The 43117-nt window shown below is 72.3% G+C and carries 36 protein-coding genes and 2 pseudogenes (1 of these 38 cut by a window edge); 16 read left to right on the top strand and 22 right to left on the bottom strand.

From position 1 onward, the window contains the following. The 12 genes and pseudogenes from ACFYXV_RS09400 to ACFYXV_RS09345 all read right to left on the bottom strand — a co-directional run. Positions 1-162 (bottom strand): annotated as a pseudogene (locus ACFYXV_RS09400) (ABC transporter ATP-binding protein); the annotation flags it as partial. Positions 163-197: 35 nt separating this feature from the next. Beyond that, the gene (locus ACFYXV_RS09395) at positions 198-1325 is read right to left on the bottom strand and encodes an aliphatic sulfonate ABC transporter substrate-binding protein (protein ID WP_389382457.1); all 1128 of its coding nucleotides are present in this window, start codon (positions 1323-1325) and stop codon (positions 198-200) included. A 191-nt stretch (positions 1326-1516) separates the two neighbouring features. Continuing rightward, positions 1517-2866 carry a sulfate adenylyltransferase subunit 1 gene (locus tag ACFYXV_RS09390; RefSeq protein WP_385466862.1) on the bottom strand — a complete coding sequence of 450 codons (1350 nt, stop codon included), beginning with the start codon at positions 2864-2866 and terminating at the stop codon, positions 1517-1519. 2 nt (positions 2867-2868) lie between these two features. Further along, entirely contained in the window at positions 2869-3807 is a 939-nt protein-coding gene (gene cysD / locus ACFYXV_RS09385; RefSeq protein ID WP_385466865.1) for a sulfate adenylyltransferase subunit CysD, read from the bottom strand. Next, positions 3804-4349: an adenylyl-sulfate kinase gene (gene cysC / locus ACFYXV_RS09380; protein WP_030009619.1), complete on the bottom strand. Its 546-nt coding sequence runs from the start codon at positions 4347-4349 to the stop codon at positions 3804-3806. The genes cysD and cysC overlap by 4 nt, the downstream gene beginning before the upstream one ends. Positions 4350-4393: 44 nt before the next feature. Then, positions 4394-5092 (bottom strand): phosphoadenylyl-sulfate reductase, encoded by a 699-nt coding sequence (locus ACFYXV_RS09375; protein WP_385466868.1) that lies wholly within the window; start codon positions 5090-5092, stop codon positions 4394-4396. Then, on the bottom strand, positions 5089-5268 hold the full coding sequence (locus ACFYXV_RS09370) for a hypothetical protein (RefSeq protein WP_383347996.1): 180 nt from the start codon (positions 5266-5268) through the stop codon (positions 5089-5091). Before ACFYXV_RS09370 ends, ACFYXV_RS09375 begins: the two co-directional genes overlap by 4 nt. Then, positions 5265-6974 (bottom strand): nitrite/sulfite reductase, encoded by a 1710-nt coding sequence (locus ACFYXV_RS09365; protein ID WP_389382456.1) that lies wholly within the window; start codon positions 6972-6974, stop codon positions 5265-5267. The genes ACFYXV_RS09370 and ACFYXV_RS09365 overlap by 4 nt, the downstream gene beginning before the upstream one ends. A gap of 229 nt (positions 6975-7203) precedes the next feature. Further along, positions 7204-7287 (bottom strand): putative leader peptide, encoded by an 84-nt coding sequence (locus tag ACFYXV_RS09360; RefSeq protein ID WP_351782709.1) that lies wholly within the window; start codon positions 7285-7287, stop codon positions 7204-7206. Between the two features lie 238 nt (positions 7288-7525). Next, positions 7526-8089, bottom strand: coding sequence for a GNAT family N-acetyltransferase (locus ACFYXV_RS09355; protein WP_385466874.1), 564 nt, complete (start codon positions 8087-8089; stop codon positions 7526-7528). A 5-nt stretch (positions 8090-8094) separates the two neighbouring features. Then, positions 8095-9360 carry a GAF domain-containing protein gene (locus ACFYXV_RS09350; RefSeq protein ID WP_385467054.1) on the bottom strand — a complete coding sequence of 422 codons (1266 nt, stop codon included), beginning with the start codon at positions 9358-9360 and terminating at the stop codon, positions 8095-8097. Between the two features lie 320 nt (positions 9361-9680). Further along, positions 9681-11336, bottom strand: a complete 1656-nt coding sequence (locus ACFYXV_RS09345; protein ID WP_389382455.1) for an acyl-CoA dehydrogenase family protein — start codon at positions 11334-11336, stop codon at positions 9681-9683. A gap of 17 nt (positions 11337-11353) precedes the next feature. On the opposite strand from ACFYXV_RS09345, the gene ACFYXV_RS09340 reads away from it, so the two are divergent. Together ACFYXV_RS09340 and ACFYXV_RS09335 are read left to right on the top strand one after the other, a co-directional pair. Next, positions 11354-12487: a YihY/virulence factor BrkB family protein gene (locus ACFYXV_RS09340; protein ID WP_383347984.1), complete on the top strand. Its 1134-nt coding sequence runs from the start codon at positions 11354-11356 to the stop codon at positions 12485-12487. 87 nt (positions 12488-12574) lie between these two features. Beyond that, positions 12575-13342, top strand: coding sequence for a helix-turn-helix domain-containing protein (locus ACFYXV_RS09335; RefSeq protein ID WP_389382454.1), 768 nt, complete (start codon positions 12575-12577; stop codon positions 13340-13342). Here ACFYXV_RS09335 and ACFYXV_RS09330 read toward each other — a convergent pair. Continuing rightward, on the bottom strand, positions 13255-13686 hold the full coding sequence (locus tag ACFYXV_RS09330; RefSeq protein WP_389382453.1) for a VOC family protein: 432 nt from the start codon (positions 13684-13686) through the stop codon (positions 13255-13257). The two genes, ACFYXV_RS09335 and ACFYXV_RS09330, sit on opposite strands and share 88 nt — an antisense overlap. Before the next feature lie 364 nt (positions 13687-14050). Between ACFYXV_RS09330 and rsgA the strand changes: the two genes are divergently transcribed. Further along, entirely contained in the window at positions 14051-15175 is a 1125-nt protein-coding gene (gene rsgA / locus ACFYXV_RS09325; protein WP_389382452.1) for a ribosome small subunit-dependent GTPase A, read from the top strand. A gap of 96 nt (positions 15176-15271) precedes the next feature. Here rsgA and ACFYXV_RS09320 read toward each other — a convergent pair whose 3' ends face one another. Together ACFYXV_RS09320 and ACFYXV_RS09315 are read right to left on the bottom strand one after the other, a co-directional pair. Next, the gene (locus ACFYXV_RS09320) at positions 15272-15652 is read right to left on the bottom strand and encodes a PPOX class F420-dependent oxidoreductase (protein ID WP_383347969.1); all 381 of its coding nucleotides are present in this window, start codon (positions 15650-15652) and stop codon (positions 15272-15274) included. Positions 15653-15784: 132 nt separating this feature from the next. Next, a complete protein-coding gene (locus ACFYXV_RS09315; RefSeq protein ID WP_385466889.1) occupies positions 15785-16267 on the bottom strand; it encodes a DUF456 domain-containing protein in 483 nt (160 codons plus the stop codon). 238 nt (positions 16268-16505) lie between these two features. Between ACFYXV_RS09315 and ACFYXV_RS09310 the strand changes: the two genes are divergently transcribed. Then, positions 16506-17609 (top strand): right-handed parallel beta-helix repeat-containing protein, encoded by a 1104-nt coding sequence (locus ACFYXV_RS09310; protein ID WP_389382451.1) that lies wholly within the window; start codon positions 16506-16508, stop codon positions 17607-17609. Positions 17610-17684: 75 nt separating this feature from the next. On the opposite strand, the gene ACFYXV_RS09305 is transcribed toward ACFYXV_RS09310, so the two are convergent. Continuing rightward, entirely contained in the window at positions 17685-18662 is a 978-nt protein-coding gene (locus tag ACFYXV_RS09305) for a helix-turn-helix domain-containing protein (RefSeq protein WP_389382479.1), read from the bottom strand. Between the two features lie 199 nt (positions 18663-18861). On the opposite strand from ACFYXV_RS09305, the gene ACFYXV_RS09300 reads away from it, so the two are divergent. Then, positions 18862-22632 carry a S8 family serine peptidase gene (locus ACFYXV_RS09300; RefSeq protein WP_389382450.1) on the top strand — a complete coding sequence of 1257 codons (3771 nt, stop codon included), beginning with the start codon at positions 18862-18864 and terminating at the stop codon, positions 22630-22632. A gap of 104 nt (positions 22633-22736) precedes the next feature. After that, entirely contained in the window at positions 22737-24320 is a 1584-nt protein-coding gene (locus tag ACFYXV_RS09295) for a protein phosphatase 2C domain-containing protein (RefSeq protein ID WP_389382449.1), read from the top strand. An 81-nt stretch (positions 24321-24401) separates the two neighbouring features. Here the strand turns inward: ACFYXV_RS09295 and ACFYXV_RS09290 are convergent, their stop codons facing one another. Further along, positions 24402-24617, bottom strand: a complete 216-nt coding sequence (locus ACFYXV_RS09290) for a hypothetical protein (protein ID WP_385466901.1) — start codon at positions 24615-24617, stop codon at positions 24402-24404. Between the two features lie 145 nt (positions 24618-24762). Between ACFYXV_RS09290 and ACFYXV_RS09285 the strand changes: the two are divergent. Further along, positions 24763-25299 (top strand): annotated as a pseudogene (locus ACFYXV_RS09285) (thiamine pyrophosphate-dependent enzyme); the annotation flags it as partial. Between the two features lie 222 nt (positions 25300-25521). After that, entirely contained in the window at positions 25522-25905 is a 384-nt protein-coding gene (locus ACFYXV_RS09280; protein ID WP_385466904.1) for an ATP-binding protein, read from the top strand. 37 nt (positions 25906-25942) lie between these two features. Here the strand turns inward: ACFYXV_RS09280 and ACFYXV_RS09275 are convergent, their stop codons facing one another. Together ACFYXV_RS09275 and ACFYXV_RS09270 are read right to left on the bottom strand one after the other, a co-directional pair. After that, complete coding sequence (locus ACFYXV_RS09275; protein ID WP_385466907.1) at positions 25943-27004, bottom strand: DUF2637 domain-containing protein; 1062 nt, start codon at positions 27002-27004, stop codon at positions 25943-25945. A 204-nt stretch (positions 27005-27208) separates the two neighbouring features. Then, the gene (locus tag ACFYXV_RS09270) at positions 27209-28060 is read right to left on the bottom strand and encodes a (2Fe-2S)-binding protein (protein ID WP_385466909.1); all 852 of its coding nucleotides are present in this window, start codon (positions 28058-28060) and stop codon (positions 27209-27211) included. Between the two features lie 99 nt (positions 28061-28159). Here ACFYXV_RS09270 and ACFYXV_RS09265 point away from each other — a divergent pair, with 99 nt between their 5' ends. After that, positions 28160-28879 (top strand): GntR family transcriptional regulator, encoded by a 720-nt coding sequence (locus tag ACFYXV_RS09265; RefSeq protein WP_385467058.1) that lies wholly within the window; start codon positions 28160-28162, stop codon positions 28877-28879. A 10-nt stretch (positions 28880-28889) separates the two neighbouring features. Here the strand turns inward: ACFYXV_RS09265 and ACFYXV_RS09260 are convergent, their stop codons facing one another. Next, the gene (locus ACFYXV_RS09260) at positions 28890-29678 is read right to left on the bottom strand and encodes a hypothetical protein (RefSeq protein WP_048478297.1); all 789 of its coding nucleotides are present in this window, start codon (positions 29676-29678) and stop codon (positions 28890-28892) included. A gap of 176 nt (positions 29679-29854) precedes the next feature. Beyond that, on the bottom strand, positions 29855-31534 hold the full coding sequence (locus ACFYXV_RS09255) for a PucR family transcriptional regulator (protein ID WP_383347943.1): 1680 nt from the start codon (positions 31532-31534) through the stop codon (positions 29855-29857). Between the two features lie 254 nt (positions 31535-31788). Here ACFYXV_RS09255 and ACFYXV_RS09250 point away from each other — a divergent pair, with 254 nt between their 5' ends. The 7 genes from ACFYXV_RS09250 to ACFYXV_RS09220 all read left to right on the top strand — a co-directional run bounded on the left by ACFYXV_RS09250 (position 31789) and on the right by ACFYXV_RS09220 (position 41167). Beyond that, complete coding sequence (locus ACFYXV_RS09250) at positions 31789-32685, top strand: xanthine dehydrogenase family protein subunit M (protein ID WP_030155403.1); 897 nt, start codon at positions 31789-31791, stop codon at positions 32683-32685. Between the two features lie 2 nt (positions 32686-32687). Continuing rightward, positions 32688-33296 carry a (2Fe-2S)-binding protein gene (locus tag ACFYXV_RS09245; protein WP_389382448.1) on the top strand — a complete coding sequence of 203 codons (609 nt, stop codon included), beginning with the start codon at positions 32688-32690 and terminating at the stop codon, positions 33294-33296. Positions 33297-33298: 2 nt separating this feature from the next. Then, a complete protein-coding gene (gene pucD, locus ACFYXV_RS09240) occupies positions 33299-35704 on the top strand; it encodes a xanthine dehydrogenase subunit D (RefSeq protein ID WP_383347935.1) in 2406 nt (801 codons plus the stop codon). Between the two features lie 378 nt (positions 35705-36082). Further along, complete coding sequence (locus tag ACFYXV_RS09235) at positions 36083-37546, top strand: NCS2 family permease (protein ID WP_383347932.1); 1464 nt, start codon at positions 36083-36085, stop codon at positions 37544-37546. Positions 37547-37620: 74 nt separating this feature from the next. Further along, positions 37621-38784: an XdhC family protein gene (locus tag ACFYXV_RS09230; RefSeq protein WP_385466919.1), complete on the top strand. Its 1164-nt coding sequence runs from the start codon at positions 37621-37623 to the stop codon at positions 38782-38784. Between the two features lie 109 nt (positions 38785-38893). Continuing rightward, complete coding sequence (locus ACFYXV_RS09225; protein ID WP_385466922.1) at positions 38894-39766, top strand: PhzF family phenazine biosynthesis protein; 873 nt, start codon at positions 38894-38896, stop codon at positions 39764-39766. A gap of 90 nt (positions 39767-39856) precedes the next feature. After that, entirely contained in the window at positions 39857-41167 is a 1311-nt protein-coding gene (locus tag ACFYXV_RS09220) for a YncE family protein (RefSeq protein ID WP_389382447.1), read from the top strand. A gap of 111 nt (positions 41168-41278) precedes the next feature. Here the strand turns inward: ACFYXV_RS09220 and ACFYXV_RS09215 are convergent, their stop codons facing one another. Then, positions 41279-43117, bottom strand: the 3' portion of a protein-coding gene (locus tag ACFYXV_RS09215) for a germacradienol/geosmin synthase (protein ID WP_389382446.1). Its footprint extends 393 nt past the window's final position; 1839 of the gene's 2232 nt are visible here — the last part of the coding sequence; the start codon falls outside the window, past its right edge; it ends in the stop codon at positions 41279-41281.

The following is a 43117-nucleotide window of genomic DNA, read 5'->3' as shown; positions in this document are numbered from 1 at the left end:
CAGGATGGTGACGAACTCGCCGGGCGCGACATCGAGGCTGATGTCGTCCAGGACGAGCTGCGATCCGGCCGGGCCGGAGAAGGACTTCGAGACGTGCTCGATACGGGCGGCATGAGTCACCGCGGTGGTGTCCTCAACAGCTTTGGCGAGTGTGGTGGCCATGGTCGTCACCTCCTGGGGATCGTACGGGCTGACTATTACTTGGCGCCGAGGCCGGCGTCGGTGACCTCGGGCTTGCCGGCGGCCTTCAACACCTTGTTCAGGAGCGTCAGGTCGTAGATGCCGGTGAGGTCGGGCTGTTCGATGAGCTTGGCCTTGACCGCCCAGTCGGACTCGGTCTTCAGCGTGCTGGCGAGGGGGTCGTCGGTGACGAGGATGCTCTTCCAGGCCGGGTCGATGACCGCGGGCTCCAGTTCCTTGCCGCTGAGCGCCTTCAGTGCCGCGTTGGCGGAGGTCTTCGCCTTGTCCGGGTTGGCGTTGATCCACTCGTTGGTCTTCACCGTGCCGGCCAGGACGGCCTCGACGACGTCCGGGTGCTCCTTGAGGAACTTCTGCGACACGATGACGTTCGTGATCACGAACTTCTTGTCGGGCCACAGGTCGGTCTCGTCCAGGAGGACCGAGGCGCCGTCGGAGACCAGCTTGGAGGCGGTGGGCTCGGGCACCCAGGCGCCGTCGATCGAGCCCTGCTTGAAGGCGTCCGGGGTCACCTTGTTGTCCGTGCGGACGACGGAGACGTCACCCTTGCCGGATTCGGGGTCGACCTTCCAGCCCTTCTCCGCGATCCAGTTGAGGAACGCGACGTCCTGCGTGTTGCCCTTCTGCGGGGTGGCGATCTTCTTGCCCTTGAGGTCGTCCAGGGTCTTGATCTTGTCCGGGTTCACGACGAGCTTGACGCCGCCGGAGGCGGACCCGGAGATGATCCGCAGGTTGCTGCTCTTGGACTTGACGTAGCCGTTGATCGCGGGCGAGGGGCCGATGAAGCCGATGTCGAGGGAGCCGCCGTTGAGGGCTTCGATCTCGGAGGGGCCCGCGTTGAAGGTCTGCGGCTTGATCGCGGTCGCGCCGAGCTCCTTGGCGATCAGGCCCTCCTGGATCCCGACCAGCGCGGTGGCGTGCGTCAGGTTCGGGAAGTACCCGATACGGACCTCCGACGCGGACAGCTTCTTCGCGCCGTCGGCCGCGGCATTCGCCTTCTTGTCCGCCGGCTCCTCGGACTGGGAGCCGTAGCCGCAGGAGGCGAGTGCGCCGATCAGCAGCGGCAGGGCGGCAGCGGCGGCGACACCGCGGCGCAGGGTGGTGAGGGTGGTACCGGTGGCAGGCACGGGAGGGCTTCCTCTCGTAGCGTCATCTCATGACGCAGGTCTTCGTCTGCGGAGCAAGGGCAGGTGGTGCTCGTGGGGGCCGGGCGTCATCGCGCACATCGCGCCACTCCTCCCTGGCCGCTGCCGAGGCGGCCGCTGCCCACGCGGCCGCCTTCCTTGGCGAACGTGGAGTAGATGTCGGAGGGCATGGGCTAGAAGTCCCATCCCTCTTCGTCGGCCTGGACGGTCGTCCGGGCCTGCGAGGCGAAGGACTCGCCCGCCATGCCCGCCGCCAGGGTGGTCCCGTCGGCCGGGTCGATCAGCAGGAAGGACCCGGTACGGCGGGAGTCGGCGTACGCGTCGAGCGCGAGCGGCTCGGCGGTCCGTACGACGACGCGGCCGATGTCGTTGGCCACCAGCTGCCCGGGGTCGGGGTGCTGGGACAGGTCGTCCAGGGTCAGCCGCGAGGGGATCTCCTTGACGATGGCCTTCACCGTGCGCGTGGTGTGCTTGAGGAGCACGCGCGCGCCGACGGCCAGGGGCTGGTCCGCGACGTGGCAGACGGTCGCGATGACGTCCTGCGTGGTGGCGGGCGGGTTCGCGGACGGCGCGATCAGGTCGCCGCGCGAGATGTCGATGTCGTCGGCGAGGCGGACCGTCACCGACTGCGGGGCCCACGCGATGTCCACGCTCTCGCCGAGGGCGTCGATCCCGGCGATCACCGAGGTACGGCCCGAGGGCAGGACGGTGACGGCCTCGCCGACGCGCAGCACGCCGGAGGCGATCTGGCCCGCGTAGCCGCGGTAGTCGGGGTGCTCGGCGGTCTGCGGGCGGATCACGTACTGCACCGGGAAACGGGCGGGGCAGGCGGTGAGGTCGTGGCTGACCGGGACGGTCTCCAGGTGCTCCAGCACCGTCGGGCCGCCGTACCAGTCCATGTGGGAGGACGGTTCGACCACGTTGTCCCCGGCGAGCGCCGAGATCGGGATCGCGGTGATCTCCGGGACGCCCAGGTCGGAGGCGTACGCGGTGAACTCCTCGGCGATCTTGGCGAAGACCGACTCCTCGTAGCCCACCAGGTCCATCTTGTTGACGGCCAGGACCACGTGCGGAACGCGCAGCAGGGCCGCGACGGCGGCGTGCCGGCGGGTCTGCTCGATCACGCCGTTGCGGGCGTCGACCAGGACCACGGCCAGGTCGGCGGTGGAAGCGCCGGTGACCATGTTCCGCGTGTACTGCACGTGCCCGGGGGTGTCGGCGAGGATGAACCGGCGCCGGGCGGTGGCGAAGTAGCGGTAGGCGACGTCGATGGTGATGCCCTGCTCGCGCTCGGCCCGCAGGCCGTCGGTGAGCAGCGCCAGGTCCGGGGCGTCCTGGCCGCGGCTCGCGGAGACCCGCTCGACCGCCTCCAGCTGGTCGGTCAGGACCGACTTGGAGTCGTGCAGCAGGCGCCCGACCAGGGTGGACTTGCCGTCGTCGACGGAACCGGCGGTCGCGAAGCGCAGCAGGGTGGTCGCAGCCAGGTCGGCCAAGTGGGCGACCTGATCGGTGGTGGAGGTCATGTCTAGAAGTACCCTTCGCGCTTGCGGTCTTCCATCGCGGCCTCGGACATCTTGTCGTCGGCGCGGGTCGCGCCCCGCTCGGTGAGCCGGGAGGCGGCGATCTCGGTGATCACGGCGTCCAGCGTGGTGGCGTCGGAGTCGACGGCACCGGTGCAGGACATGTCACCGACGGTGCGGTAGCGGACGAGGCGCGTCTCGGGCGTCTCGCCCTCCTTCGGGCCGCCCCACTCGCCGGCCGTCAGCCACATGCCGTTGCGCTGGAACACCTCGCGCTCGTGGGCGAAGTAGATCTCCGGCAGCTCGATGCCCTCGCGGGCGATGTACTGCCACACGTCCAGCTCGGTCCAGTTGGAGAGCGGGAAGACGCGGACGTGCTCGCCGGGTGCGTGGCGGCCGTTGTAGAGCTGCCACAGCTCCGGGCGCTGGCGGCGCGGGTCCCACTGGGAGAACTCGTCGCGCAGGGAGAACACCCGCTCCTTGGCGCGGGCCTTCTCCTCGTCGCGGCGCCCGCCGCCGAACACGGCGTCGAACTTCAGCTGCTGGATCGCCTCCGTGAGGGGCACGGTCTGCAGCGGGTTGCGGACCCCGTCGGGGCGCTCGCGCAGCTTGCCCGCGTCGATGTACTCCTGGACGGAGGCCACGTGCAGGCGCAGGTTGTGCTTGGCCACCGCGCGGTCGCGGTAGTCGAGGACCTCGGGGAAGTTGTGCCCGGTGTCGACGTGCAGCAGCGTGAACGGCACCGGCGCCGGCGCGAACGCCTTGAGCGCCAGGTGCAGCATGACGATGGAGTCCTTGCCGCCCGAGAAGAGGATCACCGGCTTCTCGAACTCGCCCGCGACCTCGCGGAAGATGTGGACGGCCTCCGACTCCAGGGCGTCGAGGTGCGACAGCGCGTACGGCGCGTCCGTCTCGTCGTGGACGTGTGCGACGGTGGCCGTCATGCCAGACCCCTCTCGGTGAGCAGCGCGTGCAGGGCCGAAGCCGACTCCTGCACGGTCTGCGTGTGCGACTCGATGCGGAGGTCCGGGGAGTCCGGAGCCTCGTACGGGTCGTCGACGCCGGTCAGACCGGAGATCTCGCCCGCCGCCTGCTTGGCGTACAGGCCCTTCACGTCACGCTCGGAGCAGACCTCGACCGGGGTGGCCACGTGGACCTCCAGGTACGAGGTGCCCTCGGCTGCGTGCCGCTTGCGGACCGCCTCGCGGCTGTCCGCGAACGGCGCGATCACCGGCACGAGCGCCTTGACGCCGTTGCTCGCGAGGAGTTCGGCGACGAACCCGATCCGCTGCACGTTGGTGTGGCGGTCCTCCCGGGTGAAGCCCAGCCCGGCGGAGAGGAACTCGCGGATCTCGTCGCCGTCGAGGACCTCCACGCGGTGGCCCTCGGCGCGCAGGCGTTCGGCCAGCGCGTACGCGATGGTGGTCTTGCCCGCGCTCGGCAGCCCGGTCAGCCACACGGTGGCGCCCTGGTCGCTCACGCTCATCTGCTCGCTCTCCGTCGCGTTCATAAGAGGAATGGGGTCGGTCATCAGCCGTGCAGTCCGCACTCGGTCTTGGCCCGGCCGGCCCAGCGGCCGGCCCGAGCGTCCTCGCCCTCCGCCACGCGGCGGGTGCAGGGGGCGCAGCCGACGGAGGCGTAGCCGTCCATCAGCAGCGGGTTGGTCAGGACCCCGTGCTCGGCGACGTAGGCGTCCACGTCGTCCTGGGTCCAGCGGGCGATCGGGGAGACCTTGACCTTCTGCCGCTTCTCGTCCCAGCCGACCACCGGGGTGTTCGCCCGGGTCGGGGACTCGTCGCGGCGCAGGCCGGTCGCCCATGCGTCGTACGCGGTCAGGCCCTCTTCCAGCGGCTTGACCTTGCGCAGCGCGCAGCACAGGTCGGGGTCGCGGTCGTGCAGCTTCGGGCCGTACTCCGCGTCCTGTTCGGCCACCGTCTGCCGCGGGGTGAGGGTGATGACGTTGACGTCCATCACGGCCTCGACCGCGTCGCGGGTGCCGATCGTCTCCTCGAAGTGGTAGCCGGTGTCGAGGAAGACCACGTCCACGCCGGGGAAGGCGCGGGAGGCCAGGTGGGCGACGACGGCGTCCTCCATGGAGGAGGTGACGCAGAACTTCCCGCCGAAGGTGTCGGCCGCCCAGCGCAGGATCTCCAGCGGCGACGCGTCCTCAAGGTCGCGCCCGGCCTGCTCGGCGAGGTCCTTGAGACTCACGTCTTGAGTGGTGGTCATATCTCGTCCCCTCCAGCGCTGTCGGACCGAACGCCCCGGGCCAGCAGCCCGAGGTACTTCAGCTGGAAGGCCCGGTTGCAGGCCCTGCATTCCCAGGCGCCGTGACCCGTCTCGTTCGGGAACAGGTCCTCGTCGCCGCAGTACGGGCAGTGGAAGGGCGCGGCACGCTCGCTCACGACAGGGCCTCCTCGGAGGCACGCGCCGCCCAGGTGGCGAAGCGCTCGCCGTCCTCGCGCTGCTCCTGGAAGCGCGTGAGGACCCGCTCGACGTAGTCGGGCAGCTCGGCCGAGGTGACCTTCAGGCCGCGGACCTTGCGGCCGAACCCGGCCTCCAGCCCGAGCGCGCCGCCCAGGTGGACCTGGTAGCCCTCGACGCGGTTGCCCTCGTCGTCCAGGACCAGCTGGCCCTTGAGACCGATGTCCGCGACCTGGATACGGGCGCAGGCGTTGGGGCAGCCGTTGATGTTGATGGTGATCGGCTCGTCGAACTCGGGGATGCGGCGTTCGAGTTCGTCGATCAGCGAGGCGCCGCGCGCCTTGGTCTCGACGATCGCCAGCTTGCAGAACTCGATGCCCGTGCAGGCCATCGTGCCGCGCCGGAACGGCGAGGGATTGACCCGCAGGTCCAGGGACTCGAGGGCGGAGACGATCGAGTCGACCTGCGCCTCCTCGACGTCCAGGACGATCATCTTCTGCTCGGCGGTGGTACGGACCCGGCCCGAGCCGTGCGACTCGGCGATCTCGGCGATCTTGGTGAGCGTGGCGCCGTCCACCCGGCCGACGCGCGGGGCGAACCCGACGTAGAACCGGCCGTCCTGCTGCCGGTGGACGCCCACGTGGTCGCGCCACTGCCCGGCCGGCTGCGCGGGGGCGGGGCCGTCGGTGAGCTTGCGCTTCAGGTACTCGTCCTCCAGGATCTGGCGGAACTTCGCCGGACCCCAGTCGGCGACGAGGAACTTCAGCCGGGCGCGGGTGCGCAGCCGGCGGTAGCCGTAGTCGCGGAAGATCGAGATGACGCCCTCGTAGACGTCCGGGACCTCGTCCAGCGAGACCCAGGTGCCCAGGCGGACGCCCAGCTTGGGGTTGGTGGAGAGACCGCCGCCGACCCAGACGTCGAAGCCGGGGCCGTGCTCCGGGTGGTCCACGCCGACGAAGGCGATGTCGTTGATCTCGTGCGCCACGTCGAGCAGCGGCGAACCGGAGACGGCCGACTTGAACTTGCGGGGCAGGTTGGAGAAGTCCTTGTTGCCCACGATCCGCCGGTAGATCTCGTCGATGGCGGGGGTGCCGTCGATGATCTCGTCCTGGGCGATCCCGGCGACCGGCGAGCCGAGGATGACGCGCGGGGTGTCACCGCAGGCCTCGGTGGTCGACAGGCCGACGGCCTCCAGCCGGTTCCAGATCTCGGGCACGTCCTCGATCCGGATCCAGTGGTACTGGACGTTCTGGCGGTCCGTGATGTCGGCGGTGCCGCGCGCGAACTCCTGCGAGATCTCGCCGATGACGCGCAGCTGCTCGGTCGTCAGCCGGCCGCCGTCGATGCGGACCCGGAGCATGAAGTACTCGGCGTCCAGCTCCTCCGGCTCCAGGACACCGGTCTTGGTGCCGTCGAGGCCTTCCTTGCGCTGGGTGTAGAGACCCCACCAGCGCATCCGGCCGCGAAGGTCGTTGGGGTCGATCGAGTCGAATCCGCGCTTGGAGTAGATCGTCTCAATGCGTGTCCGCACGTTGAGACCGTCGTCGTCCTTCTTGAACTGCTCGTTGCCGTTGAGGGGGGTGTGGTGTCCGACGGCCCACTGACCCTCGCCGCGGTGACGGCCGGTCTTGCGGCGCGCGGCGGCTGCGGGAGCTGCGGCTGCGGTCGTTTCGGGGGTGGCGGCCATGGCGGTACGTCCTTCTTCGGCGGCTCGTTGCAAGGGCGGGGGAGGGGGCGGCGAGTGCCCCTGTCATCAGCCCTGCCGCTGAGCAGGTGCGGCCGATCGCCGCCCGATTTTCCGGTTGTGCCGGTGGTCAGGGCGGTGTTCTGCCTTCAGGGGACTGCGGGCGGCTGCGCCTCCGCGACGACGGTGTGCGGGGCGCTGTGCCGGGGCTGCGCGGCGGTGGCTGGTTCCGTCAGCGCGCCGAACAGATGGCGCTGGACATGCGGCCGAGGTCGACGTGCCGCCGACTCACCAAGGCAATTCCAGCTCCATTCATGGCGGAAGCGTGTCATGTGCCGATTGGAGGAGTCCACTACTGTCCACAATTTGGACGATGTGGTCCCGTATTTCGAGACGGCGTGACGCCCGTCACGCTCTGAAGCCGTACGGGAGGCGGCCGGAGGGAGTCCCTCCCGGCCGCCGGTGCCGCGGTCGTGTCCCTTGTCCCCCGTGCCTTGTCCCCTGTGGCCCTGTGGCCCTGTGCTCCTGTGGCCCTGTGCGCCGTGCGTCGCGCGCTATGCGCCCGGCCAGGGGCCGGGGGTGGGGGTGCTCTCCTTCTGCTCCGTCTCCGTCTTGAAGAGCTTGAAGCCGCGGCGGAGGTAGTTGTCCATCGCCGTCGGGCCGTCCTGGCTGCACGTGTGGAGCCAGACGCGGGTCGTCGCCCCGCGCCCCGGCCAGCGCTCGGCCAGGGACCAGGCCGCCTCGACGCCCAGCGTCAGCAGGTGGCCCCCGATGCGGCGGCCCCGGAAGTCCGGGAGCAGCCCGAAGTACATGATCTCCACCACGCCGTCGGCCTGCGGGTCCAGCTCCACGTACCCCGCCGGCGTCCCGCGCTCGTACGCCACCCACGTCTCCACGCCGGGCCGGCCCAGCTGCTCCACCCACTGCGCCCGGGTCAGCGACAGCCGGTCCGTCCAGTGGATGTCACCGCCCACCGAGGCGTAGAGGAAGCGGCTGAACTCCGGCGAGGGGACCTCCGCCCGCCGGACAGTGATCTCAGGCCCCGGGACGGCCGCCCGGACCAGATCCTGCGGCGAGGCCATTTCCAGGGACCACGTGGTGAGTGTGATGGTGCTCATGCAGGTCAGGGAATCACGCCGGCTCCCGCCCGGCCCAGCCGGGCCCTGATCACCGCCGGGGCCGTCGAGTGCGCCAGCAGCGCCGCCGGGTCCTCGGGGCGGATCAGCTCCACCTCGACGTCGTCCGCGAAGCGGTACGGGCGGTGGGTCAGCACCCCGCCCAGGTGCCTGCGGACCCGGGACAGCTCCGCCCGCACCGTCACCGTCCGCGTCGCGTCCCCGAACAGCTCCGCCGCCAGCTCCGCCGCCGACCGCCCCCGCGGGCTCACCGCCAGCAGGAACAGCAGCTCCGCGTGGCGCGGGCTCAGCTCCTGGGACCAGCTCCCGGCGGCCCCGTACACCGTCGCCGACCACGCGCGCGGCCGGCTCAGGTCCAGCACCACCCGGCTCGCCGCCGCGGCCGTGCCCGGCGCCTCCGCGACGCGCAGCAGCCAGCCGCCCGGCAGCGGCTCCACCACGCAGTCACCGAGCTGCGCCACCCACACCCGGCCGGGCCCGAACCCCTTCGGCAGCGCGATCCGGTCGGTCGGGGCCAGCCCCGTGACCGCAGCCGTCCAGCCCTGCGGGTCCACCACCAGCGCCCTTCCCGGCAGCCGGGCCAGCAGCGGCGACGCGACCGCCCGCAGCCGCTCCAGCGACTCCAGGTGCCGGATCCGCAGCTCCCGCTCCGCGAGGCGGGCCACCGAGCTCACCCACGCCAGCGTGGCCGGGTGCATGGTGGCCAGCGGCCCGCTGACGTCCACCACGCCCAGCAGCCGCCCGTCCCGCGGGTCCCGTACGGGCGCCCCCGCGCAGGTCCAGTCGTGGTGGCTGGAGACGAAGTGCTCCGCCGAGAACACCTGGACCGGCTGCCGGGCCACCAGTGCCGTGCCCACCCCGTTCGTGCCGACCACCGACTCGTCCCAGTCGGCGCCCACCGCGAAGCCCAGCCGGTCCGCCTTGCGCAGGATCGAGGAGGCCCCCTCCCGCCACAGCAGCCGCCCCTCCGCGTCGGCGACGACCATGATGTGCAGCGCCGCGTCCAGCGCCGGCAGCAGCCCCTCGCGGAGCACCGGCAGGATCTCCCGCAGCGGCGAGACCTGCCGCCGCTCCTCCGTCTCGGCCGCCGACAGCATCCGCGAGCGCGCGTCCCGGTCCGGGTGCACCCCGCCGGCCAGCATCCGGCGCCAGGACTCGGCGATCTCCGGACGGGGCTCCGCCGGCGGCCGGTCCCCGGCGAGCGCCGCCGCCCGTACGCCCTTGAGCAGACGCGCGGCCTCCCGCGCGTCCATGGCCGAGATGCGTGCCACATCGACCGTGCTGCCTGCGGTGTAGGCCACCGGAACCTCCCCGTGCGGAACGAAACGCAGAGAACGCAGAGAACGCCGAGAACGCCGAGAACTCAGAGGACTCAGAGGGTTGCAACGGTATGCAACTCTCGCCAAGTGCCGGGCACCCGACCGAAACTGTCCGGACGTCGCCTCGCGGCGTGACAGCTCCTCCTCGGGGCTTTCGGATCAGGGGTGGTGCCGAGTCGGCGCGGCGCCACCCCTGCTCCCGGTCGGCGGGCCCGGATCCCGGCTCGGACCTGTTTGGGGACAGGTACCTGAACCTAGCCCGCGATCCGCGCCCGTTCGACCAGCGCGCCCAGGTGCAGGCTGTGCGGCAGCGTGCCGAAGGTCACGCCCCAGTCGCCGCCCAGACGCGAGGCGCAGAACGCGTCCGCCACCTCCGGCGGAGCCCAGCGCACCAGCAGCGAGCCCTGGAGCACCAGGGCGATGCGCTCCACCACCCGTCGCGCCCGCGCCTCGATGCCCTCCAGGTCCGCGAGCTCCGTCAGCAGCCCCTTGACGGCCGAATCCAGCCGGTGGTCGGCGCCGCGCGCCCGCCCCACCTCCTGGAGGTACGCGTTCAGCGCCATCGGCTCCCGCTGCAGCGCCCGCAGCACGTCCAGGGCCTGTACGTTGCCCGAACCCTCCCAGATCGAGTTCAGCGGGGACTCGCGCAGCAGCCTCGGCAGCCCGGACTCCTCGACGTAGCCGTTGCCGCCCAGACACTCCAGCGCCTCCGCCACCATCGGCGTACACCGTTTGGTCACCCAGTACTTCGCGGCGGGCACCGCGATGCGCAGGAAAGCCCGCTCCTGCTCGGTCCCGGCGTCGTACGCGGCCGCCAGACGCAGCCCCAGCACCGTCGCCGCCTCCGACTCCAGTGCGAGGTCGGCAAGAACGTTGCGCATCAGCGGCTGCTCGATGAGCCGTGCTCCGAAGACAGAGCGGTGCTCCGCATGGTGCACGGCCTGCGTCAGTGCCTGCCGCATCTGCGCCGCCGCACCCAGCACGCAGTCCAGCCGGGTCGCCGCGACCATCCCGATGATGGTCCGCACCCCCCGCCCCTCCTCGCCGACCCGTCGCGCCCACGTGCCGTCGAACTCCACCTCGGCCGAGGCGTTCGACCGGTTGCCCAGCTTGTCCTTCAGCCGCTGGATCGCGAACGCGTTGCGCGTGCCGTCCGGCAGCACCCGGGGCACGAGGAAGCAGGTCAAGCCGTCCGTCCCGGAGGGGGACGCCTGCGCGAGCACCAGGAAGGCGTCCGACATCGGCGCCGAGCAGAACCACTTGTGCCCCCTCAGCAGGTACTCGCCCGGCGCGTCCAGCGGCTTCGCCGCCGTCGTGTTCGCCCGTACGTCGCTGCCGCCCTGCTTCTCCGTCATCCCCATGCCGAACAGCACCCCGGCCTTCTGCGCCGCCGGCCGCAGGCCCTGCTCGTACACGTGCGAGGTCAGCCGCGGCTCCCACTCCGCCGCCAGCTCCGGGTCCGTCCGCAGCGCCGGTACCGCCGCATGGGTCATCGACACGGGACAGCCGTGCCCCGCCTCCGCCTGCGACCACACGAGGAACCCGGCCGCCCGGCGCAGATGCCCGGCGGGGCGCCCCCACGCGTCGGTCAGCCCCGCACCCACCGCGTGCCCCAGCAGCCGGTGCCAGGACGGGTGGAACTCCACCTCGTCGATCCGGTTGCCGTAGCGGTCGTGCGTCCGCAGTTCCGGCGGGTTCTCGTTCGCCGTCGCACCCCACCGCAGGGCCTGCGCCGAACCCGCGGCGCGCCCGAGTTCGTGGAGCTCCTCCCGCACCTCGCCGAGGAGTTCGGGCTCCGCGTCCGCGAGGTGCCGCTCCACGCCCTCCCGCAGTGCCCGGTCGGTGCCGTAGACGTCGTAGCCCACCAGGGGAGGGGCCTGGTTGGTGACTGTGTGGGTGGTGGCTGCCATGCGGATACCGTAAGGACGTGCAGCCAGCAAAAGAAACACCCGAGCGGGTCCACGGGCGGGTCCCCGGGCGACTCCACCGGGCCCGTGCCCTCTACCGCAACGTCTCCAAGCGCAAGATGGCGTGGCTGCTGCTGAAAGACACCGTCAATTCGTGCATCGAGTACAGGATCCTCGGCCTCGCGGCCGAGGCGGCGTTCTTCACGCTGCTCTCGCTGCCGCCGCTGTTCCTGGGCCTGCTGGGCCTCCTCGGCTACGTCGACGGCTGGACGGGCGGCACCTTCGTGGCCTCCATCGAGGAGAACATCCTCAACGCGGTCGGCACGGTCCTCTCCGACCGGGGCGTCAACGACATCGCGAAACCGATGCTCGACGACGTGACCAAGGCCGGCCGCCCTGACCTGATCTCCCTCGGTTTCGCCTTCGCCCTCTGGTCGGGCTCGCGCGCCGTCAACGTCTTCATCGACACCATCACCGTGATGTACGGGCTCGACGGCCAGCGCGGCATTGTCAAGACCCGGCTGCTCGCCTTCCTGCTGTACGTCGTCGCCCTGGTGATCGGCGCCGTCGTACTGCCCCTGATGGTGGCCGGGCCCGACGCGGTCGTCCGCTGGGTGCCCTGGAGCACCGAGGTGATCGCCGTCCTGTACTGGCCGATCGTCACCCTGCTGTCCATCGCCTTCCTGACCACGCTCTACCACGTGTCCGTACCCGTGCGGTCCCCGTGGATCGAGGACGTCCCGGGCGCGCTCGTGGCGCTCGCCATGTGGGTGCTGGGCTCGTTCCTGCTGCGGATCTACCTCACGAACACCGTCGAGGGCCCGACCATCTACGGCTCGCTGGCCGCCCCCGTGGCCGTCCTGCTGTGGATCGGGGTGTCGGCCTTCGCCGTGCTCGTCGGCGCGGCCGTGAACGCCGCCATCGACCGCGTCTGGCCGTCCGTGGCCACCGCCGCGGCCCGCGAGGCCAACGAGCGGGCCCGCGAGGCGGAGGCCGCCCAGCTGATCGCGCGCGCCGCCGCCTGGCGGGCCCTGGCCGAGGGCGAGTCGGAGGACGACGAGGAAGGGGACGGCGCGATGCCCTCCGAGTTCCCGGAGCGCTGGTCGAAGTTCCTGCCGCCGGAGGACTACTCGGCCCGCCTGCGCAAGCACTGACGGCGGGCATGCCCTGCGGGCGGGCTCCGCAGGCGGGCTCCGCGGGCGGGCTCCGCGGCCCGCCGGCGGCGGCGTAGCGTGGTGGCCGTGTACGAGGAGAGGCCGTCCCCGCTGGTGCCCGGAGGGATCGTCTGGCGGCGCACCGGAGCCCCGGGCGGGCCCGTGCTGCCCGACGGCTGCATGGACCTGCTGTGGGTGGGCGGGCGGCTGCTGGTGGCCGGCCCCGACACCGGGCCGCACCCCGCCGGGGAGGTCCCGGGCGGGCTCTTCGCCGGGCTGAGGTTCGCCCCCGGCACGGCTCCCGCGCTGCTCGGCGTACCGGCGTACGAGCTGCGCGACCGCCGGGTCGAGCTCGCCGACCTCTGGCCGGAGCGGGAGGTGCGCGCCCTCGCCGAGCGGATGAACGCGTACGAGGACCCCGGCGCGGGGCTGGAGCGGCTGGCCCGCGGCCGCGCGGCGCGGAGCGCTCCCCCCGACCCCCTGGCCTCGCGCGTGGCCGCCGGGCTCCGCGCGGGGGAGTCCGTCGCCGCCGTGGCGGCGGTGGTCGGCCTCGGGCCCCGCCAGCTCCACCGGCGCTCCCTCGACGCCTTCGGCTACGGACCCCGCACGCTCGGGCGCGTGCTGCGGCTCCAGCGGGCCCTGGAGCTGGCCAGGAGGGGGCTGCCGCAGGCCGAGGTGGCCCACCGGGCCGGCTACGCCGACCAGGCCCACCTCGCCCGCGAGGTCCGGGCACTGGCCGGGACCACTCCGGGGTCCTACGCGGCGGCCTACGCCCCGGCCGACCCCGCGGCCGGCTCCCGAGAGGCCGCGAACAGGGACACCGCGCAGCCGTCCGGGTCGAGCACGGCGGCGTAGCGCTGCCCCCAGACGGCGTCCCAGGGCTCCAGATGGCCCTCGTACCCGGCGTCCGTCAGCTCGGCGTACACCGCGTCCACCTCGGCGGGGGACCCGCACAGGAATGCGAGCTCCCGCCTGCCGCCCCCGGTGGGCGGGGTCCAGGACGGATCGAAGGAGCGGACCACGTCCTGCGTGTCGAAACCGATCCGGAGCCCGCCGGGGAGGACGGCCTCCACGTGCGGCTGCTCCTCCGCACCGGCCGGGAGGTCCAGGCCCAGGCGGCGGTAGAAGGCGAGCGAGGCGGCCATGTCGGAGACGACGAGGCCGATCATGTCGAGTCGGGGAGTCGTTCGGGAAGTCATGCGGCCAGGCTAGGAGCGGACCGGGCCCCCGGTCTTGAACGAATCGGACACGCCCCCCCGCCCGTGTGGCCGGAAGAAGAAGCCGGAGGAAGAAGCCGGAAGAAGAAGCGGGAAAAGGAGCCGGAAAAAGAGTTGGCGTGCGCCGGAGGCCACTTGCTACGGTGATCCTGTTCCCGCCGATGAGCGCGGAACGGACCAGTTCGCGCATGACCCGGAGGTGAGTTCATTGATGACTGTCGTCGCGCAGGGCGCTGCCCGCATCCAGAAGACCATCAATGTCACTTCCGTGGTCTCCGGCTGACCTCACACCTCTTCGCGCGCCGCTGAGCGCGCGCTGCCGGGGCCACCCTGTGAAGGGTTTCCCTTGTCTTTCTCTTCTTCCCACCCGTCTTCTTCCTCCGCCTCTTCCGCGGACGCGTCCGCCCTCGCCCCCTTCGGCTGGGACGAGGCGTGGGAGGCCGAGTACGCCCCGTACACCGGGCAGGGCCTGGTGCCCGGCCGCGTGGTGCGCGTGGACCGCGGCCAGTGCGACGTCATGACCGCGGACGGCCTCGTCCACGCCGACACCGCCTTCGTCACCCCGCACGACCCGCTCCGCGTCATCTGCACCGGTGACTGGGCCGTCGTCGAGGCGACCGGCAACCCCCGGTACGTCAAGACGTACCTGCCGCGCCGGACCGCCTTCGTGCGCTCCACCTCCTCGAAGCGGTCCGAGGGACAGATCCTCGCCGCCAACGTCGACCACGCGATCATCGCGGTCTCCCTGGCCGTCGAGCTGGACCTCGGCCGCATCGAGCGCTTCCTGGCCCTCGCCTGGGAGTCCGGGGCGCAGCCGCTGGTCGTCCTGACCAAGGCCGACCTCGTACCGGACCCGGTGACGCTCGCGCACCTGGTCCAGGACGTGGAGACCACGGCGCCCGGCGTCGACGTCCTCACCGTGTCCTCGCACACCGGCGAGGGCACGGACGTACTGGCGGCGGTCGTCGCCGGCGGTACGAGCGTGCTGCTCGGCATCTCGGGCGCGGGCAAGTCCACGCTGGCGAACGCGCTGCTGGGCGCCGACGTCATGGCGGTCCAGGCCACCCGCGACGCGGACGGCAAGGGCCGGCACACGACGACCACCCGCAACCTGCTGGCCCTGCCCGGCGGGGGCGTCCTCATCGACACGCCCGGACTGCGGGGCGTCGGTCTGTGGGACGCCGGGACCGGGGTCGGCCAGGTCTTCGCGGAGATCGAGGAGTACGCGGCCGACTGCCGCTTCCACGACTGCGTGCACGAGGCCGAGCCGGGGTGCGCGGTACTGGCGGCGGTCGGCAACGGCGAACTGCCGGAGCGGCGCCTGGAGAGCTACCGCAAGCTGCTCCGCGAGAACCAGCGGATCGTCGCCAAGACGGACGCCCGGCTCCGCAACGAGATCCGCCGGGACTGGCGCATCAAGTCGGCTGAGGGCCGGGCCAATTACACGGCCAAGCGCACCGGCCGCTACTGAGTCCCGCCCCAGGGCGCCTGCCCCCTCCCCCGAGGAGGGCAGGCGCCCGGGACCGCCCCGCGGAAGGACGGAGCGAGGTTGCGGACACCTCTGGGGTCAGGCCTCGTCCAGGCCCCACGCGAACACCCGGTCCGGGTGGATCCGGATCACCTCCGGGCTGAAATGCGGACCGAGCGCGTGCGGGCCCACCTCCAGGGTGGCCCGGCCGCGGATCTCGACGCCGCGGACCTTCCAGGGGCGGGTGCTCGCCAGATCGTCCACCACGAGCGCGAGCCGCGGGTTCTTCTCCAGGTTGCGCCATTTCTTCGTCGACCCCATGGCCATGCCGCCCACCAGGACCGTTCCGTCCTCCTGCGGGAAGAACCCCACCGGGTTGGCCTGCGGCTGCCCGGCCGCGTCCACCGTCGCCAGCCGCCCCAGCCGCTGCGACCGCAGATACGCCAGCTGTGCCTCGCTGAAACCCTCGAACTCCGTCATGGAACCCAGCCTCGCAGCGCCCCGCGCCCCCCGCATCGGGCCCGCGGCCGAGCAGACGTAGATCCATGGCCCTAAGCCGCCTCGGCCGCGGCTGCCCGCTCCGGCCGCCCGCTCCGGCCGCGGCTGCCCGCGTCAGCCCGCCACCACCGCCCCGAGCCAGGCGCCCACCACCATCAGGCACGCGAGCAGTTCCACCAGCACGCTCGTGCCCACCGCCCGCATCACCGCCCGCACCGAAGCCCAGGCCTCGCCGTGCGTACCCAGACGCAGCCGCTCGCACAGGTAGATGCCGCCCACGAACCCCGGAACCGCCCCCAGCACCGGGATCACCACGAAGCCGAGCAGCGCGCCCGCGCCCGCGAACGCCGCCATCCGGCGGGTGACCCCCACCCCGCGCAGCCGTCGCGGCGGCAGCTGCCACTTGACCACCTGGACCACCAGCAGCAGCGCCGTCGTCGCGACCAGCAGGGACCACGCCGTCGCCGACCGCTCGTGCAGCGCCCACCACATGACCCCCGCCCAGACCAGCCAGGTCCCCGGAACGCCCGGGACCAGCACCCCGAGCACCCCGAGCAGGAGCACCAGCCCCACCAGGAGCAGCTGAGGCAGATCCATGCGCTCAGCCTGACCGACAGCGGCCCGTCGGGCCACCCAGCACGGACGTCCGGCCCGATCCGCCTCGCCGTGTGGTCCCGATGCTCCGGACGGCCCACCCAGCGGCACGGCCCGCCCCGATCGCACCCGCCCTGTGCTCGGGTGGCCTGTGCGAACCGGCCCTTCCCGCCGCGCCGCCCCACGTTCCACAGTGCCGAGCGGCCACGGGCGGCCGGCCCTTCCTCCGGGAGGAAACCCAGTGAACCCCCTCCGCACACGGTGCGCGGCGGCCTTCGGCGTGCTGATCGCCTCGGTGGCCCTCGGCTCGTCCGTGCCCTCGGCCGCCGCGTCACAGCCCCGCGAACTGGTCGTCCCCTCGGCCGCCTACCCGACCGTCCAGTCCGCGGTCGACGCCGCGCAGCCCGGGGGGCGCATCGCCCTGCGCCCCGGTGTCTACCGCGAGCAAGTCACGATCCACAAGAACCTCACCCTCACGGGGGCGGGTGCCGGGAAGAGCACGATCCTCGCCCCCGAGCACCTGGTGGAGGGCCCCGACGGACGGAACTCGATCGTCTCCCTCGACAACGCGGCGTCCGTGAAGATCTCCCGACTCACGGTGAGCGGGCCGGGAGCCGGTACCTGCGCCGCGGGCGCGCTCGGAGCCGGCATCCGGGTCCTGGGCGGAGCGCACCTGGACCTGAGCCGCGCGGAGGTGTCCCACATCAAGGACACCCCGGCGGCCCCGTGCTTCCGCAGCGCCAACGCGGTCCTCATCGGGGACTTCCCGACCGGTGCGGGGTCGGCGGACATCCGGGACTCGAAGATCACGGACTACCAGGGCTCGGGCATCGTCGTGCTCGGCGGGGCCTCTGAGGCCACGGTGCTCCGCAACGTCGTCACCGGCCAGAAGCACCTCTCCACCGACGGCATCGAGTTCGTCGAGGCGACCGGCAGGGCCGAGCGGAACATCGTGAGCGACAACTCCTGCCGTGAGCCGGACCCGGACTGCGGCCCCGACTTCTTCACCGAGATCCAGCACGCCGGCATCCTGGCCAACACCGGCGTCGTGGTCACCCGCAACCGCCTCGTCGGCAACCAGCTCGGCGTCTACGGCTTCGGCACGCTGGAGACCGGCAGCAACACCCTGGTCGACAACGAGTACTTCGGACTGGCCTTCCAGGACGGCACGTTCACCTCGGTCAAGGACACGATCCGCGGCGGCGGGGGCGGCGTCGCGGTCATCGCCTCGGAGACCGACACCACCGCCCGGCTGAAGCAGGTGAAGATCACGAAGGTCTCGGGCGAGCGGACCCGCACGTACAAGTGCTGCGGGTTCACCGCGACCGTGACCTCCGAGCCCTAGGGGCGTCTTGGGCTCGTCTTCCGGATCCCCGCCTCCCGGCGGCGCCACGGGGGAGGCGGGGATCCGGGGGACTCCCTAACGGGCCACCCAGCCCCTCTCGTACGCGTGCCAGCCCAGCTGGAGCCGCGTCGTGACCCCGGACAGCTCCATCAGGCCCTTGACCCGCCGCTGCACCGTCCGCAGCCCCAGCTCCAGGTGCTTCGCCACGCTCGCGTCCGTCATCCCGGCCAGCAGCAGCGTCAGGATCTCCAGGTCGGTGGTGTCCGGCACGCCCCCCGACTCCTCCGCCGCGCCCGTCACCCCCAGCCGCAGCGGGAGCGCCTCCCGCCACACCGCCTCGAAGAGGCTCATCAGCGACTCCAGCAGCCCCGAGGCGTGCACCACCAGCGCCGCCGGCTCCGCCCCGCGCGCCGTCAGCGGGACCATCGCCAGGGACCGGTCCGCGATCACCAGCTTGGTCGGGACCTCACCCGTCACCCGGACCTGCTCGCCCCGCGCGAGCGCGGTCGACGCCTCCCTGATCCCGGTCGGCAGTGCCAGTACCTCCCGTTCGATCACCACCCGGTAGGCCACACCCCGGACGGCGGCGCGCTCCTCCGCCTCGTTCTCCATCCCGGTGACCACCTGTGGCCGGCCGCTGACCAGCGCGCACACCTCCTCCGCCGCGCCCAGCTGGAGCTGGTGGAAGCGGTGCGCCACCGCGCTCGCGCCCGTCACCACCTCCACCAGGTCGTGCACCGCCGGCTCGGAGGCCTCCGCCCGGTACTCCTGCGCCAGCAGCGCCGCCGCCAGCTCCGCCTGCTCCAGCTCGTGCCGCTGCTGCGTCAGCAGCGCACCCAGCGCCACCCCCGGCGGGGCCGCCACCCAGCGCCCCGGCCGGGTGGAGGACTGCGCCGCCAGCCCGTGCCGCTCCAGATGCCGCAGCGCCCGCTCGGTCTGCGGTACCGGCAGCGTCAGCCGGTGCGCGAGGTCGGGCACCTCCGCCGCCCCCAGCGCCACCAGTACGCGGTACGCCGACTCCTGGCCCTCGTCCAGGCCTATGGCATTCAGCAAGCGGTCCACCCACCCTCTCCACACCGTTCGTGGCGGGAAGCGGCCACGGCGCAAACCCGCCTCCGACATCATCGCCGCACCTCCCGCCTCTCTGCCAGGGTGACGCCACCGCAGCACCAACATCCGCCGGTCAGACACCACTTGCGGGCAGCTTTGCCGTGCAATGCAGCAGTTTGCCGGAATTCACCTGGGGAGAGCGATGCGCCCGATATCGCGTACGGCGGTGGGAACGGCCGCCGCGGCCGTCCTGGCCGTCACCGCCATCGGCCAGTCGGCTGCACAGCCGATCGACGGAGCGCCCGGAGGAGCCGGGAAGAGACCGATCGCGGGGAGCGAAGCGGCCGGAAAGCAGCCCACGGCCCCGGTCACCGTGACCCTGGTCACCGGCGACCGGATCCTGGTCTCCACCGACCCGGCCGGGCGGACCGCCGCCACCGCCATGCCGCGCGAGGACGGCTCGCAGCCGCTCGTGCAGACCCGCCAGAACGGCAAGGACCTCTACGTCTACCCCGAGAGCGCGGTCAAGGCCCTCGTCGCCGGCAAGGTCGACCAGGAGCTCTTCAACGTCACCGGCCTGATCCGGCAGGGCTACGACGACGCCCGCACCAAGAAGCTCCCGCTCATCGCGGTCTACGACGGCTCCCCGGACCTGGCGCGCAGCGCGCCGCCCGCCCCGCGCGGCGCCGAGCGCTCCCTCGTGCTCGGCTCCATCGGGGCCGTCGCCCTCGCCGCCGACAAGCAGCAGGCCGCCTCCTTCTGGGCCGACGTCACCGACACCCGCTCCCGCGCGGCCGGCGGGCTGAAGAAGCTCTGGCTGGACGGCAAGGTCCAGGCGAACCTGGAGCGTTCGACGAAGCAGGTGAACGCGACCGCCGCCTGGGCGGCCGGCTACGACGGCAAGGGCACCAAGGTCGCCGTCCTCGACACCGGCACCGACCTGGAGCACCCGGACCTCAAGGGCCGCGTCTCCGTGTCGAAGAACTTCACCGACTCCGACACCGACGCGGACCGCCAGGGCCACGGCACCCACACCATCTCCACCGTCGGCGGCTCCGGAGCCGCGAGCGGCGGCGCCAGGAAGGGCGTCGCGCCGGGCACCGAACTGCTCAGCGGCAAGGTCCTCAACGACCAGGGCCACGGCCTCGATTCGTGGATCATCGCCGGTATGGAATGGGCCGTCGAGAGCAAGGCCGACGTGGTCTCCATGAGCCTCGGCGACCCCTCGCGGACCACCTGCGACGACCCCATGTCGGCCGCCGCCGAGCGGCTCGCGCAGAGCGGCTCCACCCTCTTCGTCATCGCCGCCGGGAACTCCGGCCCCGGCAACAACACGGTCTCCTCGCCCGGTTGCGCGCCCAGCGTGCTCACCGTCGGGGCCGTCGACCGCGACGACACCACGGCCTCCTTCTCCAGCCGCGGTCCCGCCGGGCTCCAGCACACCCTCAAGCCCGAGATCGCCGCCCCCGGCGTCGGGATCTCCGCCGCGGCCATGGGCGGGCGCGGGGTGTACGCGTACCAGTCCATGTCCGGCACCTCGATGGCCACCCCGCACGTCGCGGGCGCCGCCGCCATCGTCAGGCAGCGCCACCCCGACTGGACCGCCCAGCAGGTCAAGGCCGCCCTCGTCGGGTCCGCGAACTCCGCTGTCCCCGGGGACGTACGCCAGACCGGCGGCGGCCGCCTCGACGTCAAGGCGGCCGTCGACGCCACCGTGACGAGCGCCCCGGCCGTGCAGGGCGGTTCGTACGGCTGGCCGCAGGACCGCAGCGACCGGACCAGCGCCGACATCCCGTACACCAACACGGGCACCCGGCCCGTCACCCTGAACCTCGCCGTCGAGAAGGTCACCGGCAACGACGGTTCGGCCGTCCGCAGCAGGATCGCGGGCCTGGACCGCCGTACGGTGACCGTCCCGGCCGGCGCCACCGTCAAGGTGCCCCTCGCCCTCGACCCGGCCGCCCGGCTGGAACGCTCCCAGTACGGGGACGTCACCGGGCGCGTCGTCGCCACGGCGGACGGAGTGCACCTCTCCACGCCCTTCTCGCTGTACGTGGAGCCGGAGACCGTCACCCTGCGGGTGAAGCTGATCGACCGTGCGGGCAAGCCGGCCGCCGGACCCTCCTCCCTCGACGTCATCGGCACGGACGACGCCAGCGGGGAGCGCCGCTTCAACGACGGAGCCGCGGACCAGGTCTACCGGGTGCGCCCGGGCTCGTACTTCCTCTCCGCCTTCGTCGGCACCCCCGACGCCGGTGACGGGGCCGCCCTGTACGACTCCCTCACCTACCTGGGCCGCCCCCAGACGGAGGTCAAGAAGGACACCGTGGTCGTGCTGGACGCCCGCAAGGCGGCCCGGCTCTCGATCGCGACCGACCGGCCCACCGAGGCCCGCAGCACCACCCTCGCCTTCTCCCGGTACTGGGACCGGTCCTGGCTGCACGCGGGCACGGCGATGGGAGGCCGGACGATCCGCGGGTACTACGCCTCGGTGGAAGGCCGGGCGCACGAGGGCGAGTTCGAGTTCGGCAGCTACTGGCGGGCGGCCGCTCCGCTGATCTCCGAGCTGAAGGTCGCGGGCGGCCCGGCGCTGCACCCGATCACCGCCTCGACGGGCAGCGACAACCTCGACGGTACGGGCGCCGCGCCGCTGGTCGACGCGGGCGCAGGTACGCCCGAGGAGCTCGCGACCGCGGGTGTGAAGGGCGCGATCGTCCTGGTCAAGACGGTGGACGGCTCGCTGTACGAGGTCGCGGACCGCGCCAGGGCGGCCGGCGCCAAGGCCGTCCTCGCCCACCGCGAAGCCCCCGGCCGCTTCACCGGCTTCACCGGCTACGCGGGCGGCTCGCTCCCGGCCCTGACCATCGAGCGGGGCGAGGCGCGGGCCCTGCTCGCGCGCCTCGCCGCGGGCAAGGTCACGCTGAGCTGGAAGGGCAGCGCGAAGAGCCCGTACGTCTACAACCTGGCACAGGTGGAGAAGGGCGAGGTGCGGCGGGAGCGGAGCTACCGGCTGCGCGACCGCGACCTCGGCACGGTGGAGTCGACCTACCACTCGATGGGCGTGGCCGCCGACTTCATCGACCTGACCGGCGCCTACCGGCCCCTCGGCAACGCCGTGTACTTCGGCGGCATGGACACCGTCCCCGTCCCCGGCAAGCGCACCGAGTTCTACTCCGCCGGGGACACCGCCTGGGACCACATGGTCTCCAGCAGCTTCCCCTGGGGCGAGTTCATGACCGACCGGCAGCGCACGTACGCCAAGGGCTCCGAGCGCGGCGAGAGCTGGTACGACGGGGTGATCGGGCCCGTCGCCGGGCGCGACCTCGCGGGCACGCCGCAGCTTGCGGCCGAGCGGCAGGGCAACCTGATCGGCTTCGCCTCCGCGATGTGGGGGGACACCGGGCACTACGCGCAGCCGGGCTCCTTCGGGGACGCCGGCGGGCTGGTCCTGAAGCGGGACGGCGAGCAGATCGGCGACAGCTGGTACCCGTCCGGGGTCTTCGAGGTCCCGGCGGAGGAAGCCACGTACGAACTGACGCAGCAGATCGAGAAGTTCGGCCAGCCTGCGCGCACGTGGCAGCGTTCGCAGGCGGTGTCGACGACGTGGACCTTCCGGTCGAAGCAGGACCCGGCGCAGTTCTCCCAGCCCCTCCCGATCCTGTTCCCCTCGATCGCGATCCCGGCGGACGGCATGAAGACGCTGCCGGCGGCGAACGGGCAGAGCATCGGGCTCGGGGCCACGGGGCACGCCGGATACGCGCCGGGGGCGCTGAAGTCGGCGAGGCTGGCGTACTCGTACGACGGTGAGCACTGGACGCAGGCGGCCGTCACCGAGAAGAACGGCCGGTGGTCGGCGGTCGTCGACCACGCCGGGGCCGAGGCGGGCCGGCAGGTTTCGCTGAAGGTGGAGCTCACCGACGCGAACGGGGCGGCCGTTACCCAGACGGTCGTGCGGGCGTACGACATCCGCTAGGTCGTACGAGAGATACGAAAAGGGGTCCACCGGGCGGCGGCCCGGTGGACCCCTTTTCGCGTATTCGGCGTTTTCTGCCGCTGTCGGGGGCCAAGAATGAGCCCATGAGTCAGCAGGGCGCGGACGACTGGTGGCAGAAGCTGTACGGAACCACGGACCCGGACCCGGATCCGGACCCGGCCCCCACCCCGGACCCGGCCGACACCCTGGAATCCCGCTTCCACTCGGCGTCGTCCCTCACGCACCGGGTCCCGCCCCAGGGGCCGCCGGAGCCGGGTGCCGTTCCGCCGGTGCCGCCTGCGGCGGCGCCCCCGCACTCCGTGCTGCCCCGGCCGCGCCGGGGGGCCGATCCGGCGCCGGAGCCCGCGCCCCCGCCCCGGGACCCCCGGGGACCGGGGACGACGGGGTACGGCCTGGGCAGCGTGACGGTGCCGCCGGCGCTCCCGGAGGCACCGTCCGAACCGCCGGCCCGGCACTGGGGCGCCCCACCCGACCGGGCCCCGGACGGGGACACCGGCCCGGCCCCCGACACCACACGCCCCGACATCGCACGCCCCGCCACCACACGCCCCGACGCCGCAGCTGCGGCCGAGGCCGCCGGGGCGGGCCCGGGAACCCACGCCGAACGCGATCCGATCCCTGAAGCGGAGCCGCCGGCTCCGTGGGAAGCCCCCGGCACCCTGCCTGCCGTGGCCCCGCCCGGGGCCGGTACGACCGTCCACGTCGGGGTCCAGCCGCTTGCCGGGGATCCCGTTGCCGGTGAGCCGTGGTCCGAGGCCGGCGTCAGGGTTGGTGCCGGTGCCGGTGCCGGTGCCGGGGGCGGGGGCGCGGGCGGAGAGCGGCCGGTCGTGGGATTCCTCGGGGACCGGGCGCCCACGTATGCCGCCGAACCGGGGGCCCTGCCCGTCGCCGATCCCGGGGCGCTGGACGAGCTCGTGCCCGACACCGTGCTCGAAGGGGCCCGGCACGGGGCGTACACCCTGCGCGCCACCTCCGTGCGCGGGGACTCCGCCCGGTTCCGCGGCGAGGCCCGGCGGGACTTCCTGCTGACCGCCCGCTTCGGCACCGGCGACGACGCCCTCGTCCTCGCCGCCCTCGCCGGAGGCGACCGTTCCGCCTCCGGCGCCGCCGAGGCCGCGGCCGAGCTGTGCCGGTGGATCGCCTCCGCCGTCGGCCGCAGCCGCGAGCGCCTCGCCGACGACATCCGCGCCGGCCGGCGCGACGCCCTGCGCTCCGGGCTCCAGCGGCTCACCGACCGCGGCTACGGCCGCCTGCGCGCCCACGCCGCCGAGCTCGGGCTCCCGGAGGAGGCGTACACCGCCGGCCTGCGCGTCCTGCTGCTTCCCATCGACCCCGAGTGCAAGACCCGCGTCTGCTTCGGCGCGGGTGCCGGCGGCCTGTTCCGGCTGCGGGAGGGAACGTGGCAGGACCTGGAGCCGGAACCGGCCGGGGGCGCCGCCGACGGTTTCCGGTTCCGCGCCGCCGTGGCCCGGCCCCGCGACACCCTGCTCCTGTGCTCCGGCGGCCTCGCCGACCCCATGCGCGAGGAGGGTCTCCTGCCGGCCGAACTCGCGGCCCGCTGGGCCGACCCCGAACCCCCCGGCCTGGCGGCTTTCCTCGCGGACACCCAGCTCCGCCTCAAGGGCTACGCCGACGACCGGACAGCAGCCGCCGTCTGGGAGGCGTGACCGCGCTGCCGCCGTGGCGTGCCCGCGCGGGAGCGGCCCCGCAGCGCGTGGCTGCGGGGCGCCCCATGGGGTTCAGTGGGGTCAGTCGACCATCTGCCCGTCCTTCGAACCGCCCACGCACGTCATCCCGACGACCTTTCCGCCGGCGTCCGTGCATTCACCAGGGGTGAGGCTTTCGGTATGGGCGATGGCGGTGGCGTTGTGGGTGGCGGCCGTGGCGGTGGCGGCACCTGCGAGGCCGAGCCCGGCGAACGATGCCGTCGCGATGACGGCGACGAGAACTCGTCGAATGCGCATGTGGGTCCCCTTCCGAGGATTGGCTTGGTTGGGCCACTGACCAGCATGATCTTCACCCGAACGGGTGGCGCGTCGGGTTACTCCATTCGGGTGAGGTCGGTCGGTGGCCGGGCCGGCTGCCGAAGGGGCGCGCCGACGCCCTGGAGGCGTGTCCCACGTGCGGGCGGCGCGCTATCGTTCCCCGAACGGCGGGCGGCGCGTCATCGGGTTCACCGACCGGGGCCGTCAAGTGGTGTCGATGTCCGGCGACGGCGGTTTCTCCATGCTGATGGGAGATTCCCTCACCCTGGTGCAGTACGACCTGCCCGTCAAAGTGGTCCTCTTCGACAACTCATCCCCGGGAATGGCCGAGTTGGAGATGCCGGTTTCCGGCCTCTCTTCGTACGGAACGACCGACCGCACCCCCGATTTCGCGGCGATCGCCCGCGCGGCGGGCGCGTTCGAGGGGCCGGGGGAAGAGGCCGGGCAGCTCGCGGGGGCTTTGGAGGACGCCTTCCGGCACGGGAGACCCGCCTCGGCGGGCGTGGTGACCGATCCCGACGCCCTGTCGATTCCCCCCAAGACCAGTGCCGAGATGATGACCGGTTTCGCACTTTCCGCCGACAAGATCGCGCCCGACGGTGGCGCGGGAAGGGTGATCCGGATGGCTCGATCCCAACTGCCCGACGTGCCGCCGTCGTAAGCCCGCAGGAGTGCGGATTGCCCCGGCGGGCATGCATCCCCGGAGACCAGTTCGAGATCACGGGAACTTGCGGGGGAGGACATCGCCGTGCGGGTGGGGGCGAAGACCGGGAAGCAGTGGGGGAGAGGGCGGCCCGAACCGCGTGAACCGTCCGTCGAGGACGGGAGAGCGGTGGACGCGCTGGAGATCACCCGGAGCGTACGCCGGGCGGATCACAAAGCGGTGAGCGAAGTGCGCAGGGCATTAAGGGAGTTGATGCGCCACCGGTGTCCGGCCGATACCGCCGAGGTGGCCGAGCTGCTGATCACCGAGCTCGTCACCAACGCCCTCGTCCACACCGACCAGGGCGCCGAGGTGTCCGCGAGGCTCGCCGCGGACCGGCTGAGGGTGGAGGTCAGGGACTACGCCTCGCGCCGGCCCCGGCCGTACGTACCGACCGCCGACGACGGTACGCACGGCCGGGGCCTGATGCTGGTGCAGGCCCTCGCCGACGCCTGGGGCGTGGACGGGCCCGTCCAGGCGGGTGGCAAAGTGGTGTGGTTCGAGTTGGACGGCGCCCTCGGCGGCCGGGCCCACCCCGGCGCGTACGACGCGGGGCCCGCCTGAACGGCGGGCCCCGCGGGGTCGTTCCGGTCTGCGGTCGTCAGCCGAACTGCTGCTCCAGATCCTTGAGTTTGCGTTCGAGCGAGTCGAGGCGGGGGATGGTCTGGGTGTCGTCCTCGGCGGTCAGGTCCACCGTCCGGGTGCCGGTCACCTCAGCGATCTCGGGTCCGTGTACGGCCTGCAGGGAGGGCCGGCGGCGCGGGGCGGGCAGCTGTCCCGTTTCCGGTATGGCCGGCTCCGCGCCGACCGGCGCGGAGCCCGACCCGGGGGCCAGCCCCGGTACGTCGACCTGGCGGGCGCGGGAGCGCCCGAACGCCCGGTTCTGCCGGCCCAGGGCCTTGATGCGGGCCCGGTCCAGCCGGTTCTGATCGCGCCGCCGGTGGCGGTCCTGCTCCCGCTCGCGCTTGTCCTCGCGCACCTCGTCGACGGCCTCGTCGAGGGTGCGGACCCCCTCCAGCAGCATCAGCGACCAGGCGCCGAAGGTCTCCCGGGGGGCCCGCAGCCAGCGGACCATCCGGATCTGCGGCAACGGCCTCGGGATCAGGCCCTGCTCGCGCAGCGCGGCCCGGCGGGTCTGCTTGAGGGCGCGGTCGAAGAGGACGGCCGCCGAGAGCGACATGCCGGAGAAGAACTGCGGAGCGCCGTCGTGCCCGATGCCCCGCGGCGCGTGCACCCAGTTGAACCAGGCGGCCGCGCCCGCGAACAGCCAGACCAGCATGCGGGAGCCGAGGGCCGCGTCGCCGTGGCTCGCCTCGCGCACGGCGAGCACCGAGCAGAACATGGCGGCGCCGTCGAGGCCGAAGGGCACCAGGTACTCCCAGCCCCCGGAGAGGTTCAGGTTCTGCCGCCCGAAGCCGACCAGTCCGTGGAACGAGAGCGCCGCGGCGACCGCCGCGCAGCAGAACAGCAGGACGTAGGAGGCGGTTCCGTAGACGGCTTCCTTGCGCCGCCGCCGTTCTTCGCTGCGCTCCCAGGTGTCTTCGGCCGCGGCCTTCTCGCCTTCCCGCTTGCCCCGGGCCAGTACCGCAACTGCCGCAAGTACGCCCAGGATCAGCAGGCTGCCGGGCAGCAGCCAGTCCAGCGATATGTCGGTCAGTCTCATGCGGATGTCCCTTGCCTCTGCCTCGCGTGTGCGGCCTTTCGGGAGCCATGGTGACGCAGGAGATCGGCCCGGCATGCGGGTTTCGGGGCAAGTGGACGCCATCGGGGGGTGGGGCCCGCCGGATAGGGCGTTGTGGTTCGAACTGCCGCTCGTACGACCGGAGTCGAGTTCGATTCCGGTCAGTCGTACGAGTGGGTTCGGAGGTCAGGCGGCAGCCGTGAGGCGGACGATGCGTTCCGCGTCGCAGGTGCGGGGACAGGTGGTGCAGGTGTCCTCGGGCCGGATCGTGTAGAAGAGGCAGCAGCTGGCCCGGTCCCGGGTCGCCAGCTGTTCGCCGCGCGGGCCGGAGAGCGTACGGAACGCCGCGCCGGCGGTGTACGGGGCCGTCCGGCCGGGCAGCAGCGCCTCCAGCTCGGCCATGGCCCGGTGCTCCTCGCCGACGAGCTTGCCCAGGTGCCAGACGCCCGAGACGATCTCGTCGGTCACCATGCCCCACAGGGCGCGGCGGCCGCGCCGCATGCGCGGGCCGAAGCCGTCCAGCAGCGGTTCGAGGTGGTGGGCCACCGCAGCCCGCACCTCGGCGCGCAGCGCCTCCTCGTCGGGCACGACACGGGCCCCGGGGAGAGCGGCCGCCGGATCGTCCGGCAGGCAGGAGAACGATTCGACGCGCACGCTCATGCGCCCCTGGGTCCGGTGGAACGCGACGTCCCGCGCCGAAAGGCGGGGCACCCGGCGGTCGAGGAACCAGGGGGCCGTGATCAGCAGGCAGGCGGGCCAGGCGTACCGGTGCAGCCCGAAGGTGGCCACCACGTCGGGCCGGGCCTGGCGGCCGTAGTCCCGCAGGACCTGGGCGTCGTCCCAGGCGAGGTAGCCGTCGGCCTCGGCCCCGCCGGCCGCGAGCGCTTCCGCGCCGATCCACCCCACACCGCGAGGGGCGGGCTCGTGCGCCGCGCGTTCGACGACCTGGAGGCGGTCGTAGGCCTTCGACAGGCGTGCGTACGCGTCCGCCACCGGAGAGCCGGCCGGGGGCAGGGCGACGACGGAGCTGTCGGGCATGGCGGGACCACCGATTCACACGGTCGAAAGCAAGGGAGGTAAGGCTTACCTTAGCTGATCTAGGGCGACCGTACCAGCACCTGCCGGACCGATTCGCCTATTCTCGGGAGGCACGTGTCAGGTCGAGACCCCGGGGAGGACCGAGTGCGCGAAGCGGCCCACGTCGGGGTGGAGGCGCTGATTCCGGCGCAGAAGGTGCAGAAGGTGCTGCGGCACTCGGTGCGCGGGCAGGTGCTCGACGCGCTGCGCGCGGCCCTCTTCGACGGGGAGCTGGCGCCGGGGGAGATCTACTCCGGGCCCGCCCTGGGGGAGCGCTTCGGCGTCTCCGCGACGCCCGTGCGCGAGGCGATGCAGCAGCTGGCGCTGGAGGGCGCGGTGGAATGCCTCCCGAACCGGGGCTTCCGCGTGCTGTCGCGCACGCCGCGGGCGATGGCCGAGCTGGCGGAGGTACGGGCACTGCTGGAGGTGCCGGTGGTGCTGCGGCTGGCCCGTGCGGTCCCGGCGGAGGCCTGGGCGGCCCTGCGGCCGGCGGCGGCCGCGGCCGCCGAGGCCGCCGGGGCGGGTGACCCGGCGGGGTACGCGGACGCGGACCGGGCCTTCCACCGGGAGGTGCTGTCGCTGGGCGGGAACGCACAGCTGGTCTCCGTGGCGCAGGACCTCCACCGGCGGTCCCAGTGGCCGCTCCCGGGGGTTGCGCGGGCCCGGCGGCCGGAGCTCGTGGCGGACGCGGCGGAGCACACGGCTCTGCTGGAGGCCCTGATCGAGGGTGACCTCCCGCTGGTGGAGCAGGTGCTCCGCAGGCACTTCGGCATGGTCTGAGCCCCGCCCCTCACACCCCCGCCGGGCTGGGCCTGTCCGGGTGGAGCTGGTCCGCCAGCCAGGTCGGGATGCCGCCCAGGAGGTGGAAGAGGCGGCGGGCCTCCGCGCGCAGGCGGGCCGCTTCCGGTTCCGGCTCGGCTTCGGCCAGGGCCGCCAGCGCGGGGGCCGTACCGATCAGGAAGCCCAGGTCCTCCCGGATCCGCAGGGACTCCGCGAAGCCCTTGCGGGCCTCCGCCACCTCCCCGTCCCGCAGCGACAGCGCCGCCAGGTGGCGCCAGGTGAAGGACAGCAGCAGCGTGTCCCCGTGCGCCAGCGCCCCGGCATGGGCCCGGCGGTACGCCGGACGGGCCGACTGCGGGGCGTCCGCGAGGTGCTCCGCGACCAGCCCCCGCCGGAAGTCCAGCAGCGGACGGGTCCGGGACCCGGGGGAGAGCAGCGCCGCCGCCCGGCCCAGAGCCGAGCGGGCCTCGTCCGAGCGGTCGCGGACCCCGAGCACGGTCGCCGCGTACGCCAGCTGCCCGCGCTCGCACGCCGCGGCGCCCCGTTCGTCGTCGTCGTGGGCCACCGCCTCCGCGACCCGCAGGGCGTCCTCCGCCTCGGCCCAGCCCTGCCCGGTGAACAGGCACCGCTCGACCAGCAGGGCGGTCCGCTGCACGGCCGCGCCGGCGTCGTGCAGGTGGGGCGTCAGCAGGGCCGCCGCGTCGCTCCAACAGCCGCGCGAGCGCAGCCGCCATATCGCCCGCTGGAGGGGATCGTCTCCCCCGGTAGATCCGGCACCGGACATGGCGGTATCCGCCACATTGCCCTCCCCAAAGCAACCAAGCAGCACGTCGTTGAGCCCTGGGGCGAAATGAGAGCACGGATCGGAGCCTTCGGCCAAGGGGTCGGGTGAACTCTTTCACAAAGTCCGGACGACGTGTCAGGGGCCCCGCGCCGCCTCCCGGCCGCGCGGGCGACGCCCCCGGCCGGATCCGCTCAGCTCATCCGCAGTGCGAGGAAGAAGTCGAGCTTGTCCTCCAGCCGCGAGAGGTCACGCCCCGTCAACTGCTCGATTCGCCCGACCCGGTACCGCAGCGTGTTGACGTGCAGGTGCAGCCGCGTCGCGCAGCGCGTCCACGAGCCGTCGCAGTCCAGGAACGCCTCCAGCGTCGGGATGAGCTCCGCGCGGTGGCGGCGGTCGTAGTCCCGCAGCGGGTCCAGCAGGCGCGCCGTGAAGGCGCGGCGCACGTCGTCCGGGACGAACGGCAGCAGCAGCACGTGCGAGGCCAGCTCGTGGTGGCCGGCCGCGCAGACCCGGCCCGGGCGCGCCGCGGCGACCCGGCGGGCGTGCCGGGCCTCCTCCAGCGCCCCGCGCAGCCCCTCGGCGGAGTGCACGGCCGCGCTGACGCCCAGGGTGAGCCGGCCGTCGTCGGCGAGGCCGGCCTGCAGGGGTTCCCGTACGGCGGAGAGCAGCTCGTCGGCGTGCAGGGCGCGGTCCGGCCCCTTCTCCTCGCCGGGCTCCGCGGGGAGCGCGGGCAGCGGTACGAGGGCGATGGCCTCGTCCCCGGCGTGGGCCACGGCGATCCGGTCCGAGGGCTCGGGACCCGAGACGGACGGGTCGACGAGGATCTCCTCCAGCAGCGACTGGGCCACCGGGCCGCCGGGGATGTCCCCGCCGTCCCAGTCGACCCGCGCCACGACGACCTGCCAGTGGGGGGCGGTGCCCAGCCCGGGCAGCAGCACCGGGGCCGCGACCCGCAGGCGGGCGGCGATCTCGGCGGGCGCGGCGCCCGTCTGGACCAGCTCCAGCACCTCCTGGGCGAGCCGGCGGCGCACCGTCCGGGCCGCGTCGCGCCGGTCGCGCTCGACGGCGATCAGCTGGGTCACGCCCTGGAGCAGGTCGAGCCGTTCGGCGGGCCAGTCCCCGGCGTCCGCCTCGACGGCCAGCAGCCAGTCCGAGAGCACGCTTTCGCGCACGTCACGGGCCCCGGGGCCGCCCGGGCCCCGGCCCGCTCCCCTGATCGGGAAGAGGGAGTACGTAATACCCTGGATGGAGATCCGGTGCGGGCCCCTGCGCCCGGTGCGGACCGCCGCCAGGTGCTCTCCGGCGAGGGCCGCGCAGACGCCCGGCGTCAGGGGTTCGCCCGCGCCGGCGATCTGCCGGCCTGTGGGGGACAGCACCCAGGCGCGCAGATCGAGGTCGGTGGTGAGCAGATCGAGCACCACATCGGGTCCACCGCCCGCGGGACCGGAGGTCATCAGGCGGCGGTGGCGGTCCACGACCGCCGCGAGGTCGCCCGCGCGCTCACCGGAGACCTGCCGCACCACGTACTCCGTGATCGTGGCGAATGCAATGTCTTCGTTCACGGCGAACAGCGGCAGCCGGTTGCGCCGACAGGCTGAAACGAGATCGTCGGGGATGTCCCCGAGCTCCGCCTCGCCGGCCGCGAGGCCCGCGACGCCCGCGCTCGCGAGGATTCGTACGAACGGCTCGGAGTCGGCCGAATTTCTTCGCCACGCCAGGCCGGTGAGGACGAGTTCGCCCCCGGTGAGGTACCGGCTGGGATCCCGTAGGTCGGTCGTCATGACGCCGCGGACCGTCCGGTCGAGTTCGTCCTCGCCGCCCAGCAGCCGCAGCCCCAGCGCCTCGGTTTCCAGCAGTGCGCGCAGCCGCATGGTGTCGCCGCCGATCTGTCTCGAATGTTGCCGTTGGAAATCGGGCAGGTCGTTGCATCCTGCCTTTCATACGAATCTACAAGACGAGGGAGGCCGCCAGCCAACTCCTTCATGGTTTCGGTGACTGCACCCGAAGGACGCACGGCTTGTGTACTGACTCCACACCGCGTTAACAGCACGTGAACGACCAGTCGAGGGCCCGAGGGCCTCCTGGCTTGAAGTGAACGACACGATGAAGAAGAAGAGAGCCGCACATGGACTTCCTTCGCCCCGCCAGCTGGGAGGAGGCACTCGCCGCTAAGGCCGAGTACCCCACAGCTGTGCCGATTGCGGGTGGCACCGACATCATGGTCGAGATCAACTTCGACCACCGTCGGCCGGAGTACCTCCTGGACCTGAACCGCATCGGTCTGCTGCGGGAGTGGGAGGTCGGCGAGGACGTGGTCCGGCTGGGCGCCTCCGTTCCGTACACGCAGATCATGGAGAACCTGCGCACGGAGCTCCCGGGTCTCGCGCTCGCCTCGCACACGGTCGCGTCCCCGCAGATCCGCAACCGCGGCGGCGTCGGCGGCAACCTCGGTTGCGCCTCGCCGGCCGGCGACTCCCACCCCGCGCTGCTCGCGGCGGGCGCCGAGGTCGAGGTGGAGTCCGTACGCGGCTCCCGCCTGATCCCGATCGACGAGTTCTACACCGGCGTGAAGCGCAACGCGCTCGCCGCCGACGAGCTCATCAAGACCGTCCACGTGAAGAAGGCGGACGGTCCCCAGCAGTACTCCAAGGTCGGCTCCCGCAACGCGATGGTCATCGCCGTCTGCGCGTTCGGCCTTGCGCTGCACCCCGAGACCCGTACGGTCCGTACCGGCATCGGATCGGCCGCGCCGACCCCGATCCGTGCGAAGGCCGCCGAGGAGTTCCTGAACGCCGCGCTCGAAGAGGGCGGTTTCTGGGAGTCCGGCAAGGTCATCACCCCGTCGATCGCCAAGCAGTTCGGTGACCTCGCCACCGGCGCGGCCAACCCGATCGACGACGTCCGCGGCACGGCGAAGTACCGCCGTCACGCGGTAGGCATCATGGCTCGCCGCCAGCTCGTCTGGACCTGGGAGCAGTACCGCGGAACCGGCCACGGCCGCTCGCTCGAAGGGGCTGCGTAATCATGCGCGTCAATTTCACCGTCAACGGCCGTCAGCAGGAAGCGGACGACGTCTGGGAGGGCGAGTCCCTCCTGTACGTGCTCCGCGAGCGCCTGGGCCTGCCGGGTTCGAAGAACGCCTGTGAGCAGGGCGAGTGCGGTTCCTGCACCGTCCGTCTCGACGGCGTGCCGGTCTGTTCCTGTCTGGTGGCAGCCGGCCAGGTCGAGGGTCGCGACGTGGTGACCGTCGAGGGTCTGGCGGAGTTCGCCAAGCAGCGCGAGGAGCACGGCCACGGCGGTGCCTGCGGCACCGGCGGCGGCTGCGGCTCCAAGGGCGGCGTCACCCTGGACGCGGCCAAGCAGTGGCAGGCCAAGCCGGCCGACTCGCAGACCGGCGAGGGCGCCCCGCTCTCCAACATCCAGCAGGCGTTCATCGACGCCGGCGCCGTGCAGTGCGGCTTCTGCACCCCCGGTCTGCTGGTGCAGGCCGACGCGCTGCTCGAACAGAACAGCTCCCCGTCCGACCAGGACATCCGTGAGGCCCTGTCCGGCAACCTCTGCCGCTGCACGGGCTACGAGAAGATCCTCGACGCGGTCCGCCTGGCGGCCGCACGTCAGGGAGAGGCGGTCTGACCATGGCTCAGAACACCCGCACGGTACCGGCCGGCACGCCGACCAACGTCACCCAGAAGCACAACAAGGGCGGCATCGGCGAGTCCACGCTCCGCCCGGACGGCACCCTCAAGGTCACCGGAGAGTTCGCGTACTCCTCGGACATGTGGCACGAGGACATGCTGTGGGGCCAGACCCTGCGCAGCACGGTCGCCCACGCCGAGATCGCCTCGATCGACATCTCCGAGGCCCTCGCGATGCCGGGCGTCTACTCGGTGCTCACGTACGACGACCTGCCGGCCGAGATGAAGAACTACGGCCTGGAGATCCAGGACACCCCGGTCCTCGCCAACGGCCGGGTGCGCCACCACGGTGAGCCGGTCGCCCTCGTGGCCGCCGACCACCCGGAGACCGCCCGCCGCGCGGCCGCCAAGATCAAGATCGACTACCGCGAGCTGCCGCTCGTCACGGACGAGGCCTCGGCCCTCGCCGCGGACGCGCCGCTGATCCACCCGGGCCGCGACGACCACCACTCCGGTCACGTCCCGCACCCGAACGTCGTGCACCGCCAGCCGATCATCCGCGGCAACGTGGAGGAGGCCCGCAAGCGCGCCGACGTCATCGTCGAGGGCGAGTACACCTTCGGCATGCAGGACCAGGCCTTCCTCGGCCCGGAGTCCGGCCTCGCCGTGCCCTCCGAGGACGGCGGCGTCGACCTCTACGTCGCCACCCAGTGGCTGCACTCGGACCTCAAGCAGATCGCCCCCGTCCTCGGTCTCCCCGAGGAGAAGGTCCGCATGACGCTCTCGGGCGTCGGCGGTGCCTTCGGCGGCCGCGAGGACATCTCGATGCAGATCCACGCCTGCCTGCTGGCCCTGGCCACGAACAAGCCGGTCAAGATCGTCTACAACCGGTTCGAGTCCTTCTTCGGCCACGTGCACCGCCACCCGGCGAAGCTCTACTACGAGCACGGCGCCACCAAGGACGGCAAGCTCACGCACATGAAGTGCAAGATCGTCCTGGACGGCGGCGCCTACGCGTCGGCCTCCCCGGCGGTCGTGGGCAACGCCTCCTCGCTGTCGGTCGGTCCGTACGTCCTGGAGGACGTGGACATCGAGGCGATCGCGCTCTACACGAACAACCCGCCCTGCGGCGCGATGCGCGGCTTCGGCGCCGTCCAGGCCTGCTTCGCGTACGAGGCCCAGATGGACAAGCTCGCCGCGAAGCTGGGCATGGACCCGGTCGAGTTCCGCCAGCTGAACGCCATGGAGATGGGCACGATCATGCCCACCGGCCAGGTCGTGGACTCCCCGGCGCCCGTCGCCGAGCTGCTGCGCCGGGTCAAGGCCCGCCCGCTGCCGCCGGAGCGCCAGTGGGAGAGCGCCGGCGAGGGCGCGGACGTCCGCGCCCTGCCGGGCGGTCTGTCCAACACCACCCACGGCGAGGGCGTCGTGCGAGGCGTCGGCTACGCGGTCGGCATCAAGAACGTCGGCTTCTCCGAGGGCTTCGACGACTACTCCACCGCCCGCGTGCGCCTGGAGGTCATCAACGGCGAGCCCGTCGCGATGGTCCACACGGCCATGGCGGAGGTGGGCCAGGGCGGTGTGACCGTCCACGCGCAGATCGCCCGTACGGAGCTGGGCGTCACGCAGGTCACCATCCACCCGGCCGACACGCAGGTCGGCTCCGCCGGTTCCACGTCCGCCTCGCGGCAGACGTACATGACCGGTGGCGCCGTGAAGAACACCTGCGAGGCCGTCCGCGAGGCGCTCCTGGAGATCGGCCGCCGCAAGAACGGGTCCTACCACCCGGCCTGGGCGACCGCCGAGCTGCTCCTCGAAGGCGGCAAGATCGTCACCGACGGCGGCGAGGTCCTCGCGGACATCGCCGACATCCTGGAGGGCGAGGACGCGATCGACCTGGAGCTGGAGTTCCGGCACCGGCCGACCGTCGCCTTCGACCTGAAGACCGGCCAGGGCGACGGCCACGTCCAGTACACCTTCGCCGCGCACCGCGCGGTGGTCGAGGTGGACACCGAGCTCGGCCTGGTCAAGGTCGTCGAGCTGGCGACCGCGCAGGACGTCGGCAAGGCCCTGAACATGCTCTCCGTGGTCGGCCAGATCCAGGGTGGCACCACCCAGGGCCTGGGCGTCGCGATCATGGAGGAGATCATCGTGGACCCGAAGACCGCGAAGGTGCGCAACCCCTCCTTCACGGACTACCTGATCCCGACCATCCTCGACACCCCGACCATCCCGGTCGACGTCCTGGAGCTCGCCGACCCGAACGCGCCGTACGGCCTTCGCGGTATGGGCGAGGCCCCCACCCTGTCGTCCACCCCGGCCGTCATCGCGGCGATCCGGGCGGCGACCGGTCTGGAGATCAACAAGACGCCGATCCGTCCGGAAGCCCTCACCGGCACCCTCTAGGACGGCATGGTCCGGGGGCCGCGCGGCCCCGCCGCCAGGCCCCCGGACCCCCACAGACTCTCCGGGCGGTGTGACACCGGGAACGTCACACTTCCTGTCCCACCGCCCGGAGCCAGAAGTCCGGAGTACGAAAACCGCACCGCTCGCGGTCGTCCCACCGGCAGTACCCCCACGGAAACACCCGGTCGCCCCGGCACCCCGGAGCATCCACCAGCACCACACCAGTACCGCAAACCCCCGCAGTACCCGCAGTACACGCAGTGCATTTCGCGTCGCCTCGGGCCGTCACCCCGGGTCGTGCAGCCAAACGGAGTTTCCCAAATCCCGCGTCTCCAATCTTCATGCGGGTGCCCCTTTGAACCTTGGGAGTTAGGCACCATGACCCAGTCGTCTGTGGAGCCCAAGACCAGCGCGGAAGAGGCCGGCGACGGCTCTCGCAACCCCGCCGGGCGTTCTTGGCTCGACCGGTACTTTCACATCACGCACAGAGGTTCCAACGTCGGCAATGAGATTCGTGGCGGAGTCACGACCTTCATGGCCATGGCGTACATCCTCCTGCTCAACCCGCTGATCCTCTCCGGCAAGGACGTCGCCGGAGACACCATGAGCCAGAAGGCTCTCATCACCGCCACGGCCTTCGCCGCGGCTCTGACCACGCTCCTCATGGGCTTCGTCGGCAAGGTGCCGCTGGCCCTGGCCGCGGGCCTGTCGGTCTCCGGCGTGCTCTCCTCGCAGGTCGCGCCCCAGATGACCTGGCCGCAGGCCATGGGCATGTGCGTGATGTACGGCGTCGTGATCTGTCTCCTGGTCGTCACCGGCCTCCGAGAGATGATCATGAACGCGATCCCCCTCGCGCTCAAGCACGCCATCACCATGGGCATCGGCATGTTCGTCGCCCTGATCGGCCTCGTGAAGGCCGGCTTCGTCGGCAACGGCGGGGAGTTCTCCCCGCCCGTGCAGCTCGGTGCGGTCGGCCAGCTCTCCGGCTGGCCCGTCCTGATCTTCTGCATCACGCTGCTCGCCATCTTCATGCTCCAGGCCCGCAAGGTGCCCGGCGCGATCCTGATCGGCATCGTCGGCGGCACCGTGATCGCGGCGATCGTCAACGTCGTCGCGGACGTGGACCCGAAGGCCTGGAAGAACGGTGCGCCGACCCTGGACGGGTCCGCGGTCTCGATGCCGGACTTCTCGCTCTTCGGACAGGTCTCCTTCGGCGGCTGGGGCGACGTCGGCGCCATGACGATCGGCATGATCGTCTTCACCCTGGTGCTCGCCGGCTTCTTCGACGCGATGGCCACCATCATCGGCGTCGGCACCGAGGCCAAGCTCGCCGACGACAAGGGCCGCATGCCGGGCCTGTCGAAGGCCCTGTTCATCGACGGCGCCGGCGGTGCCATCGGCGGCCTGACCGGCGGCTCCGGCCAGACGGTGTTCGTGGAGTCCGCGACCGGCGTGGGCGAGGGTGCCCGTACGGGCCTCGCCTCCGTCGTCACCGGCCTCTTCTTCGCCGCCTGCCTCTTCTTCACCCCGATCACGCAGATCGTCCCGGGTGAGGTCGCCTCCGCGGCCCTGGTGGTCATCGGCGCGATGATGATGCAGAACGCCCGCCACGTGGACTGGGCCGACACCGCGACCGCCATCCCGGTCTTCCTGACCGTGGTGCTCATGCCCTTCACGTACTCGATCACCGCGGGTGTCGCGGCCGGTGTGATCTCCTACGTGGCCATCAAGATCGCACAGGGCAAGGCCCGTGAGATCGGTGCCTTCATGTGGGCACTGACGGTGATCTTCGTGATCTTCTTCGCGGAGCACCCGATCGAGGCATGGCTCGGGGTGAAGTAAGGCGGGGCCGGTGATCCGGCCCCGACCCTCCACGCATCCGATACTGGTAACCGAACCTCTCTGAGGAGGCCGCAATGCTGGACATCGCCGAAGAACTGAACCGGTGGGTCGAGCAGGGACGTGACTTCGCCGTGGCCACGGTGGTGGCGGTCGGCGGGAGTGCGCCCCGGCAGCCCGGAGCCGCGCTCGCCGTCGACAGCGAGGGCACGGCCATCGGATCGGTCTCCGGCGGATGCGTGGAGGGCGCGGTGTACGAGCTGTGCCAGCAGGCGCTGGAGGACGGCGAGACCGTCCGAGAGCGCTTCGGGTACAGCGACGACGATGCCTTCGCCGTGGGTCTGACCTGCGGCGGGATCATCGACATCCTCATCACCCCGGTGCCCGTGGGATCCCCGGCGCGGGAGGTGTTCGCGGCCGCGCTGGCGGCCGCCTCCCGCGGTGAGGCGGCCGCGGTCGCCCGGATCGCGGAAGGCCCGGCCGAGCTCCTGGGCCGCGCCGTGCTCGTCCGGGGCGAGGGCGGCCACGAGGGCGGTTTCGGGGGCCACCCCGAGCTGGACCGCACCATCGCCGAGGAGGCCCGCGCCATGCTCGACGCCGGCCGTACCGGCGTGCTGGAGATCGGCGCCGACGGCAGGCTCTGCGGAGAGCCGCTCAAGGTGCTCGTCGAGTCCAGCGTCCCGCCGCCGCGGATGATCGTCTTCGGTGCGATCGACTTCGCGTCCGCCCTGGTGCGGATCGGCAAGTTCCTCGGCTACCACGTCACCCTGTGTGACGCCCGGCCCGTCTTCGCGACGAAGAACCGTTTCCCCGAGGCGGACGAGATCGTCGTGGAATGGCCGCACCGCTACCTCCGGGCCCAGTCCTCGGCGGGCGCGGTGGACGGCCGGACCGTCCTGTGCGTGCTCACCCACGATGCCAAGTTCGACGTCCCGCTCCTCGAACTGGCCCTCAAGCTGCCCGTCGCCTACATCGGCGCCATGGGCTCCCGGCGCACCCACGAGGACCGCAACAAGCGGCTGCGGGACGTCGGCGTGACCGAGCTGGAGCTGGCCCGCCTGCGCTCCCCGATCGGCCTGGACCTCGGCGCCCGCTCCCCGGAGGAGACCGCGCTGTCCATCGCCGCCGAGATCGTCGCGAACCGCCGAGGGGGCTCGGGCGCGGCCCTCACCGGAGCGCACATACCGATCCACCCGGACATCTCGCACACGGTGATCGGCCGGATCGGATCGGTCGCCTGAGGCGGGCCGGTACCCTCCTGAGCGCGTCCCGTCGGCCGTTGCGGCAAGGTCCGGCTGCCGGCGGACGCCGTTCGGGGTTGCCGGTTCGTTGAGCGTCAGAGGTGGGCCGATGTCCTGGCAGGACGTCACGGTGGTTGATGCGTGCGTGCGGCGCGACGGCCGGGGCGGCAGCCCCACGGCCGTCACCGACGACGACCCGGCGGCGACGGACGCGGACCGGCGCGCGGTCGCCGCCGCGGCCGGCACCTCGCACGCGGCGTTCCTCGGCCCGGGCCGGACCCCGGACGGTGGCCGGCCGGTCCGGTTCTTCACCGCCACCGCCGAACTGTCCGGCTGCGGCCACGGCACTGTCGCCGCGCAGGCCGTCCGGTTGACCCGCACCGCGCTGGGCGAGCTCTACGACCGCCAGCACACCGGCGGGCGCACGTTCGACACCGTCGCGATCCGCCGCCCCGCCGGCATCGAGGTGTGGTTCGACCAGGGCCTCGTCGCGCTGCGTCACCCGGCACCGGACGAGCGCGCCGCGATCGTCGCCGCGCTCGGGCTCACCGAGGACGATCCGCATCCGACCGACGCGCCGCGGGTCGCCGCGCCCGGCGCACCGCGCATGTTGGTACCGGTCCACGACCGGTCGGCGCTGCTCCGAGTCCGCCCGCACCTCGGCAGGCTGACGGCGGCGTGCCGGCGGTACGGGCTCCTCGGCTGTTTCGTGTACGTACCGCCGGTGGGCGACCGGCCGGGTGCGGCGCGGATGTTCGCGCCGGCGATCGGTGTCGACGAGGACGTCGCCAACGCCAACAGCACCGGCTGCCTGGCCGCCCACCTGCTCGACACGACAGGGGCGCAGACGGTCGCGATCGAGGTGGAGCAGGGTGACACCCTCGGCCGGCCGGCCGCCGTGCTCGCCTCGGCCCGGCGCGGCCCGGCGGGCATCACGACCCGGGTCGGCGGGTTGGCAGTGGTCCGCGGCTCTCCCGAATGACCATCACGCCCCCGTGAGGGTTGCGCCCTTTTGCCGTTCCGCCTATTTTACCGGCCGGTAACAGCGCCTTCCTGTAACGGAGTTGAGCGGATGTCCCGGACCGCACGCACCGCCCGTACGGCACGCACCGCCCGCACCCCCGTCCGTACGCTCCTCGCCGGCTGCGCCCTGGTCGCGGCCTCGCTGGCGGGCGGGCCGGCCTCGGCGTCCGCTCCGGCCCCGGCGTCCGCGTCGTCCGCCGGCCCCTCCGCCGGCGCGGACGTCCGGGAGGTGCTGTTCGTCGGCAACAACTGGGAGGGCACCGCCGACGTGCTCGCCTCCACCGGCGATCTCGCCAAGGTGGGCCGGATCAACATGATCCCCGACAAGGAGGAGCGGCTCCGGGAGATCTACCTCAACCCGATCAAGCTCGCCTTCTTCCTCGGGATCCGGGGCGGCGCGGGCGAGGGCCACGACCAGTTCGTCGACGACATGTACACCACCCCCGACGGTTCCGCCGTGGTCGCCTCCCGTCCCAGCTTCGCCGACGTCGTCTCGATCGACGTGCGTACGGGCCGGATCAACTGGCGCTTCCCCGTCTCCGGCTTCCGCTCCGACCACATGGCGGTCTCGCCCGACGGCACCCGGGTCGCGGTCTCCGCCTCCACCGCCAACACCGTGCACGTCCTCGACATCGCCACCGGGCGCCAGCTCGGCTCCTTCCCGACCGGCGACAAGCCGCACGAGAACACCTTCAGCCGCGACGGCCGCTTCCTGTGGAACAGCTCCATCGGGGACGTGACCTCCGCACTCGACGCGCCGTGGCTGGACTGGACGAAGGGCGACCGGAAGATCACCGTCGTCGACGCGCAGACCTTCCGCACGGTCCGGGTGATCGACATGCGCGAGCGGCTCGACGCCTTCGGCCGCCCCGACCTCTCCGACGCGGTCCGGCCGATGTCCTTCAGCCCCGACGAGTCGAAGCTCTACTTCCAGGTGTCCTTCTTCAACGGGGTCGTCGAGTACGACGTGGCCTCCGACCGGATCACCCGGATCAAGGAGCTGCCCCGCAACCCCGCAACCAACCCGGACCGCACCACCTGGGTCAACGACTCCCGCCACCACGGCATGTCCATGAGCCCGGACGGGACCAAGCTGTGCGTCGCGGGCACCATGGACGACTACGCCACCGTCGTGGACCGCTCCTCCCTCACCGAAGGGCCGCTGGTGCCCGCGAACAAGCCGTACTGGGCCACCGTCGACGGGGACGGCACCGCCTGCGTGATCTCCGAGAGCGGCGCGGACCAGGTCACCGCCATCGACTTCGCGACCGGTGCCAAGCGGGTGTCCGTTCCCGTCGGCGACCACCCCCAGCGCGTCCGGATCGGGCACGTCCCCACGGGCTGGACGGGCTCTCGGTAGCGGCGCACGCCCCGGGCCGTACGGGTGGCGGGCGGCGCAGTGGCGGGGGCGCAGTGGCGGCGGCGGGGGCGGGCGAGCGGACCGTCCCCGCCGCCGGGCCGGACGGCGGGATCAGGCGGGCAGCGAGATCCGGGCGGCCGCCATGCCGAACGGGGAACTCCAGCCGAGCCGTGCCCCCGGGGTCCGCCCGGCGGTCTTCGGGTGCAGGTCCTCGTCCCGGTAGCGGCTCACGCTCCGGTGCCAGTGGAGGACGGCGGCCATCCAGTCCTCCAACTCCCGCACGTACGCGTCGAGCGAGGCCCGGGCCCGCGCGTCGAGGCCGTAGTCCTCGTACAGCAGCGGCAGTTGGTTGTCGCGGATGTGCTCGAACTCCTTCGTGCGCTGCACCATCAGGTCGGCGACGACGGCGAACGCGCGCGGATAGTCGATGTCGAAGAAGTTCTGGGTGACCAGGACGTGGTTGTGCAACTCGCCCTCCACCTCGATCTCCTTCTGGTACGAGAAGAGGTCGTTGGTGATGCACCCGACGTCCGCCGCCGCGCTCTCCAGCGAGCGCATCACCCCGTCCCGGTAGACCTCGGGCGGCACGCCGTCGTCCTCATGGCCGAGTTTGGCCAGGAACATCGTCATGTACGAGCCGAACGTGAAGCGGCGCATCTCGGCGTAGTCCACCGGGTCCGGAATCCGGTTCACGACGGCGTTGCCGATCTCCCAGACCCAGCTGTCCAGCATCCCGACGACGTGCCCGCGGAACTCCGCACGCTGAGCGGGGCTCATACCGGCGACCGTCCGCGCCCACAGGTCCTTCAGGCCGCGCTCCATCGCGGTGACGGGCTCCGGGGCCCCGGCCGGATCGGCCGGGACCATCGAGATCAGCCGGTCGGTCGTCGCCCGGGCGGCTCCCGGGGACTTGGAGCCGGCGAACACCCTGGGGTAGTAGTCGTCGGCGTACGTCCCCCAGGTCAGCCACTGCGCACCCAGGCACAGGGTGTCCGCCGTGGCGTCGGGGTCGATGCCCGCCGCGCACAGGGCGAAGTCCATGCCGACCAGCTTTTCCTCGTCCCAGATGTCGGAGCCGGGGTCTCCGGGCTGCGGCTCCAGCAGGCCCGTCTCCCGGGACCAGAGCACCAGTTCGCGGCGGGCCAGGTCCAGGTGCGGGCTGAGGGAGAGCGGGAAGGGCATGTAGAAGTCGGGCAGCAGCGAAGGGCCCACCTTTTCGAACGGCACGTGCGTGAAGCTGCGCCGGCGCAGCTCCGTGGCGCGGGGGGCCAGCAGTGAGCGCAGGTCGAGGGCGGCGGTGCCCGGTCCGGTCGGCAGGAAGGGGAGGGTGAGCTGGACCGCGGCCGCCCCCTTGGCCCCCTCGTTCATGTAGCGGCTGGAGACCATGTGCCATTCGTGGCCGCCGGACTGCCAGTCCTGGAGGCCCTTCGCGTACGCGAGCACGGAAGCCGTCTCGACGGGGTCGAGGCCGCGCCGGGCGGCCAGTTCGGGGACCTCGGCGAGCGCCGTGTGCTCGAACTGCTGGAGCCTTGAGGTCAGCAGGTCGTTCGAGAGGTCGGCGGCCTCCTGGGTGGTGCAGTCCAGGAAGGTCTCCAGGACCAGGACGGCGTTGGAGAGTTCGCCCTCCTGCTCCACCTCGCGCTGGTAGGAGAAGATGTCGTTGCGGATGTGCACCGCGTCGGAGAAGGCGTCACGGAGCACCTGGAGCGGGCGCGCGTGCGCGACCCGGGCGGGGACCTCGGCGGACACGTACTCGATAAGCCCGGCGGACCAGGGGGCGCCGCCGACCTTGCGGCGCATCTCGATGTATTCGAGGGGGTTGGCCACCCGGCCGATGTTGATGTTGTGGAGCTCCCACATCGACTCGTTGAGGAGGTTCCTCGTCGACTCGGAGAACCGTTCCCTCCAGTCCATCGACATCGCGGGCACGGTCCGCGCCCACAGGTCCTT

It is taken from the genome of Streptomyces sp. NPDC002181 (assembly GCF_042890485.1).
Taxonomy (GTDB): domain Bacteria; phylum Actinomycetota; class Actinomycetes; order Streptomycetales; family Streptomycetaceae; genus Streptomyces.
The sequence above is the reverse complement of the archived record's forward strand: the minus strand, read 5'-3'. Positions and strand labels throughout refer to the sequence as shown.

Bases quoted from the DNA above. Each gene is read 5' to 3' on its own strand.
- ACFYXV_RS09390 (WP_385466862.1), bottom strand. From the start codon at position 2,866: ATGACCTCCACCACCGATCAGGTCGCCCACTTGGCCGACCTGGCTGCG.
- cysD (WP_385466865.1), bottom strand. From the start codon at position 3,807: ATGACGGCCACCGTCGCACACGTCCACGACGAGACGGACGCGCCGTAC.
- cysC (WP_030009619.1), bottom strand. From the start codon at position 4,349: ATGAGCGTGAGCGACCAGGGCGCCACCGTGTGGCTGACCGGGCTGCCG.
- ACFYXV_RS09375 (WP_385466868.1), bottom strand. From the start codon at position 5,092: ATGACCACCACTCAAGACGTGAGTCTCAAGGACCTCGCCGAGCAGGCC.
- ACFYXV_RS09365 (WP_389382456.1), bottom strand. From the start codon at position 6,974: ATGGCCGCCACCCCCGAAACGACCGCAGCCGCAGCTCCCGCAGCCGCC.
- ACFYXV_RS09360 (WP_351782709.1), bottom strand. From the start codon at position 7,287: ATGAATGGAGCTGGAATTGCCTTGGTGAGTCGGCGGCACGTCGACCTC.
- ACFYXV_RS09355 (WP_385466874.1), bottom strand. From the start codon at position 8,089: ATGAGCACCATCACACTCACCACGTGGTCCCTGGAAATGGCCTCGCCG.
- ACFYXV_RS09350 (WP_385467054.1), bottom strand. From the start codon at position 9,360: ATGGACGCGCGGGAGGCCGCGCGTCTGCTCAAGGGCGTACGGGCGGCG.
- ACFYXV_RS09345 (WP_389382455.1), bottom strand. From the start codon at position 11,336: ATGGCAGCCACCACCCACACAGTCACCAACCAGGCCCCTCCCCTGGTG.
- ACFYXV_RS09330 (WP_389382453.1), bottom strand. From the start codon at position 13,686: ATGACTTCCCGAACGACTCCCCGACTCGACATGATCGGCCTCGTCGTC.
- ACFYXV_RS09320 (WP_383347969.1), bottom strand. From the start codon at position 15,652: ATGACGGAGTTCGAGGGTTTCAGCGAGGCACAGCTGGCGTATCTGCGG.
- ACFYXV_RS09315 (WP_385466889.1), bottom strand. From the start codon at position 16,267: ATGGATCTGCCTCAGCTGCTCCTGGTGGGGCTGGTGCTCCTGCTCGGG.
- ACFYXV_RS09300 (WP_389382450.1), top strand. From the start codon at position 18,862: ATGCGCCCGATATCGCGTACGGCGGTGGGAACGGCCGCCGCGGCCGTC.
- ACFYXV_RS09295 (WP_389382449.1), top strand. From the start codon at position 22,737: ATGAGTCAGCAGGGCGCGGACGACTGGTGGCAGAAGCTGTACGGAACC.
- ACFYXV_RS09290 (WP_385466901.1), bottom strand. From the start codon at position 24,617: ATGCGCATTCGACGAGTTCTCGTCGCCGTCATCGCGACGGCATCGTTC.
- ACFYXV_RS09275 (WP_385466907.1), bottom strand. From the start codon at position 27,004: ATGAGACTGACCGACATATCGCTGGACTGGCTGCTGCCCGGCAGCCTG.
- ACFYXV_RS09270 (WP_385466909.1), bottom strand. From the start codon at position 28,060: ATGCCCGACAGCTCCGTCGTCGCCCTGCCCCCGGCCGGCTCTCCGGTG.
- ACFYXV_RS09255 (WP_383347943.1), bottom strand. From the start codon at position 31,534: ATGCGGCTGCGCGCACTGCTGGAAACCGAGGCGCTGGGGCTGCGGCTG.
- ACFYXV_RS09250 (WP_030155403.1), top strand. From the start codon at position 31,789: ATGGACTTCCTTCGCCCCGCCAGCTGGGAGGAGGCACTCGCCGCTAAG.
- ACFYXV_RS09245 (WP_389382448.1), top strand. From the start codon at position 32,688: ATGCGCGTCAATTTCACCGTCAACGGCCGTCAGCAGGAAGCGGACGAC.
- pucD (WP_383347935.1), top strand. From the start codon at position 33,299: ATGGCTCAGAACACCCGCACGGTACCGGCCGGCACGCCGACCAACGTC.
- ACFYXV_RS09235 (WP_383347932.1), top strand. From the start codon at position 36,083: ATGACCCAGTCGTCTGTGGAGCCCAAGACCAGCGCGGAAGAGGCCGGC.
- ACFYXV_RS09230 (WP_385466919.1), top strand. From the start codon at position 37,621: ATGCTGGACATCGCCGAAGAACTGAACCGGTGGGTCGAGCAGGGACGT.
- ACFYXV_RS09225 (WP_385466922.1), top strand. From the start codon at position 38,894: ATGTCCTGGCAGGACGTCACGGTGGTTGATGCGTGCGTGCGGCGCGAC.
- ACFYXV_RS09220 (WP_389382447.1), top strand. From the start codon at position 39,857: ATGTCCCGGACCGCACGCACCGCCCGTACGGCACGCACCGCCCGCACC.